Source organism: Paenibacillus sp. J5, from assembly GCF_054955055.1.
Genome location: NZ_JBUEDD010000005.1, coordinates 115,344 through 173,014, shown reverse-complemented (window position 1 = coordinate 173,014; position 57,671 = coordinate 115,344). Strand labels below are relative to the sequence as shown.

Annotated in this window: 52 protein-coding genes (2 of these 52 cut by a window edge); 51 read left to right on the top strand and 1 reads right to left on the bottom strand. The window is 55.7% G+C overall.

Annotation, left to right across the window (positions count from 1 at the left end):
* The 8 genes from ACY1JZ_RS10885 to ACY1JZ_RS10850 all read left to right on the top strand — a co-directional run.
* Positions 1–253: the 3' portion of a ComEA family DNA-binding protein gene (locus ACY1JZ_RS10885; protein ID WP_462629156.1), read on the top strand. Its footprint begins 416 nt before the window's first position; 253 of the gene's 669 nt are visible here — the last part of the coding sequence; its start codon lies beyond the left edge, outside the window; it ends in the stop codon at positions 251–253.
* A 113-nt stretch (positions 254–366) separates the two neighbouring features.
* On the top strand, positions 367–1,659 hold the full coding sequence (locus ACY1JZ_RS10880; RefSeq protein WP_462629155.1) for a homocysteine synthase: 1,293 nt from the start codon (positions 367–369) through the stop codon (positions 1,657–1,659).
* Positions 1,660–1,718: 59 nt separating this feature from the next.
* A complete protein-coding gene (locus ACY1JZ_RS10875; protein ID WP_270172330.1) occupies positions 1,719–2,243 on the top strand; it encodes a deoxycytidylate deaminase in 525 nt (174 codons plus the stop codon).
* A 365-nt stretch (positions 2,244–2,608) separates the two neighbouring features.
* Complete coding sequence (locus tag ACY1JZ_RS10870; protein ID WP_462629154.1) at positions 2,609–5,410, top strand: ComEC/Rec2 family competence protein; 2,802 nt, start codon at positions 2,609–2,611, stop codon at positions 5,408–5,410.
* Positions 5,411–5,768: 358 nt separating this feature from the next.
* The gene (locus ACY1JZ_RS10865; RefSeq protein ID WP_270172328.1) at positions 5,769–6,317 is read left to right on the top strand and encodes an RNA polymerase sigma factor; all 549 of its coding nucleotides are present in this window, start codon (positions 5,769–5,771) and stop codon (positions 6,315–6,317) included.
* On the top strand, positions 6,314–7,543 hold the full coding sequence (locus ACY1JZ_RS10860; RefSeq protein WP_462629153.1) for a zf-HC2 domain-containing protein: 1,230 nt from the start codon (positions 6,314–6,316) through the stop codon (positions 7,541–7,543). The genes ACY1JZ_RS10865 and ACY1JZ_RS10860 overlap by 4 nt, the downstream gene beginning before the upstream one ends.
* 276 nt (positions 7,544–7,819) lie before the next feature.
* Positions 7,820–8,836 (top strand): DNA polymerase III subunit delta, encoded by a 1,017-nt coding sequence (gene holA, locus ACY1JZ_RS10855; RefSeq protein WP_462629152.1) that lies wholly within the window; start codon positions 7,820–7,822, stop codon positions 8,834–8,836.
* 895 nt (positions 8,837–9,731) lie between these two features.
* Complete coding sequence (locus ACY1JZ_RS10850; protein WP_462629151.1) at positions 9,732–10,019, top strand: hypothetical protein; 288 nt, start codon at positions 9,732–9,734, stop codon at positions 10,017–10,019.
* 448 nt (positions 10,020–10,467) lie between these two features.
* On the opposite strand, the gene rpsT is transcribed toward ACY1JZ_RS10850, so the two are convergent.
* Positions 10,468–10,740, bottom strand: a complete 273-nt coding sequence (gene rpsT, locus ACY1JZ_RS10845; protein ID WP_270172325.1) for a 30S ribosomal protein S20 — start codon at positions 10,738–10,740, stop codon at positions 10,468–10,470.
* Between the two features lie 327 nt (positions 10,741–11,067).
* On the opposite strand from rpsT, the gene gpr reads away from it, so the two are divergent.
* From gpr to dnaG, 43 genes are all read left to right on the top strand, one after another.
* Positions 11,068–12,069, top strand: coding sequence for a GPR endopeptidase (gene gpr / locus ACY1JZ_RS10840; protein WP_462629150.1), 1,002 nt, complete (start codon positions 11,068–11,070; stop codon positions 12,067–12,069).
* 273 nt (positions 12,070–12,342) lie between these two features.
* Entirely contained in the window at positions 12,343–13,599 is a 1,257-nt protein-coding gene (gene spoIIP / locus ACY1JZ_RS10835; protein WP_462629149.1) for a stage II sporulation protein P, read from the top strand.
* Positions 13,600–13,611: 12 nt separating this feature from the next.
* Positions 13,612–14,109, top strand: a complete 498-nt coding sequence (locus ACY1JZ_RS10830; protein ID WP_462629148.1) for a hypothetical protein — start codon at positions 13,612–13,614, stop codon at positions 14,107–14,109.
* A gap of 82 nt (positions 14,110–14,191) precedes the next feature.
* A complete protein-coding gene (lepA, locus tag ACY1JZ_RS10825; protein WP_270172322.1) occupies positions 14,192–16,006 on the top strand; it encodes a translation elongation factor 4 in 1,815 nt (604 codons plus the stop codon).
* Positions 16,007–16,105: 99 nt separating this feature from the next.
* Complete coding sequence (hemW, locus tag ACY1JZ_RS10820) at positions 16,106–17,257, top strand: radical SAM family heme chaperone HemW (RefSeq protein ID WP_462629147.1); 1,152 nt, start codon at positions 16,106–16,108, stop codon at positions 17,255–17,257.
* A gap of 100 nt (positions 17,258–17,357) precedes the next feature.
* On the top strand, positions 17,358–17,822 hold the full coding sequence (locus tag ACY1JZ_RS10815) for an N-acetyltransferase (protein ID WP_462629146.1): 465 nt from the start codon (positions 17,358–17,360) through the stop codon (positions 17,820–17,822).
* A gap of 173 nt (positions 17,823–17,995) precedes the next feature.
* Positions 17,996–19,024, top strand: coding sequence for a heat-inducible transcriptional repressor HrcA (gene hrcA / locus ACY1JZ_RS10810; protein ID WP_462629145.1), 1,029 nt, complete (start codon positions 17,996–17,998; stop codon positions 19,022–19,024).
* Between the two features lie 31 nt (positions 19,025–19,055).
* Positions 19,056–19,643, top strand: coding sequence for a nucleotide exchange factor GrpE (gene grpE, locus ACY1JZ_RS10805; RefSeq protein ID WP_462629144.1), 588 nt, complete (start codon positions 19,056–19,058; stop codon positions 19,641–19,643).
* A 32-nt stretch (positions 19,644–19,675) separates the two neighbouring features.
* On the top strand, positions 19,676–21,508 hold the full coding sequence (gene dnaK / locus ACY1JZ_RS10800) for a molecular chaperone DnaK (RefSeq protein ID WP_270172318.1): 1,833 nt from the start codon (positions 19,676–19,678) through the stop codon (positions 21,506–21,508).
* A 206-nt stretch (positions 21,509–21,714) separates the two neighbouring features.
* On the top strand, positions 21,715–22,833 hold the full coding sequence (gene dnaJ, locus ACY1JZ_RS10795; protein WP_270172316.1) for a molecular chaperone DnaJ: 1,119 nt from the start codon (positions 21,715–21,717) through the stop codon (positions 22,831–22,833).
* A gap of 100 nt (positions 22,834–22,933) precedes the next feature.
* Positions 22,934–23,101: a YfhD family protein gene (locus tag ACY1JZ_RS10790; RefSeq protein ID WP_270172314.1), complete on the top strand. Its 168-nt coding sequence runs from the start codon at positions 22,934–22,936 to the stop codon at positions 23,099–23,101.
* On the top strand, positions 23,101–23,361 hold the full coding sequence (locus tag ACY1JZ_RS10785) for a hypothetical protein (RefSeq protein ID WP_462629143.1): 261 nt from the start codon (positions 23,101–23,103) through the stop codon (positions 23,359–23,361). The genes ACY1JZ_RS10790 and ACY1JZ_RS10785 overlap by 1 nt, the downstream gene beginning before the upstream one ends.
* A 178-nt stretch (positions 23,362–23,539) precedes the next feature.
* A complete protein-coding gene (gene prmA, locus ACY1JZ_RS10780) occupies positions 23,540–24,526 on the top strand; it encodes a 50S ribosomal protein L11 methyltransferase (RefSeq protein ID WP_462629142.1) in 987 nt (328 codons plus the stop codon).
* Between the two features lie 12 nt (positions 24,527–24,538).
* Entirely contained in the window at positions 24,539–25,246 is a 708-nt protein-coding gene (locus ACY1JZ_RS10775) for a site-2 protease family protein (RefSeq protein WP_442954919.1), read from the top strand.
* 91 nt (positions 25,247–25,337) lie between these two features.
* The gene (locus ACY1JZ_RS10770; RefSeq protein ID WP_462629141.1) at positions 25,338–26,111 is read left to right on the top strand and encodes an RsmE family RNA methyltransferase; all 774 of its coding nucleotides are present in this window, start codon (positions 25,338–25,340) and stop codon (positions 26,109–26,111) included.
* Between the two features lie 5 nt (positions 26,112–26,116).
* The gene (mtaB, locus tag ACY1JZ_RS10765; protein ID WP_270172307.1) at positions 26,117–27,475 is read left to right on the top strand and encodes a tRNA (N(6)-L-threonylcarbamoyladenosine(37)-C(2))-methylthiotransferase MtaB; all 1,359 of its coding nucleotides are present in this window, start codon (positions 26,117–26,119) and stop codon (positions 27,473–27,475) included.
* A gap of 375 nt (positions 27,476–27,850) precedes the next feature.
* A complete protein-coding gene (locus tag ACY1JZ_RS10760; RefSeq protein WP_270172305.1) occupies positions 27,851–28,276 on the top strand; it encodes an NUDIX hydrolase in 426 nt (141 codons plus the stop codon).
* Between the two features lie 95 nt (positions 28,277–28,371).
* Positions 28,372–29,766 (top strand): class I SAM-dependent rRNA methyltransferase, encoded by a 1,395-nt coding sequence (locus ACY1JZ_RS10755; protein ID WP_462629140.1) that lies wholly within the window; start codon positions 28,372–28,374, stop codon positions 29,764–29,766.
* Entirely contained in the window at positions 29,738–30,646 is a 909-nt protein-coding gene (locus ACY1JZ_RS10750) for an inositol monophosphatase family protein (protein ID WP_462629139.1), read from the top strand. Before ACY1JZ_RS10755 ends, ACY1JZ_RS10750 begins: the two co-directional genes overlap by 29 nt.
* 33 nt (positions 30,647–30,679) lie before the next feature.
* Positions 30,680–30,910, top strand: coding sequence for a hypothetical protein (locus tag ACY1JZ_RS10745; RefSeq protein WP_462629138.1), 231 nt, complete (start codon positions 30,680–30,682; stop codon positions 30,908–30,910).
* The gene (gene addB, locus ACY1JZ_RS10740) at positions 30,853–34,425 is read left to right on the top strand and encodes a helicase-exonuclease AddAB subunit AddB (RefSeq protein ID WP_462629137.1); all 3,573 of its coding nucleotides are present in this window, start codon (positions 30,853–30,855) and stop codon (positions 34,423–34,425) included. Before ACY1JZ_RS10745 ends, addB begins: the two co-directional genes overlap by 58 nt.
* Positions 34,376–38,245 (top strand): helicase-exonuclease AddAB subunit AddA, encoded by a 3,870-nt coding sequence (gene addA, locus ACY1JZ_RS10735; protein ID WP_462629136.1) that lies wholly within the window; start codon positions 34,376–34,378, stop codon positions 38,243–38,245. The genes addB and addA overlap by 50 nt, the downstream gene beginning before the upstream one ends.
* Before the next feature lie 41 nt (positions 38,246–38,286).
* Entirely contained in the window at positions 38,287–38,913 is a 627-nt protein-coding gene (locus ACY1JZ_RS10730; RefSeq protein ID WP_462629135.1) for a hypothetical protein, read from the top strand.
* A 32-nt stretch (positions 38,914–38,945) separates the two neighbouring features.
* The gene (locus ACY1JZ_RS10725) at positions 38,946–39,287 is read left to right on the top strand and encodes a histidine triad nucleotide-binding protein (protein WP_462629134.1); all 342 of its coding nucleotides are present in this window, start codon (positions 38,946–38,948) and stop codon (positions 39,285–39,287) included.
* 101 nt (positions 39,288–39,388) lie between these two features.
* A complete protein-coding gene (gene rpsU, locus ACY1JZ_RS10720; protein WP_270172295.1) occupies positions 39,389–39,562 on the top strand; it encodes a 30S ribosomal protein S21 in 174 nt (57 codons plus the stop codon).
* 15 nt (positions 39,563–39,577) lie between these two features.
* The gene (locus tag ACY1JZ_RS10715) at positions 39,578–40,021 is read left to right on the top strand and encodes a GatB/YqeY domain-containing protein (RefSeq protein ID WP_270172293.1); all 444 of its coding nucleotides are present in this window, start codon (positions 39,578–39,580) and stop codon (positions 40,019–40,021) included.
* 239 nt (positions 40,022–40,260) lie between these two features.
* The gene (locus ACY1JZ_RS10710) at positions 40,261–41,646 is read left to right on the top strand and encodes an NfeD family protein (protein ID WP_462629133.1); all 1,386 of its coding nucleotides are present in this window, start codon (positions 40,261–40,263) and stop codon (positions 41,644–41,646) included.
* A 24-nt stretch (positions 41,647–41,670) separates the two neighbouring features.
* Positions 41,671–42,666, top strand: a complete 996-nt coding sequence (floA, locus tag ACY1JZ_RS10705) for a flotillin-like protein FloA (protein ID WP_270172291.1) — start codon at positions 41,671–41,673, stop codon at positions 42,664–42,666.
* A gap of 10 nt (positions 42,667–42,676) precedes the next feature.
* The gene (locus ACY1JZ_RS10700) at positions 42,677–43,195 is read left to right on the top strand and encodes a hypothetical protein (RefSeq protein WP_270172290.1); all 519 of its coding nucleotides are present in this window, start codon (positions 42,677–42,679) and stop codon (positions 43,193–43,195) included.
* Positions 43,196–43,349: 154 nt separating this feature from the next.
* Positions 43,350–43,646 (top strand): sporulation protein YqfC, encoded by a 297-nt coding sequence (yqfC, locus tag ACY1JZ_RS10695; RefSeq protein ID WP_270172288.1) that lies wholly within the window; start codon positions 43,350–43,352, stop codon positions 43,644–43,646.
* A complete protein-coding gene (yqfD, locus tag ACY1JZ_RS10690; RefSeq protein ID WP_462629132.1) occupies positions 43,643–44,836 on the top strand; it encodes a sporulation protein YqfD in 1,194 nt (397 codons plus the stop codon). The genes yqfC and yqfD overlap by 4 nt, the downstream gene beginning before the upstream one ends.
* Positions 44,837–44,841: 5 nt before the next feature.
* Positions 44,842–45,831 carry a PhoH family protein gene (locus ACY1JZ_RS10685; RefSeq protein ID WP_270172285.1) on the top strand — a complete coding sequence of 330 codons (990 nt, stop codon included), beginning with the start codon at positions 44,842–44,844 and terminating at the stop codon, positions 45,829–45,831.
* A 17-nt stretch (positions 45,832–45,848) separates the two neighbouring features.
* Positions 45,849–48,098 carry an HD family phosphohydrolase gene (locus ACY1JZ_RS10680; protein WP_462629131.1) on the top strand — a complete coding sequence of 750 codons (2,250 nt, stop codon included), beginning with the start codon at positions 45,849–45,851 and terminating at the stop codon, positions 48,096–48,098.
* On the top strand, positions 48,095–48,595 hold the full coding sequence (gene ybeY, locus ACY1JZ_RS10675; protein WP_270172282.1) for an rRNA maturation RNase YbeY: 501 nt from the start codon (positions 48,095–48,097) through the stop codon (positions 48,593–48,595). Before ACY1JZ_RS10680 ends, ybeY begins: the two co-directional genes overlap by 4 nt.
* A complete protein-coding gene (locus tag ACY1JZ_RS10670; RefSeq protein ID WP_462629130.1) occupies positions 48,592–48,951 on the top strand; it encodes a diacylglycerol kinase family protein in 360 nt (119 codons plus the stop codon). The genes ybeY and ACY1JZ_RS10670 overlap by 4 nt, the downstream gene beginning before the upstream one ends.
* 46 nt (positions 48,952–48,997) lie before the next feature.
* Positions 48,998–49,912 (top strand): GTPase Era, encoded by a 915-nt coding sequence (gene era / locus ACY1JZ_RS10665; RefSeq protein ID WP_270172279.1) that lies wholly within the window; start codon positions 48,998–49,000, stop codon positions 49,910–49,912.
* A gap of 121 nt (positions 49,913–50,033) precedes the next feature.
* Positions 50,034–50,180 carry a YqzL family protein gene (locus tag ACY1JZ_RS10660; RefSeq protein WP_270172277.1) on the top strand — a complete coding sequence of 49 codons (147 nt, stop codon included), beginning with the start codon at positions 50,034–50,036 and terminating at the stop codon, positions 50,178–50,180.
* 66 nt (positions 50,181–50,246) lie between these two features.
* The gene (recO, locus tag ACY1JZ_RS10655) at positions 50,247–50,999 is read left to right on the top strand and encodes a DNA repair protein RecO (RefSeq protein ID WP_462629129.1); all 753 of its coding nucleotides are present in this window, start codon (positions 50,247–50,249) and stop codon (positions 50,997–50,999) included.
* Between the two features lie 414 nt (positions 51,000–51,413).
* Positions 51,414–52,301, top strand: a complete 888-nt coding sequence (gene glyQ / locus ACY1JZ_RS10650) for a glycine--tRNA ligase subunit alpha (RefSeq protein ID WP_270172274.1) — start codon at positions 51,414–51,416, stop codon at positions 52,299–52,301.
* On the top strand, positions 52,294–54,375 hold the full coding sequence (glyS, locus tag ACY1JZ_RS10645) for a glycine--tRNA ligase subunit beta (protein ID WP_462629128.1): 2,082 nt from the start codon (positions 52,294–52,296) through the stop codon (positions 54,373–54,375). Before glyQ ends, glyS begins: the two co-directional genes overlap by 8 nt.
* Positions 54,376–54,392: 17 nt before the next feature.
* Positions 54,393–55,208, top strand: coding sequence for a pyruvate, water dikinase regulatory protein (locus ACY1JZ_RS10640; RefSeq protein WP_462629127.1), 816 nt, complete (start codon positions 54,393–54,395; stop codon positions 55,206–55,208).
* A gap of 94 nt (positions 55,209–55,302) precedes the next feature.
* Positions 55,303–55,770 (top strand): YaiI/YqxD family protein, encoded by a 468-nt coding sequence (locus tag ACY1JZ_RS10635; protein ID WP_270172269.1) that lies wholly within the window; start codon positions 55,303–55,305, stop codon positions 55,768–55,770.
* A gap of 104 nt (positions 55,771–55,874) precedes the next feature.
* On the top strand, positions 55,875–57,671 hold the 5' portion of the coding sequence (gene dnaG / locus ACY1JZ_RS10630; protein ID WP_442954895.1) for a DNA primase. It continues 63 nt past the right edge of the window; only the first 1,797 of its 1,860 coding nucleotides appear in the window; it begins with the start codon at positions 55,875–55,877; its stop codon lies beyond the right edge, outside the window.

Here is a 57,671-nt window from a genome sequence, read left to right as displayed (position 1 = left end):
GGGAGAAGGTATTGCAGCATCTGCATGTGTAACAGAGACGATGACGGATGCGCTGGGACGGCTCAATATCAACCTAGCCGGAGTGGAGGAGCTGGATTCGCTGCCGGGGATCGGGCCAGCCAAAGCCCGGGCGATCGTTGAGGACAGAAGTCGCAATGGTCGATTTCAGACGGTCGAGGAGCTGACTCGTGTCAAGGGGATTGGCCCCAAAATGCTCGAAAAGATAAAAAACAGCATTGTCGTCCAACCATGAATATGAGAGAATAGCCATAAGGTTAAAGGGGAATAGTTTTCATTTGCTCTCAGGTGGAAGCATTCACTCAAGGCCGCTAATTCAACGTTAGCTTTAAGGAGGAGAGCAGTACGATGACAGAGGAAAGAAAGCAATCGTTTGAGACATTAGCTATCCACGCGGGACAACAGATCGACCCGACGACAATGTCCAGAGCCGTTCCCATTTATCAGACGACTTCGTATGGTTTCCGGGATACCGATCACGCGGCCAATCTGTTCGGATTGAAGGAATTCGGCAATATATATACCCGTTTGATGAACCCGACTACGGATGTTCTGGAACAGCGTGTTGCTGCACTGGAAGGCGGAGTAGCTGCACTCGCAGTTGCGTCCGGGCAAGCAGCCATTACGTATTCGATCTTGAACATCGCCGGGGCTGGAGACGAGATTGTGTCCGCAACAAGCATCTATGGCGGTACATATAATCTGTTCTCTACTACATTGGCCAAGATAGGCATCAAGGTTGTATTCGTCGATCCTTCGAATCCGGAGAACTTCCGCGGAGCGATTACGGCGAAGACGAAGGCCGTATTTGTCGAGTCCATCGGCAATCCTAGAGGGGATGTCGCTGATCTGCAGGCGATCTCGGCTATCGCACATGAGAACGGCATTCCGCTCATCGTTGACAACACGTTCCCAACTCCATACCTGTGCCGTCCAATTGAGCACGGAGCTGATATTGTCGTTCATTCCGCAACGAAGTTTCTGGGTGGACACGGCACCTCGATTGGCGGCATCATCGTCGATGGCGGCAAATTCGACTGGACGCAAAATGACAAGTTCCCTGGGCTGACCGAGCCTGATCCGAGCTATCATGGTCTGGTATACTCCGAGGCGCTGGGAGCGATCGCTTACATCATCAAGGCTCGTGTGCAATTGCTGCGCGATATGGGAGCGGCGATCTCGCCATTTAATGCCTTCCTGCTGCTGCAAGGTGTGGAGACGCTGCATCTGCGCATGGAGCGCCACAGCTCCAATGCGCTCAAGGTTGCAGAGTTTCTGGAGCAGCATCCAGCGGTGAAGTGGGTAAACTACGCTGGCCTGCCGAGCCATTCCTCGTTCGCCAATGCGCAGAAATATCTGCCTAAGGGTCAAGGCGCGATCCTGACCTTCGAGATCGAAGGAGGACTTGAGGCAGGCAAGAAAGTCATTAACTCGGTGAAGCTGTTGTCTCACTTGGCCAACGTAGGCGATTCCAAGTCGCTGATCATCCATCCGGCCAGCACGACGCATCAGCAGCTCAGCGAGGAGGAGCAGACATCTGCAGGGGTGACGCCTGGACTGATCCGTCTGTCGATCGGCACGGAGTCCATTGATGATATTATCTATGATCTGGAGCAGGCGATTGCAGCTAGCCAGGGCTAATCGGAAAGCTCGGCAGCCTATGGTTGTGCGTCTCTAGCAAGGAAAGGAAGAAAGGCACGATGGCAAGCCATGAAGCTGTGCGAAAAGATTGGGATACTTATTTTATGGACATCGCATATATGGCCTCTACGAGGTCCCGCTGCCCGCGCAGACATGTAGGCGCTGTGCTTGTACAGGGAAGAAATCTGCTGGGCACCGCTTATAACGGCGCTCCATCAGGCGCCCCGGACTGCTCGGAGGAAGGCTGCATGATCGTGGAGGAATACGAGCTGCAGCAGCAGGATGGGCAGGAGCAGATGGTGAAGAAGCAGCGTTGCATTCGCACGATTCATGCGGAGCAGAATCTCCTGCTGTTCACCGACAGAATTCATCGGGAAGGCTCGACCGTATATGTAACGGATCAGCCTTGCTGGACCTGTGCCAATATGCTTGCGAACAGCGGGATTAAGGAAATCGTCTATCATCGCGCTTATATGAAGGATAGCGAGAAGGTTGGGCGTCTGATGAAGCAAAAGGGACTGCTGTTCCGTTGCCTGGAGCATTATGCGCCGCCCCCGCAGACGGTGATGGATATTCAAGCCTAGTGTTGGATAGAAACTGAATAATTATAACAGGGAAGCACCCTGTAACACGGCAACACGTGTTACGGGGTGTTTTTTTGTCATTGCAAAAAGTAGACGTTAGACGCGAAACGAAGCTTTGCCTACCAAGGTAGGGCGTCGCCGTTTACGCTTGATATATAAGGATAATAAGAGGAGCAGCATATATCTGGCTTCTATATCTACGCGAAACGAAGCTTTGTCTACCAAGGGAAGACATCGCCGTTTACGCTTGATATATAAGGATTCATAAGAGGAGCAGCATATATCTGGCTTCTATATCTACGCGAAACGAGGCTTTGTCTACCAAGGGAAGACATCGCCGTTTACGCTTGAGACAGGAGGTAAAAATGATAAACCAGGCTGTAACCGTGCGCAGGCCGCTCGTCTGGCTTGCCGTATGCTGGGTTGCAGGCAATGCTGCCGTCGCAGCAGGGAATGCGGCTTCCGCTGCCTTGCTCGGAGGCGGATTAATTGTCCTGCTCTCGGCGTTGGTTGTGGCAGGCAGGCTGGGCAAGGTGCTGGCAGTGCTGCTGCTTGCCGCTTATGGATTGTCGGCAGTTGAGCGCATGGCGGTGGACCTGCACCATGCGACTGGACTGCCGGAGCTGGCAGCCGCCAGTCAGGCCGAGTTCCCGAATTCACTGCCGATCCGAGTACGGCTGTCAGGCGAGCTGATCTCTCCGGTTGCAGTCGATGGCGACCGGGCCTCGTTCCGAATACAAGCACGGCAGGCCGTCCTGCATCCAGAGAGCGCTCAGCCAGAGCGGGTCGAGCTGCGGGAACGGCTGCTCATCCATGTTCGGCTGCAGCAGCAGGAGGAGCAGCAGCTTGCGCTGACATGGCAGCGCGGCGGGACGATGGAGGCCGAGGCGGAGCTGAAGCTGCCGGCAGAGGCAGCCAACTACGGTGCCTTTGATTACCGACGTTATCTGCGGTCGCAGCGCATTCACTGGCTGGCAAGCATTGAGGGAGCCGGGGCCATCCGATATGAGGCAGGCGACCCCTGGACGGTTGCAAGCCTGCTGGGCAGGGTGGATCAGGCGAGAAGCAAGCTGGCGTCACAACTGGACCGTCTATACCCGGACGGGGATGCAGGCTATATGAAGGGGCTTGTGATCGGTATGCGCGACGATATGGACCCCGAGCAGTATCTGCAGTTCTCAGGTCTTGGGATGAGCCACATATTAGCGGTATCCGGCTTACATATTGCGGTGTTCCTATATGGCCTCACCCTATTGCTGCGGCTGATGCGCCTCACTCGTGAGAGCCGCATCGATCTGCTGCTTGCCGCTGTGCCGATCTATGTGCTGTTATCCGGTGCGTCGCCTTCCGTCGTGCGTGCTGGTATTATGGCGCTGATCGGCCTGCTTGCCGCCAGACGGCAGACGCTCAAGGACGGACTGCATGTGCTGTCCGTCGCCGCACTCGTCATGTTGGCCGCAGACCCGTATCTGCTGGATAATGTCAGCTTCCAATTTTCCTTTCTCGTCACAGCAGGCTTAATATTGGGGGTTCCGCCGCTGCGCAGGGCGCTGCCGGACTGGGGCAAGGGCAAGGCACTGCTGGATACGCTGGCTGTATCTGTGGTGGCGGAGCTAGTCGCTTTCCCGTTAACCCTCTATTATTTCAACAGCTACAATCTGCTATCGCTCCCGGCCAATCTGGTGCTGGTGCCGTTAATCAGTTCGCTCAGCCTGCCGCTGGGTACGCTGTCGCTGCTGCTGTTCTCCATCTGGCAGCCGCTAGGAGAGGCTGCCGCCTGGCTTGTGAAGCTGACGAACCGTCTGACCTTTGGTACGATCACCCAATTAGACGGCATTGCCTTCACGAAGCTCATCTGGCCATCGCCGCCGCTATGGTGGCTCGCGCTGTGGCTTGCCGCAGTTCTGCTGCTCATACGCCTGCTGCCGTCAGCCGCCTCCCGTTCACGTCAGCCTCAAGACGGCGACTCTGAACGCTCGGACTCTGGAGATTGGTTGTCGCATTTGGCGGCTGGGCCGAGTCTTGAGCTGCAGGGAGACCCCGCATCGAGCAGAACAGCCCCGACCAAGCTGAAGCTGAAGGGAGACGCACTACATGCGGGAGCAGCTCCGGCTCTGACAGGTCCGCTGCTGCCCTTGAGACGACTAAAGAGCAACCGCCAGGAGCCGGGTCATCACACTGTTGCTATAGCTTGGCTCCATGCCAGGCGGCTGCGGGGCAACTGGCGGCAAGGCACTGTCATGCTGCTGTTGCTGGGCTTGCTGGTATACGGCTACGCCCCGCATATTCTGGATCATGCGGCATATGTACAGATGCTGGATGTGGGTCAGGGGGAGGCGCTGCTGATTCGCAGTCCGCAAGGCAAGCATATGCTTATTGATGGGGGCGGAACGGTCTCCTTCCGCAAGGCAAGCGAGCTGTGGCGTGAGCGGCGCGACCCGTTCGAGGTCGGACGCAAGCTTGTGGTGCCGCTGCTCAAGCAGCGCGGTGTGCAGCAACTGGAGATGGTCGTGGTTACCCATCTGGATAGCGACCATATCGGTGGCTTGCAGGCGGTGCTGGAGACGATCCCGGTCAAGAGACTGCTGTGGAATGGCTCGACGAAGCCGGGGGCAGCCGATGCGAGGAGGCTGCTGAAGACGGCACTGGACAAGGGAATTCCGGTCTATGCGCCGTGCGGCGGCGACCGTTGGGAGCTGGAGACGCATATGTCGATCGAGGTGCTGTGGCCGTCTGTTGTCTGCGCCGAGGATGATGAGGGGCCGCCAGCGGTTGTTGAGGTGAAGGAACAAAATGAGCAAAGCGTTGTTCTTCTGCTCAAGCTGTATTCCACTACGCTGCTGCTGACAGGCGATATGGAGGCAGGGAGCGAGCGGCGAATGGTGGAGCGGCTGCAAGCACAGAACCGAGCGCTCGGGCCGATCGATGTGCTGAAGGTGGCGCATCACGGCAGCCGCACCTCCACGACAGAGCTGTGGCTGCGTTACTGGCAGCCAGCCGTGGCGCTCATCTCCGCTGGTCGCAGCAATCCGTATGGGCATCCGCATCCATTGGTTACGGGGCGTCTGGACGAGCAGGACATCATCATGCTGCGGACAGACAGCCATGGGGAGATTCAACTGCGCATCACAGCCCAGGGTCTAGCCTGGCGCACACGATTTCCATAGGCTGTGGTGAGAGCAGGCTGTATGGAGGGCGCAGCATATTGCTGCTCTCTGCTTATGGCAGCTTATCTAGTTTTACAGCGCAAGCAACATGTTAGTGGTAGTGAGAACAGGGTATACGCTTGCGCTGTTTTCTGCTATTCTTAAGGTTGGATGATGGAGATGAGAGTGAAGAAGATGCCGTAATCGGGGTATCATTTCATATACTTATATGGAGCTTATATGGAGTCAAGCGCTTGCATTCAGTTTTTATTGTCAAGGGCGTCTTAATTTCTAAAGATTTTTTAAAGATTTGCAGGTTTAGCTGCAACATTCAATTCAGCCTTTCCGTCTGAAAGGTTGCAAGAGAGGGGGATCCTTCGTGGTAGAGCCTGGTCTCATAAGAGCCGCTCAATCGGGCGATCGCGACGCTCTAATTACCCTATTGCGCGAGATAGAAACCCATGTATATCGTACAGCCTACTACATTGTGAATAATGAACAGGATGCTATGGATGCTGCGCAGGAGGCGCTCATCCGCATCTATACGAAAATTGGCTCCTACGAGGAGAAGGCCCAGTTCAAGACATGGGTACAACGAATCGTAACGAATATATGTATCGACAAATTCCGGCGCAGCAAGCCGACGGTATCGATCGACGAGCATGAAATGGTGTTTCAGGAGAAGCAGAATGTTGAGGAGGAGGTGCTCTCCACGTATGTCGCCAAGGATATACGGGAGGCGATCGACAAGCTGCCGGAGCATCACCGCGCCGTCGTTGTGCTGCGGTATCTGCAGGACTTCTCGTACAATGAAATTGCCGACTCTCTTGACTTACCATTAAATACAGTGAAGTCATATCTATTCCGGGCAAGACAGCAGCTTCAAACGTTACTACATGATTACCAGAAAGGTGGTGTCCGAGGATGACTTGCCAAGAGGTGATAGACCTAATGAATAGACAACTGGACGGGGATTTGGACGAACGGGAAACCGAGCTTCTAATGAACCATACAAGGAATTGCCCGGACTGCGCCGAGATGCTGGAACGGTTGAGCCGCTTGTCCTCTGAATTGGAGAATCTGCCTAAGGTAACGCCCAGCTATAGCCTGGTCGATGCGATTATGCCGCGTCTGGAGCAGATTGAACTGGAGCGGAAGCAGGAGGAGGAGCAGACGGCCGAGGCAAGCGTATTGCCTCCCGAGCAGCAGCCTCGTCGAAGTGCGCCTAGCCGTAACGGCAAAGGCTGGCTATCGCGGTATCGTCTGCTGGGCGGCATAGCGGCGGCAGGAATTGTCGCTGGTGTCTTTATTTTGAGCTATTCGCCCTCTACATTGCCGACAGCGATGGAGAGCTCCGCTCCTCTTGCCATGCAGCACAGCGCAGCGAATGCCCCTGCTTCCGCGGGGGAGGGCTCGAATGTTACGAAGCTGAGCGCAAGTGATGCTAGCAATTCGCCTTCCGAGGAGGACGGGCTTGACGGTTCGTCGCCAGACGAATCCACCACAGGGAAGGCTAAGGATGAGGCCGCTGAATCATCCCCATCCGCAGATCGGGAACAGCTGAACATCATTGCGCACCAGGATCAAGCAGGCGGCGCAGTTGAAGATACCCATAAGAGTCAGAAGCTGGTCACGCCTTCCTCTCCTCCTGCGCCAGATGCAACGCCCAAGGAGTATAGCTCAGCAGACCAGCGTATTGCGGGAGACTATCCGGGGGCAACCGAGGAGAAGCGGTCTGCGGACCTATCGAACCATGCGGCATCTGATGAGTCGCCGGGGGGCGGGGCGCGCGACATGCCCCCAACCTATGACGCGCCGGAGGCGGAAAGAGCGCCTAAAGCCCCGGATATGTCCTTTGAGCCAGAGGTGGGCGCCAGTCTCCTGGCTACCCCTACCAGCAGCTCGGACTCTGCGGGAGCAGCGTCTCCTAACGGAGCCTACCATGCCACAGTGAACGGGAAATCTGTGGAAATCTATAATGCGTCAACATCTGAGCTTCTGTTCCGCGGGGGCGAGAAGCAAGGCGACATCTCGAACCTGTACTGGGCGGAGGATAATCAGACAGTAAGCTATGAGGTTAGCTCCAGTGATGGGACAGTGCAGCATTACGTCATTCATGTGAATGATGGAACGGAAATCAAGCAGGAGCCATAGAGTTCCCCTGAAAGTGAACGAGGACGATCGGAAGCCAGTTGGACGGGAACACACAAATTTGGGCAAGCCTGATTTGCACACATCTTAACTCCTGAGCGTATTGTATAGCATCAGGAAGCGAATAGTTGTTGTGGCCTGATTCATCGTATGACCATTCTGCCAGGGGGAGCCATGGACCCCCTGCTGAATGTTTATATAGATATTCAGGGACAGAGGGATGAGGCCGTTCACGGCAGCATCCCTTTGTTGCGGTACTCGGGCAGAAAAGGAGTCAGTATGGATTTGCGGAGCGCAACGAAGGAGATACGCAGCGGCCAGGTGAGGCCGATATATGTGCTATACGGCAAGGATGGGTACCGGATACAGGAGTTTGTCTCCTTCCTGGCCGAAGAGCTGCTCGGCAAGGAGGGGCAAGATATGGGCATTGTCAAATTTGACACATCGGAAACCTTGCTGGATGAAGCGGTATTGGAAGCAGAGTCGCCGTCCTTCTTCCATCCACATAAGCTCATTATTGTTCGGGACCAGACAGTGCTGGCCGCTGGCAAGGACGGCAAGCTGAACCATCAGACGGATCGTCTGCTGAGCTATCTGGCTGAGCCTTGCGAGACGAGCACCATCGTCTTTCTCGTTCAAGCGGAGAAGCTGGATGAGCGGCGCAAGCTGGTGAAGCGGCTGAAGGAGCTGGATGTGCTGCTGCAATTTCAAGAGCTTGAGGGCAATGATCTGCTTCGCTGGATGATCAAGCGGGCCCAACAGCAAGGACGCGAACTGGAGGAGTCTGCCGCCGAACTGATCACGATGCGCTGCGGCAACCGATTGCAGCAGCTCTCGCAAGAGGTGGACAAGCTATGTCTGTATGTAGGCGAGGGGGGAGCGATCAGTCGCCGCGAAGTGGAACTGTTAACAATCCCTTCACTTGAGGAGGATGTTTTTGCCCTGGTTGATGCGATGGCTGCGCTCCAGACAGGCCGTGCGCTGCAGTTGTACCGGGAGCTGCTGCTGCGCAAGGAGGAGCCGATCAAGATCGTGGCGCTTATGGCAAGGCAGCTCCGTATTATGCTGCAGATTAAGGAATTGGAGGGACATCGCTATACGCCTCAGCAGATTGCCGGACATCTGGGCTTGCATCCGTATGTGGTCAAGCTGTCTATGGAGAAGGCGCGGCGACATGAGCCGTCTGCTCTGGCGCGCGAGCTGTCCCGTCTGGCAGAACTGGACTTTCAGATGAAGACAGGGCAGATCGACAAGGTGCTCGGTGTGGAGCTGTTTTTGCTTCGTATGGGCGCTTAATACTTTCATACAGAGGAGGCCGAACGCAGTCACGGCGTAGCCAAAATCAATTACAGACAGGAGTTGATGGCATGATACATCTATTCGTTCGTATCGATGCAGGTGGCTCCGGGCAAGGAGTTCCGCATGAACTTTGCTTGGAGCCTTCTTCAAACGCATACAAAATGAAATATCACAATGCATAAAATGTGCTGCCGAAAAAAAACGGCTCAAACCAGAAATCAGTGCTTGACTTGGGCCGAGATGAGACGCTACGGGACAGAGGGTTCTTCCGATCGCTGTTAAAGCCCGATTCCTTGTATTTATTTGAGGACTATGGTGGGAATCGGTCTTTAAAGGCGAACACTGACGTTTCTCCAGAATCCCTCCGCCCCTCCGCTAAGCTCTATTTTCTGTCAAGCACTGATTATTAGGTTGAGCCGAAAAAACTGCTGCACGATATACAGCAGCATGTTCAAGGAAGCTATCTATATATTCCGGTTTGCCGGGAAAATAAGAAGCAATAGGGCGAACCTTCATGTAATAAACTTGTCCTAAGGGCATGCTTTTAAGCGGTTGTGATTGAAGAAGGGAAGCTGAATATTGCCAACCCGGATTTTGCATTAGACCTGGAGGAAGCTACGCGCGGCAGGGGCTAAAGGGGCTTGTTGAGGCCTATAGGCGTTAACTGGCCTGCATAGAGGGGCATAGAGCATATGAAAAGGGGTTGCCCAGAGACTTAGTCCGCACTGACTTTCTGGGCAACCCCGTTATTTGTTCATAGAGGAAGATTGCTTCCGTTACTATCCGCCCGTTCATGTCAGCCGTTGAGTAAAGGAAGGCTAGCACCCTGAGTACTCCGAGTCTGGAGAATGGCAGTCGCAGTTCTGGAAATTTAGAGTACCCTAGGAGGAGGATGAAAATTAACATTCGTCGTTTTGTATTATGTGTGATAGTTGCTTTGGTCACTTTCTATAGTTACTATTATTTTTTTCATAGTCGAACTACAATGATCGGGACAATAAAAGGAAAAAACTATCCTTATATTCATGTGAGAAAGGAGAATGGTGAAGAAGTGACAATCAAAGCTCCCGACATTGTTTTTCCATTGCTTTTAGAGGGTCATGAATATGGGATTGGTTATAGCGAAAACTTAGTAAGACCACCGTTCCTAACCTACATCTCACCATTGATCAAAAAATAGATGCAATTTCTTGTCTAGGCGAAACCACACTTTTTATAGATATAGTGAAGAGGTGTTTTCGCCTAGGGCGTGTCTGAAAACTCTGAACGGAACAGATCTGGCCGAATTTTCGTTCCAGGCAAGGCGCTTTTTCGCAGGCGTACCGGGGGTACGTCAAGAAAAAGCAACGTAGCATGGGTCGAAAAGGCGGGGAGAGATGCCCTTGAACGGGTGTTCAGACACGACCTAGTTAGTTCAAGCGATTAGAAATTAGCTGGTTTCCATCGTTGTGCCAGGCAATAAAAAATTCCTGTATCAGCTCCTTGCGGGGCAGGTACAGGAATTGTCTGTTCATAACAGCGTGAGCATTGTTCCCGGAAATACAAGCGAATAAGAAATCTGGGATTCCTTAATCCGCTTCTATCCCTTACATAAACCTATCTGATCTGCATGGCTGCAGAAGAAGTTCTTATGCTTGAGCCGAAAGAGCGTTAAGCTTTTTCGCCAGACGGGATTTCTTACGGGCAGCCGCATTTTTATGAATCAGGCCTTTCGTAACGGCTTTGTCCAATTTCTTCGTCGCAACGATCAGAGCAGCTTTTGCTGCTTCTACATCTGTTCCTCCGATGGCTTGGTCAGCAGATTTAACAGCCGTCCGAAGCGCGGATTTCTGAGAAGCGTTAAGAGCGCGACGTTTCTCGTTCGTTTTCACACGTTTGATAGCAGATTTAATGTTTGGCATGGCTTTCACCTCCTGTACAGGAAAAAAACTAGATACAGCTAGATAACACAACTCTAGACATATTATCATGACTAAGCCCAGATTGCAATAGCCTCTCCTTCCGTAGCCCTCGCATAAAAGAGACGGGCGGGCGCACACTACAACCAGAACGTGTCTTAAAACCCGCTCAAGGGCATACCGCACCGTCTTTTCGCCCCTGCTGCGTTTCCTTTGCTTGGCTACCCCCAGGTAAGCCCCCGAAGGAGCGCCTCGCATAGGGGAATTCGGCAGCATCGGCTCCCTGAGAGCTTTAAGACACGCCCTAATTCGTCGAGGGGAGTGGCAATGATGAGCGAGTTGGATCTTCAGCAGTATTCGGTAAGAACGGATTTGGCGCTTGAGGCCAAGGAGATAGCGGAGCAGGGCGGCGAGGCGCTGCAGGGTGTGTCCATGACGACGATGAATGACCATGGCATTCAGATTACCCGCCTCACGGTCGAGAACGAGCAGGGCTCCCAGGCCATCGGCAAAATGATCGGCAACTATGTGACGCTTGAGGTGCCCGGGCTCAGGAAGCAGGATACGGAGCTGCAGGATCGAGTTGCAACTCATTTTGCCAAGCAGTTTGAGCTGTTCTTGCAGCAGACCGGGCTCAGTGCTCAAGCCAAGGCGCTGATCGTCGGGCTCGGCAACTGGAATGTTACACCCGATGCGCTCGGACCGATCGTCGTGGAGAATGTAATGATTACCCGCCATTTCTTCGAGCTGATGCCTGATGAGGTTGCTCCTGGCTATCGCCCGGTGAGCGCAGTGTCTCCAGGGGTGCTCGGCATTACGGGCATCGAATCGAGCGATATTATCAAGGGCATCGTCGAGCAGTCGAAGCCGGATTTCATCGTAGCAATCGATGCGCTGGCATCCAAAGCGATCGAGCGGGTGAACACAACGATCCAAATTTCGGATACAGGCATCCATCCCGGTTCGGGCATAGGCAATAAGCGGCGTGGCATTACGAAGGAAATTATGGGCGTCCCGGTCATCGCCATCGGCGTGCCGACGGTCATGTTCGCTTCCACCATCGTCAACAATTGCATCGAGCTGATGCAGAAGCATTTCCAGACGCAAACCACCAATACAGGACAAATTCTGGGGCTCCTTGATTCGATGGAGGAGCATGAACGGCTCACGCTGGTTAAGGAGATTCTATCGCCGATGGGTCATGACCTGCTCGTCACGCCCAAGGAGGTAGACGAGTTCATCGAGGACATCGGCAATATCATTGCCAGCGGACTGAATGCGGCGCTTCATGACGCGGTCGACAGCTCGAATGTCGCGGCTTATACGCATTAAGCGGCTGCGCTGGCAGCAGCATAGCTTGTCTTTAGGCTCCTTCTTCCCTTGGTGGCAGAAGGGGTCTTTTGGCATGGCACCTACCAAGCTCCAAGAGACGGCTCGTAGACCGTGTATGTCCCATCCTCGCGCGTTCGCAGGCATCGCTGCGGTCAGGCACATGTCTGCGACTCTAGAAGTCTCTTGATTGGGATTCGTCATAGCAGTTCTACCAGCGGCGCAACTCTCATAGGATGATAGTGAAGCAAGAGATAAGGCTTGGAGGAATGTCCTATGAGAAGATGGACGGGCACTATATTTCGTCATGGAAGCAGCGAGCGCATTCGGCAGCTTCTTGTTGGAGGCAAGACATTTGCAGTTCTATCTTTAAGCTCCATGGTGTTTTTTGTTGCGGCTGGATTAGGAGGCATGCTCCATCAGGAGGCCTCCACCTCGCCGCTGTCCTCTATGAAAGGCTTTGCCGCAGCAGTATCCAGCCAGTTGTTTTCCGAGATGCTGGGCATGGAGCTTCCAGCCTTCGAGGGCAGTCAGCAGCCGGGTGAGAAGCTGCTAGGCAAGCAGACCGCGGCCTTCATGCTGCGAGTGCTGACCAATGTCAATCCCGCCGACCCGCGCAGTCTCGTCGCCTCAGAGCTGCCAGGGCTTAGTGCAGATGATGCGGTGCTGCTGCGCTCAGGCAGCGGCGGAGCAGGGGGAGCAGGCCCGAAGGATCAGCAGCCGATTCCAGTTGCTAAGGGACAGGAATCCTCTGAGGGCGCAGGCGGCAAGACTCCGAAGCAGCCTGGTGGGCAGGCGGCAGCAGAGGGCAAGGAGCAGGAGGATAAGGAAAGCAAGCCTCAGGAGAGCAAGCCTAAGGCGTCCACTCCTAATGCAGACAGGAAACAGGTGTTCATCTATCACTCGCATCCGAGGGAATCGTGGTATACGACAGGCAACAGTAAAGCGGACTCCAAGACGGACAATATTACACTGGTCGGTAAGCGGCTGGCGGAGAGACTTGAAGAGGAAGGGATTGGCGCGCTGCATTCCGACACCGATTATTCGACCGCGATTAAAAACTATCGTTGGGAGTTATCCTATAAGTATTCAAAAGAAACGGTGAAAAGTGTAATGGCGGAGCAGCCGGAGTTGAAATATCTGTTCGATCTTCATCGCGACTCCCAGCGACGCAAGCATACAACAGCGACGATTGATGGCAAGGATTATGCACAGGTGTTCTTCATTATTGGTCATCGCAACCCGGAATGGAAGAAGAACGAAGTGTTCGCCACCAGGCTGCACGAGGCGCTGGAGGAGGAGTACCCGGGCATCTCACGCGGCATATGGGGCAAGTCGGCGGCGACAGGCAACGGGGAATACAATCAATCACTGTCCGAGAACAGCGTCCTGGTCGAGGTTGGAGGCGTGGACAACACATTGGAGGAATCCTATCGAACTGTCGATGCGCTCGCAAAGATTATTTCCAAGATATATTGGGAATCCGAGCAAGCCGAGAAGGCGACGGCCCCGGCAGCGCCGCGCAAGAGCTGAGGAGGCGCAGCGTTGACTACATTTCAGCCATGGATGAAAGGAGAGCGGGAGATGAAAAAAAATCATTCGCTAAAGTGGGCGCTCATAGGCGCTGCACTCACGGTCATATTCATGTATGGCCTCGATATGGCCTCCTCTGGCATCGAGCGCGTGTACGGACCGATTCAGCAGCAGTCGGGTTCTGCTGATGGGGAACAGCGAGAATCGGCATCGTCGCAGCCAAGCGGTTCTCCTCAGGCCGCTATCCAAGCTGGCGAGACATTCGCCGGGGACACGGAGCAGCCCGTGCAGACGGCGCAGCCCCCCACGCAATCGGTATATGGCCCCCATCTGCAAGATCGTGACGTTGCCGCGTACCAGCCGCTAGAGCCCCGGCTTCCAGGCGCATACGGCGAGTATAGAGAGCCGACTGTCAATCGCATGGCCGACCAGACGGCAGGCATGCTCCAGTCGTTGTCGAGCAGCGGAATTCGGCTCGTGGTCTCGCTGTTCGATTCATTCACCAACTAATGAGACTCCAGGTCATTGCTGGGCGGTGCATCAACTGATATAATGAGAGGATATTGCATTTGACTGGGTGTGGGGGTTAAGCATGGCAGACGTTCGTGAACGACAGAAGAAGATTCGCAACTTTTCAATTATTGCCCATATAGACCATGGGAAATCAACGCTGGCAGACCGGATCTTAGAGTATACCGGGGCACTGTCCAACCGGGAGATGCAGCACCAGGTGCTCGACCAGATGGATCTGGAGCGGGAACGCGGCATTACGATCAAGCTGCAGGCGGTACGCCTGGCTTACCGCGCCGATGACGGCGAGGAATATTTGCTTAATCTGATCGACACGCCAGGGCATGTCGACTTCACGTATGAAGTATCGCGCAGCCTGGCGGCCTGCGAGGGCGCGCTGCTCGTGGTGGATGCGGCGCAGGGAATCGAAGCGCAGACATTGGCCAACGTCTATCTGGCGCTGGATAATAATCTGGAGATTCTCCCTGTCATCAACAAGATCGATCTGCCGAGCGCCGAGCCAGAGCGCGTCAAGCAGGAGATTGAGGATGTTATCGGGCTGGATGCGAGTGAGGCGGTGCTTGCTTCGGCGAAGGCCGGTATCGGCATCAAGGAAATATTGGAGCAGGTCGTTAAGCAGGTGCCCGCTCCGACAGGTGACCCGGATGAGCCGCTTAAGGCGCTCATATTCGATTCCCACTACGATCCGTACAAGGGCGTTATTGTCTATGTGCGCGTAATGGATGGTAGCATCAAGGCCGGCAAGAAAATTCGCTTCATGGCGACAGGCGCCGAGTTCGAGGTGATCGAGGTTGGCGCCTTCAAGCCGCGGATGACGATCGTCGACGAATTGGCTGTCGGCGATGTTGGCTTCGTTGTAGCCGGCATCAAGAATGTGAAGGACACGCGCGTCGGGGATACGATCACCGAAGCGAAGCGTCCGGCTCCTGAGCCGCTTCCTGGCTATCGCCGCATCAATCCGATGGTATTCTGCGGTCTGTACCCGATCGAGACGCAGGACTACAACGATCTGCGCGAGGCACTGGAGAAGCTGGAGCTGAATGACGCATCCCTGCGCTATGAGCCGGAGACGTCCACGGCGCTGGGCTTCGGATTCCGTTGCGGATTCCTGGGGCTGCTCCATATGGAGATTATCCAGGAGCGTATCGAGCGGGAATTCAATATTCCGCTCATTACAACGGCGCCGAGCGTGGTCTACCGTGTAACTCTGACCAATGGCGAGATGATCGAGATCGACAATCCGTCCAACTACCCGGAGGCCGGGAAGCTTGAGTTTGTCGAGGAGCCGTATGTGAAGGCTTCGATCATCGTGCCTAACGATTTCGTGGGCTCCATCATGGAGCTGTGTCAGGGCAAGCGCGGCGAATTCGAGAATATGGAGTACCTGGATACCAATCGCGTCACGATCGTGTATCATATTCCGTTGTCGGAGATCGTCTATGACTTCTTCGATCAGCTCAAGTCGAGCACGAAGGGCTACGCTTCGTTCGACTACGAGGTGGCAGGCTACCGCAGATCGAATCTGGTCAAGATGGACATTATGCTCAACAGCGAGCAGGTGGACGCGTTGTCGGTCATCGTGCACCGCGACCGTGCATATCATCGTGGACGCGCTATCTGCGAGAAGATGAAGGAGCTGATCCCGCGCCAGATGTTCGAGGTGCCTGTACAAGCTTCGATCGGCACCAAGGTCATCGCGCGCGAGACCGTGAAGGCAATGCGCAAGAACGTGCTTGCCAAATGCTATGGCGGCGATATTAGCCGGAAGCGCAAGCTGCTGGAGAAGCAGAAGGAAGGCAAGAAGCGGATGAAGCAGGTTGGTAGCGTCGAGGTGCCTCAGGAGGCATTCATGGCGGTGCTCAAGATCGACGAATAGTCTGCATCCGCATGAATCAAGAAGACAGGCAGGACATGCAAGTCCAGGGGGAGAGCGCTGCTCTCCCCTGCTTGCGTCAGCGGGAAAGGAGCGAGGATGATGCGGACACAGCCTCCGAAGGCGCTGTATATTCATATACCATTTTGTACGAACAAGTGCTTTTATTGCGACTTTAATTCCTTCGTGCTCAAGGGGCAGCCGGTGGAGGACTACCTGGAGGCGCTGGAGCAGGAGATGGTGCGGACGGTAGAGACGCTGCCGCCCCAGACGATTGAGACGGTGTTTGTCGGTGGCGGCACGCCTACGGTATTAACACCTCCGCAGATGGAGCAGTTTTTGGCGGCGGTACGCCGCCATTTTCCATTGTCGGAGCACGTGGAATTCACGATGGAGGCCAATCCTGGCACGACAGATCCCGAGAAGCTGCGCGTCATGCGTGCGGGGGGCGTGAACCGCATCAGCTTTGGCGTTCAGTCCTTCGACAATCATCTGCTGGAGCGGATCGGCAGGATTCATAATGTGGACGATGTGTACCGCAGCATCGATAATGCCAGGGCGGCGGGCTTTGACAATCTGTCGATCGACCTGATGTTTAATCTGCCTGACCAGACGCTCTCCACGCTGGATGACAGCGTGAGCAAGGCGCTGGAGCTTGGGCTGCCGCATTACTCGCTATATGGGCTGAAGGTAGAGGAGAATACGCTATTCCATACGCTCTATCAGCGGGACGAGCTGCCGCTGCCCTCCGAGGATGAGGAGCTGGAGATGTATCTGCTTATTATGAACCGGCTGAAGCAGGCCGGGCGGGAGCAGTACGAGATCAGCAACTTTGCCCTGCCTGGCTTCGAGAGCCGCCATAATATGACGTACTGGCGCAATGAGCCTTACTATGGTCTGGGCGCCGGCGCACACGGCTATGATGGTAGCTGGCGTCATATTAATGTCAAGGGTGTCCAGGCCTATAATGACGCTGCTGCGCGCGGTCTGCCGCGGCTCGAGACGCGCCAGGTGGAGCTGTCCGAGTCGATGGAGGACTTTATGATGGTGGGCTTGCGTCTGCTGTCTGGTGTGACAGCCGAGCGGTTCCGGCAGCAGTATCCGGGGTATGAGATGGGCGAGCGCTTCGGTGACACGCTGGAGCGGCTTGTTGCAGGCGGATTGCTTGAGTTCATCGCTCCCGAGAACCGGTACCGGCTAACGGAACGGGGTGTGCTGCTGGGCAATGAAGTATTCGGGGCGTTTATCAGTTGAAAAAACAGTATTGAATATATAAACCTTATGTTGTATATTTATTCATATTGTTATAGAGAAGGAAGGTTGCGATAGGATGTCAACAAGGTGGAGGGAAGCAATGCAGACGGTTGTGTGCAGGAAGGCTACGGAGGCAGATGTGGAGGCTTTATACGAACTGATTGAGGATTATGCGCAAAAAGGAATTATGCTTCCGAGGTCGCGCCAGGCTCTCTCCAGACTGATTGACACCTTTGTCGTAGCCGAGATTGATGAGCAGATTGTGGGCTGCGGCTCCTTGTTCCAGCTCGGCGCTGATCTGGTCGAGATTCGCTCGCTGGGGATTACAGATGGACATAAGGGGCAAGGAATCGGCAGCAAGCTGATGGAGAAGCTGCTGGAGGAGGCGGGGCGGCAAGGGCTGCCCAAGGTGATGGCGCTCACCTATGAGGTCAGCTTCTTCCTCAAGAACGGCTTCCATGTCGTGGACAAAGAGATTTTCCCGGAGAAGGTATGGACGGACTGTGTGAATTGTCCGAAGCAGCACGCCTGTGATGAGATTGCGGTATTGCGCGTGCTCGAATAGCAGCGATGCCATGCTAACGGCTTCCGCATAAAATATGCCAGTTAAAATGCTGAACTGACTTGACAACGCTCGAGTTGGTTTGGTATTTTTGTAATAACGATTAGCACTCTAGCTCAATGAGTGCTAACGAGGGAGATGAGAGGATCATTGTATATTGATGGGAGGGGTTCGAAATGCTGACTGAAAGGCAAAAAATGATTCTCAATGCGATCGTGGACGATTACATCCGTTCAGCAGAACCTGTCGGCTCGCGCAGTATTTCCAAGCGGGGCGGCGTAGGCTTTAGTCCGGCCACCATACGCAATGAGATGGCGGACCTTGAGGATTTGGGCTTTTTGGAGCAGCCGCATACTTCTGCGGGGCGTGTCCCTTCCACCAAAGGCTACCGCTATTATGTTGATCATCTCGTCAAGCTCGGAGAGGTAAGCGAACAGGAGCTGGATCGAATCCGTACCTTCCTGGCGGACAAGATGAATCAGATGGAGCAGGTCATACAGCATGCGGCAACTATTTTGTCTAATATGACAAACTATACATCCATCGTGCTCGGGCCGGAGACGTTCAGCAATACGCTGAAGCATTTTCAATTGGTGCCGCTGAACGAGAACACAGCAGTCGCGATCATCGTAACCAATACCGGACATGTCGAGAACCGGACGGTATCGATTCCAAGCGGAATAGATATGTCGGAGATGGAGAAGGTAACTCGCATCTTGAACGAGAAGCTGGCCGGCGTTCCGTTTGCCCGGCTTCGTTCCCGCCTGTACTCGGAGATTGGGCAGGAGCTGGGTCGATATGTGAGCCATTATGAGGACTTCATGAATATTCTCAGCAATGTGCTTACTTCCAGCGAGAGTGACAGCCGCGTCATCGTGAGCGGCACCTCCAATATGCTGATTCAGCCGGAGTTCAAGGACGTTGACAAGGTCAAGACGCTGCTGGAGCTGTTCGATGAGCAGCCTGCACTGCTCAAGCTGGTTTCATCCTCCCCTGGAGGCATTCAGGTGAAGATCGGCTCTGAAAATAATCATGAAGCCATTACCAACTGCTCGCTCATTACAGCTACGTATACCATCGATGGCCACTCGCTTGGCACGATTGGCATACTGGGTCCGACCCGGATGGAATACGGCAAGGTGATCAGTCTGCTGGATGTCCTGTCCAAGGATATGGCTGTCTTGCTCGGCAAATGGTATAAATAAGATTGGACTATAATAAGGAGGTGAAGCATTCGTGACCACGAATAAGGACATCGTCAACGAGCATGAGACGGTGAATGAGGAAATCGAACAGACCGCGCAGGCGGCTGAGGAGATAGAGGCGGAGGAGCAGACAACCGCTTCGCAAGACTCTTCCTCTACAGAGGAAGATGACGTTAGACTGAATGAACTGCATAAGCAGGTGGAGGATGCCCAGCAGCGCGCGCTGCGTGCTCAGGCAGACTTCGACAACTATCGCCGTCGCACGATCAAGGAGAAGGAGGAGCTGGCGCAGTACGCTTCTATGAAGCTGATTACTGAGCTTCTTCCGGTAATTGACAACTTCGAGCGTGCACTCAGCGCTGCCCAGACAGCGGAGGACAAGGACTCTTTCATTAAAGGTGTCGATATGATCTTCCGCCAGTTCAACCAGGTTCTCCAGCAGGAAGGGCTTGCTCAGATGGAGACTGTAGGCCAGCCGTTCAACCCGGACTTCCATCAAGCCATTATGCAGGTGGAATCCGATGAGCATGAGGAAGGTATTGTTGTCGAAGAGGTTCAACGCGGTTATATGTTAAAAGATAAAGTATTGCGGCCTGCGATGGTAAAAGTAAGCGGCTAACGTGCAATGGACAATGACAAGGAGGAGCTTGTATGAGCAAAGTAATCGGTATTGACCTTGGAACCACCAACTCTTGCGTAGCGGTTATGGAAGGCGGCGAGGCCGTCGTTATCCCGAACCCGGAAGGAAACCGCACGACTCCGTCTGTAGTGGGCTTCAAGAAGGACGGAGAGCGGATTGTTGGCGAATCAGCAAAACGCCAAGCGATCACTAACCCTGACCGCACAGTTATCTCTATTAAGCGTCATATGGGCTCCAGCTACAAGGAGAAAATTGACGACAAGGAATTTTCGCCGCAGGAGATTTCGGCGATCATTCTGCAGAAGCTCAAGTCGGATGCCGAGGCGTATCTGGGTCAGCCTGTAACCCAAGCGGTTATCACGGTACCAGCATACTTCAACGACAGCCAACGTCAAGCAACGAAGGACGCAGGCAAGATCGCCGGTCTGGAAGTGCTGCGTATCGTCAATGAGCCGACAGCAGCAGCGCTTGCTTACGGCTTGGAGAAGGCAGAGGATCAGACCATTCTCGTGTATGACCTGGGCGGCGGTACATTCGACGTCTCGATTCTGGAGCTGGGCGATGGCTTCTTCGAAGTGAAAGCAACCAGCGGCGACAACAAGCTGGGCGGCGATGATTTCGACCAGGTGATCATCGATCATATGGTTGCCGAGTTCAAAAAAGAGCATGGCACGGATCTGTCCAAGGATAAAGCGGCTGTGCAGCGTCTGAAGGATGCGGCAGAGAAAGCGAAGAAGGAACTGTCTGGCGTGCTGACGACGACCATCTCGCTGCCGTTCATTACGATGGTAGACGGCGTGCCGCAGCACTTGGAGATGAACCTGACCCGCGCCAAGTTTGAAGAGCTGGCGGCGCCGCTTGTAGAGCGCACGCTTGGCCCAACTCGCCAGGCTCTGAGCGATTCCGGCCTGTCCACCAGCGAGATCGACAAGATTGTCCTGGTTGGCGGCTCGACCCGTATTCCTGCTGTACAGGAAGCGATCAAGAAGCTGACCGGGAAGGACCCGCACAAGGGCGTGAACCCGGATGAGGTTGTAGCTCTGGGCGCTGCTGTTCAAGCAGGCGTACTGACTGGCGAAGTGAAGGATGTTGTTCTGCTTGACGTAACACCTCTGTCGCTGGGTATCGAAACGGCTGGCGGCGTGTTCACGAAGATGATCGAGCGTAATACGACCATTCCGACAAGCAAGTCCCAGGTGTTCTCCACCTATGCTGACAGCCAGACCAGCGTTGAGATTCACGTGCTGCAGGGCGAGCGCCAGATGGCTAACGGCAACAAGACGCTTGGACGGTTCATGCTGGGCGATATTCCGCCAGCACCGCGTGGCGTGCCACAGATCGAAGTTACCTTCGACATTGATGCCAACGGTATCGTGAACGTGTCTGCGCTTGACAAAGGCACAGGCAAGAGCCAGAAGATCACCATCACATCCTCCAGCGGACTGAGCGACGAAGAGATCGACCGCATGGTGAAGGATGCCGAGCTGAATGCTGAGGAAGATCGTCAGCGTCGCGAGCTTGTCGAAGCGAAAAATAACGGCGACCAACTGGTCTATACCGTAGAAAAAACCATCAAGGATCTTGGCGACAAGGCGGACGCAGGCGAAGTGGACAAAGCGAACGCAGCCAAGGAACAACTGAAAAAAGCGCTGGAGGGCGACAATCTCGATGAGATTAAAGCGGCTACCGAGGAGCTGACTCAAATCGTTCAGCAGTTGTCTGTCAAGCTCTATGAGCAGGCGGCACAGGAGCAGCAGGCTCAAGGCGGCGAAGCCGGCGGAGATGCGAAGGGTAAAGATAATATAGTCGACGCCGATTACGAGGTTGTAGACGACAAAAAATAAAGCATGAGCTTAACTGCCCATGATCACGCAAGGTCAAAGTCCGTATCGGCTTTGACCTTCGTTGAAATATAAGGAAGAATAGGTTTTGCCCTTATTTTGGCTTATATTTCTACGTGAAACGGTTGTGTCCGTCTACCAACGGCAGCAACCGTTTGCGCTTGTGAATGGGGGTTGAACCGGCATGAACCAGTTGGGGGTGACTTGCATTGGCGGAGAAACGGGATTATTACGAGGTGCTTGGGATCGGCAAGGACGCCTCTGAGGATGATATTAAGAAATCATATCGGAAGCTGGCGCGGCAATACCATCCAGACGTCAATAAGGCGCCGGATGCGGAGGAGCGGTTCAAGGAGGTCAAGGAAGCCTATGATGTGTTAAGCGATGGCCAGAAACGGGCGACCTATGACCGCTACGGACATGTGGATCCGAATCAGGGCTTTGGCGGCGGCGGCGGCGGAGATTTCGGCGGCTTCGGCGATATTTTCGATATGTTCTTTGGCGGCGGCGGCGGACGGCGCGATCCGAATGCGCCGCAGCGCGGCAATGATCTGCAATATACGATGACGATTGAATTCAAGGAAGCGGTATTCGGCAAGGAGACGGATATTCAGATTCCGCGAACCGAGAGCTGTGATACCTGTCATGGCTCCGGAGCGAAGCCGGGCACAAGGCCGGAGACATGCGGCGTCTGTCATGGGTCTGGACAGCAGGAGGTCGTGCAGAACACGCCGTTCGGACGCATCGTGAACCGTCGCGCCTGTACGAACTGCTCCGGCACGGGCAAGGTGATCAAGGATCGCTGTACGACGTGCCAGGGCGCAGGCAAGGTGAAGAAGCAACGCAAGATTCATGTGAAGATTCCGGCAGGTGTGGACGAGGGCGCACAAATTCGTCTGTCTGGCGAAGGAGAGGCTGGCTTGCGCGGCGGCCCATCGGGCGACCTGTACATCGTCATTCGCGTCAAGCCTCATGATTTCTTCGAGCGCGATGGCGACGACATCTATTGCGAATATCCGCTAACATTTGCCCAGGCAGCGCTCGGCGATGAGATCGAGATTCCGACGCTGACGGAGAAGGTGAAGCTGAAAATTCCGGCGGGCACACAGACAGGCACCTATTTCCGACTCAAGGGCAAAGGGGTGCCGCGACTGCGCGGCTATGGACAGGGCGATCAGCATGTTAAGGTGACGGTCGTCACGCCGACCAAGCTGACCGACGAGCAGAAGGAGCTGCTGCGCCAGTTCTCAGGCATGAATAACGAGGCGCCGCAGGAGCATCATGAATCGCTCTTCGAGAAAATGAAAAAAGCATTCCGCGGCGAGTAGTCCCGGCGGATATTGTCAGAAACAGGCGGAGCATATTCCGCCTGTTTCTGTTTAACAATAATGACGTTTGGCGATTACAACCAAGGAGGCTTGGCTACGCATGAAACAATCAGAAGCGATAACATTCAGCACAGCAAGCAAGAATCGTAACGGCAAGCTGCCGGTTGCAGCAGCAGAGGATGTGGAGTTCTCCGCGGAGCAGGCTGATGCGGAGGATCTTGAGGCGCAGGAGCGCGCAGCAAAGGCCGACCGTCGGCAGCAGCTATGATGGAGCAGGTGCAAGCGGTATTTAGCGTGCAGCGGCAGGCCAGGGAAGCCGAGCTGAAGCTGCAATCGCTGCGTCTGCGGCCGAGTATGGGCGGCGATGATGGCATGACGTTGACGGCGGAGGTATCTGCCGAGCTGCTGGAGCTGGCGTTGCATGTCATAGATGATAGTGGCGGCACCGCTAGAGACTTAAGCGACCGAGCAGCGGTACCGAGCCTCGCGAGCGCCATGCCCTCTGGGCAGTCCAGCGGCAGTATGTAAAGCAGCTCTCCCTTTCAAGCTGTACGCTTGGGGGAGAGTTTTTGTGTCTACCTCGTAAGGCGGCTCTAACCGTCTGTGTAGGGTAGCACAAGATCATGCTTTAATGCTTTGTGCCTCTGCGCCATCTGGTGTAAAATAGATAGCATTATAGGGGCAGTACATAGAGGAGGAAGCAAAGTTGAAGTGGCATGAAATAACGATCTCGACTTCCGAGCAGTCGATTGAGATGATTACGAATTTTTTGCATGAGCTGGATGCGGACGGGGTATCCATCGAGGAATCCGGGACGTTGAATCGCAAGCGGGATACCTCGCTGGGACAATGGTACGAGCATCCGCTGAATGATATTCCCGAGGGGCAGGCGGAGATTAAGGGCTACTTCCTGGAAGGAACGGATATGGTGGCGCTGGAGCATCAGTTGCGGGGACAGATCGATGGGCTGCGCGAGTTCGGCATTGAGCCTGGCGACTATACGATCGTGCAGGCTATGGTGGACGAGGAGGACTGGTCGGAGGCGTGGAAGCAATATTTCAAGCCGCTGCGTGTGTCGGATCGGCTGACGATCAAGCCAACCTGGGAGGAGTACGAGCCGGGCGAGGGAGAGGCGATCATCGAGCTTGATCCGGGCATGGCCTTCGGTACGGGCACCCATCCGACGACGGCGTTATGTCTGCGGACGCTGGAGAAGGTGATTCAGGGCGGAGAGTCCGTCATTGATGTCGGCACCGGCTCAGGCATTCTGGCTATCGGGGCGTGCCAGTTGGGCGCGGATCGCGTGCTGGCGCTCGATCTGGACCCGATAGCTGTGAGCAGCGCGACCGAGAATGTGAAGCTGAATCGGCTGGAGAGCCGTGTGCAGGTGCATCTGAGCGATCTGCTGGGCGTCATCAATGCCCGGAACAGCGGAGCAGCAGGCGCGCCGGAATTAAATGTTCAGGTGCCCGTGGATCTGATTGTGGCCAACATTCTGGCCGAAATTATATTGTTGTTCGTCGAGGATGTCTATGCGGCGCTGAAGCCGGGCGGCATCTATATCGCTTCTGGCATCTACGAGAACAAGGAATCGGCCGTGGAGGAGGGGCTGGCAGCATCGGGCTTTGAGGTGCTGGAGCGCTACCGCGAGGATAACTGGATTGCCTTCGTGGCAAGAAAGCCGCAGGTGTAGTCCGTGGAGCTGCTGGAACGCTGGACATGGTATCCGCTGGAGGATCTGCCGTTCATCGTGCTCGTGCTGATCATTGCGTTCAGCGTGCATGAATGGGCGCATGCCTATTCCGCCTACAAGTTCGGCGACCGCACCGCGTACAACGAAGGGCGGGTGACACTGGACCCGCGCGCGCATCTGGATGTGGTCGGCACACTGCTCATTCTGATTGCGGGCTTCGGCTGGGCGCGGCCGGTTCCGGTCAACCGGAATCGCTTCAAGCATCCGCGTGTGATGGGGATTATCGTCTCTGCGGCCGGCCCGCTCAGCAATCTGCTGCTGGCGATCATCGGCATCACGGCTGTCTATGCGCTCAACCAGGCGGAGCTGCTGTATGCCGGCTCGCCGGGGGTGACGAAGGCGCTGGTTCACTTTTTATATTATTTGATTACGATGAATTTGCTGCTGTTTCTGTTCAACCTGATTCCGCTGCCGCCGCTTGATGGCTACCGCATCATCTCCGATGTGCTGCCACAGCGCGTGCGCCTGCGCTTGGAGCAGCAGGAGCAGTGGGGAATGTTTATTTTCCTGCTCATCGTATTCATTCCACCGCTGCGCGCGGTGACGCTCGATCCGCTGTTTGCGCTGTCCGGGCCGATTCGGGGAGCGTTTCAGTCGATGCTGGAGCTGGTTTTTGCCCCGGTAGACTGGACGCAGTTCATCCTGACGTTCATGCGCTAAGCTGGCGGCAGGAAAAACATTAAGTGTGGCATATGCAGCGCAAAACGTGTATGATGAAGCTTGGAACTTGAACAAATGAGGGATTGGCGATATGCAGCGATACTTTATTGCGCCGGAGCAATTCGGAGAACATACAGTAATGATAGATGGCGAGGATGCCCATCACCTGCTCAAGGTGATGCGCATGAAGGCCGGAGATGAGATTATCGTCTGCGATGGCCTGGGCAAGTCTGCTAGGGCTAAGCTGACGGTGCTGCAAGCTGGACAGGCTGAGGCGGACATTACCGAGTGGCTGGAGGCGTCCGCTGAGCCGCTGTGGAAGGTGACGGTCGCGCAGAGTCTGCCCAAGGGGGACAAGCTGGAGACGGTCATTCAGAAGGGAACAGAGGTGGGAGCTGCGGCTTTCATCCCCTTCCAATCGGATCGCAGCATCGTGCAGTATGACGGCAAGAAAGAGGAGAAGCGTCGGCAGCGCTGGAGCAGGATTGCCAAGGAGGCTGCCGAGCAGGCGCATCGCGAGATCATTCCGCATATCGGCGAGGTGCATAGCTGGAAGCAGTTGCTGCAGCGGATGGCGGAGTTCGATCTGGTGTTGTTCTGCTATGAGAAGGAGGGCGGAGCCGCAGGCAGCGGCATCGCTGATGCGGCACGGTCATTTCACCGCAGCCGCGGCGAGAGCCAAGAGGCGTCCATCCTGCTCGTCGTAGGGCCAGAGGGCGGGTTCACCTCGCAGGAGGCTGAGCAGGCGCTGGCAGGCGGCGCGCAGCTCGCAGGTCTTGGCAAGCGAATATTGCGGACAGAGACGGCGGCGCTCGTAGGGCTGACCTGTCTGATGTACGAATCCAATGAGATGGGAGGAGCATGAAGACCATGCCATCTGTAGCTTTTTATACACTGGGCTGTAAAGTGAACTTTTATGATACGGAGGCCATCTGGCAACTGTTCAAAAACGAAGGGTATGAGCAGGTTGATTTTGAATCGACCGCTGACGTATACCTGATTAATACATGTACGGTGACGAATACAGGGGACAAGAAGAGTCGGCAGATAATTCGCCGTGCGGTGCGCCGCAACCCGGATGCGATCATCGCGGTGACCGGCTGCTATGCGCAGACATCCCCGGCCGAGATTCTGGCAATTCCCGGCGTCGATCTGGTGATCGGCACGCAGGATCGCGAGAAGCTGATGGACTTCGTCCAACAGATTCATACCGAGCGCAAGCCGGTCAATGCGGTGCGCAACATTATGAAGACCCGCCAGTTCGAGGAGCTGGATGTGCCGGATTTTGCCGAGCGCACGCGCGCGTTCTTGAAAATTCAGGAGGGCTGCAACAACTTCTGCACCTTCTGCATCATTCCATGGTCGCGGGGCTTGTCGCGCAGTCGTGAGGCGCAGAGCGTGCTGAATCAGGCGCGTCAGCTTGTGGCTGCAGGCTACAAGGAGATCGTGCTGACGGGCATTCATACGGGCGGCTATGGAGATGATCTGGACAACTACCGTCTGTCCGATCTGCTGGAGGATCTGGACAAGGTGGATGGTCTGGAGCGGATACGGATCAGCTCGATCGAGGCCAGTCAGATTGACGAGAAAATGATTGAGGTGCTGAACCGTTCGGACAAAATGTGCCATCATCTGCACATCCCGCTGCAGGCAGGCAATGATGATGTACTGAAGCGGATGCGCCGCAAATATACAACAGCAGAGTTCGCGGAGAAAATCCGGCTGCTGCACGAAGCGATGCCTGGCGTAGCGATTACGACCGATGTCATCGTGGGCTTTCCGGGCGAGACGGACGAGATGTTCGAGGAGGGCTACCGCTTCATGGAGCAACTGGGCTTTGCGGAGATGCATGTATTCCCGTACTCCAAGCGGACGGGCACTCCGGCTGCGCGTATGGAGGATCAGGTGGACGAGGAGGTCAAGAATGAACGCGTCCATCGGTTGATCGATCTGTCCGAGCGGATGCAGCTTGCCTATGCAGAGCAATTTGTCGGACAAGTGCTGGATGTTATACCGGAACGTGACTATAAGGGTGCGCCGGGCACCGGCTACATTATGGGCTACTCGGGCAACTATCTGCAGCTCGTATTCGAAGGCTCGGAGGAGCTGATCGGACAGCTATGTCGCGTGAAGGTGACTGAGGCCGGCGTCAATGAATGCCGTGGACAACTGGTGCGGGTCATGGAGAGTCAGCCAGCCGCCTCGGGGCTGCGCGTATCTGCGGGCTAATCGCGACGCGGAGGCTTCAGCAATGAATGCCGTGGGCAACTGGTCCAGGTCATGGAGAGTTAGCCCGCGGCTCCGGGACTACGTGTGTCTGTGGGCTGAACCGGGAATCGGGCTTGGTTTGTCAGGGTGAAGGATAGCGAACAGGCAGCCTTCAGCGCAGACTGATGAAGAGACAATGGTAGCTCGTACAGATGTGAGCGGCCTAGAGTGTGTATGCAAACTCTCGGCAGGGAGCTGAGCTTAACTGGCGGCTACCTGCAATTTGCTATATTTAATAGGCAGCGGTGCAAGGATTTTATCAGACAGGCCCGGTATGCGGGTGCTGGCGGTAAAATCCTTGTTGCGCATAAGATCAGAGAAATGAGGGGCGAACTCATGTTGGAAATTTCAGCCGGCGGCGTCGTGTACCGACGCTTGAACAACGAGCTGCAGGTTCAGTTGATTCAGGACCGCTACGGGAAAATTTCGCTTCCGAAAGGAAAGATGGAGGCCGGGGAGACGGTAGAGCAGACTGCGCTGCGGGAGATCGAAGAGGAGACGGGCATGGTCGGGCGCATCGTGGAGCCGATCGATCAGATCAAGTATCGTTATTATGACGCGGTCAAGGGTGCTGTGGACAAGGAAGTACACTATTATCTCGTCGAGGCGGTCGGCGGCGAGCTGCATGCCCAGGTGGAGGAGATCCGCGGCGTAGAGTGGTTCACGCCTCAGGAGGCCTGGCGTCGCCAGAAGCAGTCCGGGTATGACAATAATGACCGCATACTGGCCGGTGCCCTGAGGCTGCTGGGGATACAGGTATAATATCGATGTATGAGCTACCAGACCAAGGCGAGGGTGCTCGGCGGCAGCCCTCTGCTGCGCATATAGGCCCTGTCAGGGCAGAAGGAGAATGGAACTTGAACGAGAGAGCAAAGGTTGTATTGAAGAAAAACCGCAAGCCCCGCCTGGAGCAGGGGCATCCTTGGATCTATGCCGGGGAGATCGAGCGTCTTGAGGGTATAGCCGAGCCGGGAGGTCTGGTGGACGTAGTCGATCATCGCGGGCGGTATGCGGCCACAGGCTACTGGAACGAGCAGTCGCAGATTCGGGTGCGCATCGTCGCATATGAGCCGATCGGGGAGATGGATACGGCTTTCTTCGCCCAGCGCCTGACACGCTGCAAGCAGCATAGAGAACGGTTTGCGCCGGATGCGGCGGATTGCAGGCTCGTCTATGGCGAGGCTGATTTCTTGCCGGGGCTGACCGTCGATCGGTTCGGCGGTGTGCTGGTCGTGCAGGTGTTGACCCTGGGCATGGAGATTCGTCGCGAGCAGCTCCAGGAGGCGCTGGTGCAGGTATTTGCCCCGGAGGGCATCTATGAGCGCAGCGATGTCGGTGTCCGCAGGCTTGAGGGGCTGGAGGAGCGCACCGGCGTATGGTATGGAGAATGTCCGCGGTTGATCGAGATCATGGAGAATGGCCTGCGGCTGGAAGTGGACATTGTCGAGGGGCAGAAAACCGGATATTTCTATGACCAGCGCGAGAATCGCGCGGCCATTGCACCGCTTATGACCGGATGGGGCGCTCGCAGCGGCATTCGCCTTGCTCAGTTGGAGACGGATAACGGCGCGCCCGAGGGAGCGGGTCTGGTGCCGGTCAATGCGAACGGCAAGCCCGTCACTTTCCCTTACTGGGATGGCGCAACTGTGCTGGAGTGCTTCGCACATACTGGAAGCTTTACGCTGCACGCCTGCAAATACGGTGCGAAGAAGGTCACATGTCTGGATGTATCGGAGCATGCCATTGAGACTGCCCGGCGCAATGTGGAGCGCAACGGCTTTGGCGACCGAGTGGAGTTTGTTGTGGCGGATGCCTTTGACTACCTTCGGACGCAGGTCAAAGGGCTGGAGGAGCGGCGAGCGCGCTCGGCTGCAGACAGCTCGAAGATGGATACCTCGAGGCCGCTTGGCGGAACCGGGCGAACCTTCGATGTTGTCATCCTCGATCCGCCGGCTTTTGCCAAGACGAAGTTGGCCGTCGAAGGCGCATGCCGCGGCTACAAGGACATTAATCTGCAAGGATTAAAGCTGGTGAACGAGGGCGGTTATCTGGTGACGGCAAGCTGCTCTTATCATATGCGGCCCAAGCTGTTTCTGGAGACGATCCAGGCGGCGGCAGCCGATGCGGGCAAGACGCTGCGGCTGGTGGAATGGCGTGCCGCAGGCAAGGATCATCCGCAGCTTCTGGGCGTGAGCGAGGGACATTATTTGAAGTTTGCGATTTTTGAAGTATACAGCAGAGAGAAGCTATAACAGCGCCAGGCGGCGGGCTGCTGTCCGCTTGAGGGCGGCCGCTGTACGCCGGGCCGGGGAGAGGGATGTGCTGGTGGAACAGAAGCTATATGAGTTTGCCTGCAAGCTGGCAACGGATGTGGGACAGTTCATACTGTCCAGGATGGACGAGCGCGCTGCCTACGAGCAGAAGACGAATGAGTCCGATCTGGTTACGGCTGTGGACAAGGCGAGCGAAGCGATGCTGATGGGGCGGATAGCTGCACAGTACCCGGAACACTGGGTGTTGTCGGAGGAGACGGATGGCGAGGGGGATTCCTATGAGAAGCTGCGCGCTCGCGGCGACGGGTACGGCTGGATCCTCGATCCGATCGACGGGACGACGAATTTCATTCATGGCGTGCCGCATTTTGCTGTATCCATCGGTATCGTGAAGGACGGGCAGCCGCTGATCGGTGCGGTATATAGTCCGCTGACGGGCGAGCTGTTCTCGGCGCGCGCCGGTCACGGGGCCTACCGGAACAACGAGCCGATCCGCGTAGGCGGCGAGACGCGGCTGTCGCAGGCGCTGCTTGCAACCGGCTTTCACTCCGGAGATTGGCACGCTGGCTCTGCTGTGCTGCCGGAGGTGGCGCAGATGGTCGGGCGCTGCCGCAATCTGCGCATGACCGGGGCGGCGAGCCTCGATATGTGCTGGGTAGCGATGGGGCGGCTCACGGGCTATTGGCACCGTGGGCTGCATCCATGGGACAGCGCTGCGGGCACCATTATCGTCAGGGAAGCAGGCGGCAAAGTGACCGATGAGCGCGGGGAGCCGTATGTGATGACAGAATTTACGATGGTGGCGACGAACGGTTCCATTCATGAAGAGCTGCAAAGCACACTGTTCGCAGTTCGCTAATCGGCAGACTATGTTCTCTGGCATGTCGCCCGGATGAATGGGAAATTGGCATCTGCTGCGCTGATCGCAGTAGATGCCGTTTTTGTATTTGTGGATGAATTCGGCATGGAAACGTCTGTTTGGTTATGGTGTGAAAATACCGGTCTCTATGGTAAAATGAGTGACATCCAACAAGAAATAGATTCGGAGAAATGGAGGGGATGGCTATGTCGCTTCGCCTCGTGCTGGGTCGATCCGGCGCAGGAAAGACAAGCACCTGTATGAAGGACATCCGCCAGCAGTTGCAGATAGAGCCGACAGGCGATTCGTTAATTATGCTGGTGCCTGAGCAGGCGACCTTTCAGACGGAGTACGAGCTGCTGGCTCAAGCTGGCGTGAGCGGGACGATCCGCGCACAGGTGCTCAGCTTTCGGCGGCTGGCGCTGCGTGTCATGCAGGAGACGGGTGGTACGGCGCTCGTGCCGATTACGGAGAATGGCAAGCATATGCTGCTCTACAAGCTCATTAGCCGCGCCAGCAAGCAGTTGAAGCTGTTCGCTGGAGCGGCTGAGCAGCATGGCTTCATCGAGAAGCTGAACGAGCTGCTCGCGGAGTGGAAGCGATATGGGGTACAGGCTGATCATGTGCCGCTCCGTGAGGAAGACAGCCCGCTTGCATCGGGCCCACGCGAGGGGGTGCTGCTCGGTCGCAAGCTGCATGATCTGCACTATATCTATCAGGCGCTGGAGCAGGAGCTGGAGGGGAAATATATCGACTCGGAGGATTTTCTGAGCTGGCTGACCAAGGGCAGCGCGGAGGCGGAGCTGCTGCGCGGCGCCCGCATCTGGGTTGATGGCTTCGACAGCTTCACGCCTAAGGAGCTGGAGGCGCTCGGACAACTGCTCCAGCATGCTGGACATGTAACCATTACACTCCATCTGGAGAGGCCATACGCGGCCAGTGAGGCGGTGCACGAGCTGGATCTGTTCTACACCCCTGCCCGCACCTGCCAGCAGTTGTTGCTGCTGGCGGAGCAGCTCGGCATTGAGGTAGAGGAGCCTGTTGTGCTCGCTGGGGTGCCGCGGCGGTTCGCCGCAAGTCTGGCGCTTGCCCATCTGGAGCAGCACTATGAGCAGCGCATGCCGTTGCTGGATACGGGTCGCCGTACCGGAGGCGGGCGCAGAGTGGAGGACGAGCTGTCGGTTCATGCGGCAGTCAGTCGCCGCGCCGAGGTGGAGGCCTGCGCGCGCGATCTGCGCATGCGAGTGCAGGAGCAGGGACTGCGCTGGCGGGACTGCATGATTATGGCGCGCGATGCGGCGGATTACAATGACTATATCGGAGCGGTCTTTGCTGACTATGGTATCCCGTTCTACCTCGATCAGTCGAGCAAGGCGCTGCAGCATCCACTGACCGAATTCATTCGCTCGGCCTTGGAGACGACAATTGAGGGCTGGCGATATGAAGCGGTGTTTCGCTGCATCAAGACGGAGCTGCTTATGCCGGAGGACGGACGGCTCACCCGCGAATCATTTGATCGGCTGGAGAATTATGTGCTGGCTGTCGGCATCGACGGCAAGTCATGGAGCAATGAGAGCCGTTGGAAGCCGCTCGTGTTCGATCCGCTCGAGGGGAAGGGCGGCGAGATTCGAGCCTCCGATCTGGAGCAAATGGAGGAGCTGATGGCGGCTCGCGCGGCTGTGATCGAGCCGTTGCAGCGGTTCGAGCGGCAGCTTCGGCGCGCAGCCGATGTGGAGGGCATGTGCCGGGCTGTCTATCGGCTGCTGGATGAGATCGGAGCGGCGGAGCGGCTGGAGCAATGGAGCCAGCGCGACACGCTGCGTGGTGATCTGGTGCGCGCCCGCCAGCACAGGCAGTTGTGGGATGGCGTCATGAACCTGCTTGATCAGCTTGTGGAGCTGACGGGGGAGGAGAAGCTGCCGCTAGCGCTGTTCGGCGGCATGCTGGAGGCGGGGCTTGAGAGCCTTCAGATCGCCTCCATTCCTCCCACACTCGATCAGGTGCTCATTGGGAGCCTCGACCGTACCCATACGGGCGATATTCGCATCTGTTATGTGCTGGGAGCCAATGACGGCGTGCTGCCGATGCGGCACAAGGAGGATGGCCTGCTCACAGAGCAGGAGCGGGAGAAGCTTGCGGCCTCCGGGATGCCGCTCGCTCCCGGGGCGCGCAGAAGGCTGCTCGATGAGCGATATCTGATCTATAAGGCGCTCACCAAGCCCTCCCAGCATCTGTGGGTAAGCTACGCCTTGTCTGATGAGGAGGGCAAGAGTCTGCTTCCGTCGGAGCTGATCCATTTCCTCCGTCTCATGTATCCGGGGCTGCGGGTACAGATGCTTCCGGCTGAGCCGCAGGCAGGTATGACTCCAGGTGAGCAGCTTGCCTTTGCCGCTATTCCGCAGCGTGCGCTGTCGCATCTGCTGGGGCAGCTTCGGCTCTGGCAGCAGGGGCAGGAGATCGCGGAGGAATGGTGGGAGCTGTACAACTGGCTGGCTGCGCACCCGGAATACAGCAAGCGTCTGCGGGCGCTGCTGACGGCGCTCTTCTATACGAATGAGGAGCAAGAGCTGTCTGCGAATATTGCCGAGGGCTTGTATGGCTTGCGCCTGCAGGCGAGCGTATCGCGGCTGGAGCGGTTCGTCTCCTGCCCGTTCCAGCACTTTGCCATTCACGGCCTCAAGCTGCGCGAGCGACAGTTGTACAGGCTGGGCGCGCCCGACATCGGTCAGTTGTTCCATGCGGCGCTGAGCAAGCTGGCGGCCAGTCTGGGCGAGAGCTGGGGGAGAGCTACGGAGCGGCAGTTGCGCAGCGAGGCTGCGGCGGCGGTGGAGGAGCTTGCGCCGCGGCTGCAATCCAATATCCTGACCAGCAGCAGTCGTTTTCAATATATGGCTCGCAAGCTGACGGAGATCGTCTCCCAGGCTGCGGTTGTATTGGGCGAGCATGCGCGGCGGGCGCAATTCGTCCCGGTCGGCCTGGAGCTGGATTTTGGCCGCGAGGGCGGCTTGCCGCCGCTCGTGCTGCCGGTCGATGGGCAGCGAGAGCTGGAGCTGATCGGACGGATCGATCGCGTCGATGCAGCCGAGACGGAGGAAGGCGTGCTGCTGCGCGTGCTCGATTACAAGTCCTCGCAGACCTCGCTCCGGCTGGAGGAAGTAGCTTATGGCTTGTCGCTGCAGTTGCTGGCATATCTGGATGTGCTGATCACTCATGCACCGCTCTGGCTGGGACGACCGGCCAAGCCTGCAGGCGTGCTGTACTTTCATGTGCACAACCCGCTGCTTAGCTCAGCGAACCGTCTGGAGGAGGAGGAAGCCCGCAAGCAGCTTCTCAAGCGGTTCAAGCTGAAAGGGCTGGTGCTCGCAGATGGCGAGGCGGTGCGGATGATGGACGGCGAATTGGAATCCGGCTATTCGGAGCTGCTGCCTGTCGCGCTCAAGCGGGATGGAGGGTTCTACAGCAGCTCGTCCGTCGTTACCGATGAGCAATGGCGTCAGCTGCGCGGCTCGGTGCGGCGGACGATTCGCTCGATCGGCAAGCGGATCGCACAGGGGGAGGTAGCGATTGCCCCATACAAGATGGGGGATAAGGCTCCATGCGCGTACTGCGCCTACAAGCCGGTCTGCCAGTTCGATCCACTGTTTGCGGGGAACCAATATGTCCGGCTGGCCAAATGCTCTGATGCGAAGGTATGGGAGACGTTAGCGGCTGGAGGAGAGGAGGGGGAACATGAATTCATCCCATCTGATGAAGCCTCCGGGCAGCACCTGGACGGATGAGCAATGGCAGGCAATTACGGCCGGAGGGAGAGACATTCTGGTGGCGGCTGCGGCGGGCTCCGGCAAGACGGCAGTGCTGGTCGAGCGGATTATCCGCAAAATATCAGGGAGCACCGATGTCGATCGGCTGCTTGTGGCAACCTTTACCAAGGCGGCGGCAGCCGAGATGAAGGAGCGTATTCGCTTGGCGCTCGAGAGGGCGCTGGAGCAAGACCCGGCCTCCGAGCATCTGCGGCGTCAGCTTGTGCTGATTAACCGGGCGGCGATCACGACGCTTCATTCCTTCTGCATGGATGTTATTCGTCGCTATTATCCATTGATCGGACTCGATCCCGGCTTTCGTATTGCCAATACAACGGAGGCGGAGCTGCTGCGGATGGAGGTGCTGGACCGACTGCTGGAGCAGCGGTACACCGAAGCGGCCTCGCAGGAGGATAGCCCGTTCATTCGACTGGTGGATGATTATGGCGGCGAGCGAGGCGATGAGCCTCTCTATCGGCTTGTGCTGCAATTGTACGATTTTTCGCGCAGCCATCCTTGGCCGGATCAGTGGCTGGAGTCAGCGGCCGAGCTGTTCAAGCCGCATGAGGAGGATGAGCTGGCGAAGACGCGCTGGATGGATGGCTTGACACGCGAGCTGCGGCTTGCGCTGGAGGGAGCCTGCGCAATGGCGCGGCAGGCGATCGGAATTGCGAAGCTGCCAGGAGGGCCCGCTGGCTATACCGCTCAACTGGAGGAGGATCTTGCGCTGCTTGAGACGCTGCTGCAGGGGGTGCGGGAGCTGCCGTGGCAGCAATGGCAGGCGTCCTTCCAGAGTGCGCAGCTCGGCCGTCTGAAGCCGCTGAAGAAGGGGAGCTATGACGAGCAGCTTCAGGAGACGGTCAAGGAGCTGCGCGAGCAGATGAAGGAGCTGCTCGCGCAGACGAAGGGGGAGCTGGCGGCGCGCAGGCCGGAGGAATTCGCAGCCGAGCTGGCGGCGCTGGGGCCGCAGATGAAGGAGCTGTCGCGGCTTGTCATCGATTTTGCCGCGTCTTACGAGGAGGCCAAACGCAAGCGCAGCCTGCTCGATTTTGGCGATCTGGAGCACTACTGTCTGCGTATTCTGCGCGATCCGTCATCGACGGAGAAGCAGGTGCTGCCTTCAGCTGCTGCCCTGGAGTATCAGCAGCAATTTGACGAAATTTTGCTGGATGAATATCAGGATACGAACATGGTGCAGGAGGCGATTGTATCGCTGCTGTCGAGACGCTCCCCGGGGAACCGGTTCATGGTGGGCGATGTGAAACAGTCGATCTATCGCTTTCGGCTGGCAGAGCCGAACCTGTTCCTGCACAAGTACAAGTCGTTCGCTGAGGAAGGCGGCGGCGGACTGCGCATTGACCTGGCCCGCAACTTCCGCAGCCGTCAGGAGGTCGTTGACGGAGTCAATGATGTGTTCCGCGCCATTATGCGCGAGAAGGTAGCGGAGATGGATTACGACCAGAGCGCGGAGCTTGTATGCGGCGCGTCGTATCCTCCGCCATTGCAGAGCGGCTCCGGCAGTCCTTATGCGGTGGAGCTAACGCTGCTGGATCGCTCCGGCCTGCCAGAGGCAGCCGGGGAGCAGAGTGAGCTGGAGGAGGGCGAGGAAGTCGCAGCGGCCGCTATGGAAGCAGCGGAGCTGGCAACGGCGCAACTGGAGGCGCGGTGGATCGCGCTGCAGATCCGGCGCCTGATGGAGGGCGACAACGAGAGCGGTACAGTCGCCTTCGCGGCCTATGACGGCAAGCAGAAGGCAAGCCGTTCGCTAATGTGGCGGGATATTGTTGTATTGCTGCGTGCGACTTCACAATGGGCGCCGATACTGATCGAGGAGCTGCAGGCTGCGGGCATCCCGGCTTATGCAGAGCTGAGCAGCGGCTACTTCGAGGCGACGGAGGTGGAGACGATGCTGTCGCTGCTGCGGATCATTGACAATCCGTATCAGGACATCCCGCTAGCTGGCGTGCTGCGCTCGCCGCTCTATGGCTTGACGGCTGAGGAACTGGCGATCATTCGTATGGCAGCGGCCAGAGGCGCCTATTATGACGCTGTGAAGACAGCGGTGGTGACCGCTGATGTGCCTGTATCGCTATGCGAGCGGCTGGAGCGCTTCTTGGTTCAGCTAGGCCGATGGCGTGAGGAGGCTCGTCAAGGGTCGCTGGCTGATCTGATCTGGCTCATCTACACGGAGACAGGGTACTACGATCTGGTGGGCGGTCTGCCCGGAGGTGTGCAGCGCCAAGCCAATCTGCGGGCGCTGCACGATCGTGCGCGGCAGTATGAGGAGACGTCCTTCCGCGGTCTGTTCCGCTTCCTGAGATTTGTCGACCGGATGCGGGAGAGCGGCGGCGATCTGGGAACCGCCCGGGCGCTCGGCGAGCAGGAGGACGTTGTTCGCATCATGTCGATCCATAAGAGCAAGGGACTGGAATTTCCCGTGGTCTTCGTCGCAGGCCTTGGCAAAATGTTCAATATGCAGGATTTGAATCTTCCGTTTCTTATGCATAAGGAATTGGGCTATGGGCCCAAGGTGATCGATCGTGAGCGACGGGTCGGCTACCCGAGCTTGCCGTATCTTGCGATCCGCAGACAGATGCGGATGGAGATGCTGGCTGAAGAGATGCGCGTGCTCTATGTTGCGCTCACGAGGCCAAAGGAAAAGCTATTCCTGATTGGTACATCGAAGGATGCGCAGAAGCAACTGGAGCGTGCGCAGGAGCTGGCTAGGGACAGCAGTCTGCCGGATTATGAACTGGCATCTGCACGGCGTTATCTGGACTGGCTGCTGCCGCTCGCCATGCAGGGAGGAGCGGGCGGCGAACGGCTTGAGGCGGGCAGTGCCGAAGCTCCTGGACTACAAGGCTGGCGCTTTGCGCTTACGCCTGCTGCGCTGCTCGGCGCCGAAGCGGCAGTTGCGGCAGAGGGTCCGTGGGAGGATGAGCAGCGGCAGAGCAGGCGGGAGCAGCTTGCAATGCTGAGGCCAGTCGAGCTGGATGTGCCAGAGCGGTCTGTTGCGGTAGCACGGGCCATCGAGTCGCTGTCCTGGCGCTATTCACATCCCGAGGCTGCTGCGCTCGCTGCCAAGACGTCCGTCACGGAGATGAAGCGGCTCTACAGCACACTGGATCAGCAGAATGCGGCGGATCTAGCCTGGGTACACTCCGATGCGGTCAGGGGCGGACAAGCGGGTGCGGGCGGCAATATGACTTCATCGGGCTTCGCTCTGCGCCGTCCGCGCTTCATGGAGGAGCGGGCATTGAGCGCGGCGGAGCTGGGCACGCTGAATCACCTGGTGATGCAGCATGTTCCGTTAGACCAGGAGATGGGGCCGGCCGAGCTGGAGGAAGCACTGGATGCGCTGCAGCGACGCCAACTGATCACAGCGCGCCAGCGGGAGGCGGTGAATACATCGGCGATCTTGCAATTCTTCGCCAGCCCGCTGGCCGCGAGGCTGCGCTCAGCGAAGTGGGTGCGCCGCGAGGTGCCATTCAGCTACCGCTTGCCGGCCGAGAGGCTATACGGAACGAACAGCGAGGGACAACTGGAGCGGGAGGCCGTGCTAATTCAAGGGGTAATCGATTGTCTGTTCCGTGAGGAGCAGGGACTGGTGCTGCTCGACTACAAGAGCGACCGTATCCTTGATGGGCGCTATGAGCAAACGGCCGAGCGGCATCGATTTCAACTGGAGCTGTATGCCGAGGCAGCCAGCGCCATACTGGGCGAGCCGATCGCGGAATGCTTCATTTTCTTCTTTGACGGCGCCCAAGCAGTTCGTATAAACTTGAACTATGGCGAATGAGTCGGGCTTGCGCAGCTATAAGGCATCATAAGCAAGCCTGAGTGAAAGGAATGAACGTGCAGATGAATGAACAGCCCGCTGTTAAGCGGTCCTGGTTTGCGCCTGTCATGCTGTCGTTGTTGGTATTTAGCCTGATCGGGAACGTTGTGCTCTACTCGACGAAGCTGGTGAATGATCAGGCAGGACGGGAAAGGGAAGGGGAACGCATCATCCGCAGCGCGTGGGATGCTCGCGTTCATGCCGACGCGCTGCTTGCTGCTCTGCAGGCGCTGTTGGACAGCGAGGACGCCAGTGCCCGGATTCAGGCCAAGCAAGCGATTGGTTTTGCATTTGAGCATGCGGGCGGCCTGATCTATCTCGTGGATACCGCACTGCCAAGGTATGACAGCGCCTCTCAAGCCCAGCCGCGCTCTGCCGCGCAGTTCATTGAGGCCATCGAGTCCACGCTAAGCAACACAGGCAATCAGGCATCGAGCTTGACGGCAGCCGAGGGGGCTTATGCCAGCCAGTTGCTCCAGACCTATACCCGAATGCAGGAGGAGCTGGCGGCCTTCCCTTACACAGAGCTGACAACGCAGAACGCGCTGCGCACGGAGAACGGTGACGGGTGGGTGGACATCGCAAGGAAGCTGCTGCTTGCACTCAATGAGCCGGCCGAGCTTAGTTAGAAGATTACATGGTGGAGGAGTTGAAATGTTGTATGGATAACTGTCTGTTCTGCAAAATAATCGAGGGAACGATTCCGTCCAAAAAAGTGTTTGAAAATGATCAGGTGTTAGCTTTCTATGATATTCAGCCTGCTGCGCGGGAGCATGTTCTGATTATTCCCAAAAAGCATATTTCAACGATGAACGATGTCACAGATGAGGACGACCAGGTGATGGCCGAAATTTTTGCTGCCGCACGCAAGATCGCCTCAGAGCTTGGCATTGCTGAGTCTGGGTATCGTCTTGTCAATAATTGCAATCGCGACAGCGGACAGGTAGTGTTTCACTTGCATTTCCATCTTCTGGGTGGGGAAAGGCTTGGTCCGCTAAATTAGTGAGAACCGTGAGTTGACACGTGCTTTCCCGTTGACATATAATGTAGTTTGATAAACCGTGAATGGTTCTGGACGGTCTGTTTTGGAGGGAGGGAAAACTGGTGTCTGAAACTAGAGTCAAGAAAAATGAAACAATAGATGCTGCACTTCGTCGCTTCAAGCGTTCCATCGCTAAGGACGGCGTTTTGGCTGAGGTCAAAAAGCGCAAGCACTATGAGAAGCCTAGCGTGAAACGCAAGAAGAAGTCTGAGGCTGCGCGGAAAAGAAAGTTTTAGGAGGATCCTTCCATAATGAACCTGAGCGATCGATTGAACGATGATATGAAGCAAGCGATGAAGAGTCAAGACAAATTCAAACTCTCCACTATTCGGATGGTTCGCGCCTCTGTGAAAAATCAAGAAATTGATCTGAAGAGAGCGCTGGACGATAACGAAGTGCTTGACATTCTGAGTCGTGAAATCAAGCAACGTAAAGATTCCCTCCAAGAATTTAAGAAAGCCGGCCGCGAAGATTTAGTGACGAATCTCGCTGCAGAAATAGATATTATTAGTGTTTACCTGCCCCAGCAGCTTACCGAAGAAGAAATCAAAGTGATTGTACAGCAGACCATCCAGGAAACCGGTGCTTCTTCGAAGGCCGAGATGGGAAAAGTGATGACCGCCCTGATGCCGAAGGTAAAAGGACGGGCTGACGGTAAACTAGTAAATCAGCTTGTACAGCAATTTCTGCAATAGATTACGCCAGCTCCAAGAGCCTGCCCGTTGAATGCAAGGATGCCTTGCACCAGCGGGCAGGCTTGTTTTCTTATACCCATTTGCAAGTGCAAGTACGCCTGTGTTCAGAGTCGGAATGCGCAGGCTACCTACTCATATTTTGTGTCTGTCTGCTGCAATATAATGAAACCAGAACCGATATACTCCGTATAGGTACTCATATCCTGGAACGACTCATCTAGCGAAGGAGGAACGCGATTGTGGCACATCATCTCAGAAAGCAAGGATGGTTGCGGGCGCTGCTGATCATCTTCATGCTGTCGCTGCTGCTTGGCCTGCCATTGTGGACAGCCGCCGCGGAGACGAAAGCTCCACCGTCAGCAGCATCTGCGCCAGGGACAGCAGTGTTCGTCGTACCGGTCAAGCAGGCGATCGAATCTGGACTGCAATCCTTTCTGGAGCGGGCATTCAATGAAGCGGAGCAGGCTTCGGCTGATCGCATTCTGCTCGTCATTGACACATTGGGCGGTCGGGTGGTCAATGCCGACGAGATTGGCGATCTGATTCGCTCTTCCTCGGTGCCAGTTGTAGCCTATGTACAAAACCGGGCGATGTCAGCAGGCGCATTCATTGCGTTAAATGCGGATCAGATTATTATGCATCCGGGGAGCACGATCGGGGCTGCCGCGGTGGTGGATGGCAGCGGCACGCTGATCGAAGATCCGAAGACGGTCTCGCATTGGGTAGGCGCGATGCGCTCGGCGGCCGAGTTGAATGGTCGAGACCCCGAGGTAGCGATCAAGATGGCGGACCCGTACTCGGAGGTACACATCCAGAAGCTGAACAAGACCTATGGCAAGGGAGAAGTGCTGACGCTGACAGCAGAGGAAGCGCTTCAGGTCGGCTATTCGGAGCATACCGCTGGCTCGGTAGAGGATGCGCTGAAGTGGCTTGGACTAGATAACCGCAGCATTATTGAGTTTAACCCTTCCCTGGCAGAGAATATCGCACGATTTGTTACGTCTCAAGGAATCGCAACGCTGTTGCTAATTCTTGGTCTGGCCGGAGTGGCCATTGAATTGTTCGTCCCTGGCTTTGGTGTGCCGGGCATCGTCGGCCTGGTCTCATTCGGGCTATATTTCTTCGGACATTATATTGCGGGTTTCGCGGGAATGGAGACTGCCGTGCTATTTGCAATCGGAATCGGACTGTTAATTATTGAGCTGTTCGTCCCAAGCTTCGGTATACTGGGTATCCTAGGTATTGCATCGTTAGTAGGAGGTATACTAATGGCTGCTTATGATACCGCAGATGCATTGCTTAATTTGACGGTAGCTGTTATCGTTGCGGCAGTTGTTGTAGCCGTATTCAGTTATATTTTCAAAAAGCGGGGCGTCTGGAACAAATTCATACTGAAGGAGAGACTGACCTCCGAGGAGGGATTCGTCTCTGCCGAATCCAAGATTCTTCTCCAGGGTTTGGAAGGAATAGCCTTGACACCGCTACGCCCATCAGGTACGGTTGACATTGCCGGGGAGCGGGTGGATGTCATCACATCGGGTGAATTCATCGCTTCGGGAGTACGGGTGAAGGTTATTAAGGTAGAGGGAACAAGAGTAGTCGTTGGAGAAATTCACACAAACTAAACAGGTTGGAGGGGTTGTCATTACATGGATCCGTTAATTATGTATGCAGTGGTTGGTGTCGTTGTATTAATTGCGATTGTTGTCTTTTTCAATTTCTTTCCGTTCATGCTATGGATCTCGGCGCTGGCTTCTGGCGTGCGGATCGGCATTATTACACTCGTCGCGATGAGACTGAGACGGGTTGCGCCAGCGCGCATCGTCAATCCGCTCATTAAGGCAACGAAAGCCGGACTGGGCCTGAATATTAACCAGCTTGAGAGCCACTATCTGGCGGGCGGCAACGTTGACCGTGTGGTCAATGCGCTCATCGCGGCGCAGCGCGCCAACATTCAACTGGAATTTACACGGGCGGCTGCGATCGATCTGGCAGGACGCGATGTGCTGCAGGCTGTGCAGATGAGCGTTAATCCGAAGGTGATCGAGACTCCGTTCGTATCGGCTGTGGCGAAGGATGGAATCGAGGTCAAGGTGCGGGCTCGCGTCACTGTGCGTGCCAATATCGACCGTCTTGTTGGTGGGGCGGGTGAAGAAACTATTCTTGCTCGTGTGGGCGAGGGTATCGTCAGCACGAACGGTTCTTCTGCTTCTCACAAGGCAGTACTGGAAAATCCGGATATGATTTCTCGTACCGTGTTGGATAAAGGATTGGACGCGGGAACGGCTTTTGAGATCTTGTCCATCGATATTGCGGATGTGGACGTAGGCAAGAACATCGGCGCCAATCTGCAGACCGAGCAGGCGGAGGCCGACAAGATTATCGCCCAGGCGAAGGCGGAGGAGCGCCGCGCGATGGCTGTTGCGCTCGAGCAGGAAATGAAGGCGCGCGTGGTGGAGATGCAGGCTCGCGTAGTCGAATCCGAATCTCAGGTGCCGCTGGCGATGGCTGATGCGCTGAAGGGCGGCAAGCTCGGGGTTATGGATTATCTGAACATGAAAAATATCGAGGCGGATACTCAGATGCGCGGCTCGATTGGCAAGACGGAAGGCTCCTCCGACGACAATAGCTTTGATAAGCGTTAGGTGATAGCCTATGGAAACCTTGCTTAATTTTATTGCGGCCAACCCATTTGTAGCGATTATACTCATCGGGCTGATTATTTCGCTGTTCAACAAAAAAGGCAAGCAACAAGGCATGCCGCCCTTTGGCGGCGACAAGGGTCAGCCTAACGGACGGCAGCCGCAGCGAGTTCCGCAGCAGGGGCAGAGAAGAGTTAATGTCCCTGCCGCCGGCTCGCAGGGAGCTCCGAGCCATAACATGCCTGCTGACCCTGCGTTGGCAGAGGCGGTCAGGCAGCTTGCTCTGCAGCGCCAGCAGGAGGAGGAGGGGCGGCGTCGCCAGAATGAGCTGGAGGAGCGCCGGCAGCAGGAGAAGACGCGACAGCGGGAGCAACCAGTCAGGCGGACAGCAGGTGAACGTTCGATTCCGACCGCAGCCGCGTCGGCAATCTCCTCGCCTGGGGAGCGTCTGCCGCGTAAGGAAGAGATGCGCCGAGCGATCGTATGGGCAGAGGTGCTTGGCCCGCCGCGCGCGAAGCGTCCCTTTAGATAATCGGCAATGTGCCTGTCTTTGAGCGAGTGTGGAATATATTCCGCCTCGCTTCTTTTGCATGGAAGGAGAAAGTCCGCCCCTTGTTATTTTCCCCTCATAAATCCGCTCTGGTACGCATAATGTGTACAGTACAGGAGGGGGGACGTCATCTTTTATGCGCAGCATAAGCCGCAAAATCCGAAAATTAACCGCCAATCTGCTGGATGTGCCCCAGGATGTTGTATTTGATCTGCCCCGTGTGACGATGATTGGCGATCGCCAACTCTACATCGAGAATCATCGGGGCGTGTTGCATTTTACCAGCGACCTGCTGCGGCTGGCCTTGTCCAAGGGAGAGCTGGAGGTGGCGGGCAGCGGGCTTGTTATTCGCGCCATCTGGACGGAGGAAGTGTTCATTGAAGGGCAGATTCACCATCTTCAACTACAAGGACAAGGAGAGGGGGACGCATGAGCATGACATGGCTGCAAACGGTGCAAGGCGTAGTTACGGTGTCGATTCGCGGCAACAGGCTGGAGGAGATGGTCAATGAGGCGACCAGGGGCGGCATCGGACTGTCAGCCATCCGGCGAGCTGGGGACGGGCTGCTTGAGTGCGAGGTGACGGTTGGCGATTATTTTCGTCTTCGCCCGCACTTGAAGCGGACAGGCTGCCGTATTCATGTGCTGAAGAGGCGGGGACTGCCCTTTTGGCTGCGCAGGCTCGAGCGGCGCAAGTTCTTTGCGGCAGGGCTGTTCTTGTTCTTTGCCGGGCTCTATGTGCTCTCCTCTCTCGTATGGACGATAGAAGTGAAGGGCAATGAGAAGCTGACGACGGAGCAGGTGATGCAGGCAGCCAGGGAGGAGGGGCTATATCCGTTCCAGTGGTCTTTTCGGCTGCAGGAGCTGGACATGCTATCCAAAAAATTGGTCGGGAGACTTCCGGGCGTATCCTGGATCGGCGTAGATCGCCAGGGAACGAAGGTGACGGTCGAGGTGGTCGAGAGCACCACGCCGCCGCCGCTCGCGCTCTACAGTCCGCGTCATCTGGTGGCCTCCGTGGATGCGGTCGTAACGCAGGTGAAGGCGGACAGCGGGAAGCCTGCTGTTGCCCGCAACAAAAAAGTCAAGAAAGGCGATATACTAATCTCAGGGGTTATTGGCAAGGATGGAAATACGAGGACTGTAGTCGCCAAGGGGGATGTACGAGGTCTCGTATGGTATGTCTATGAGATCGAGTCGCCGCTGACGCAAAAGGTGAAGGTGTATACAGGAGACGCCAAGACGCAATGGCATCTGCTGCTCGGATCGCGCACGCTCCAGGTTTGGGGCTTTGGCCAGCCGGAGTTTGATCGATTCGAATCGGTCGAGTCGCAGCGGCAGCTTGCATGGAGAGGCTGGACGCTGCCTCTGGGAACCGTTAAGGAGCAGGTGATGGAGGTGCGGGAGGATGAGCGTGCCTTGAGCGTAGAGGAAGCCCGAGCGCTCGGGATTTTGCGGGCGCAAGCGGCAGTATTGGACAAGGCAGGGGAAAAAGCGCGCATTGTGGAACAAAATATTTTGCATGAAAAGACGGAGAATGGTAAAGTTTATATGAAAGTGTTTTTTGAAGTCGAGCAGTCCATTGCTGAAGAAAGAGCCATAGTCCAAATGCAAGGAGAATGAGCTGTTTGTCAGAGAAGACGAAGAATGTGAAGATTCCGCTGCTCAGCGCGGCGGAGGGATTGGCGGTATTCGGACCACAGGACAAATATTTGAAGCTTGTCGAGCAACAGGTGGAAGCAACCATTATGTCGCGTGATGCCGAAATTGTAGTGAATGGCCCTGAAGATGAGGTTGAATCGCTGGAGCAACTGTTCACAGTTCTGCTGGAGCTGGTGCGAGGCGGCTATTCGCCGTCCGAGCGTGATATTATGTATGCGCTGGAGCTTGCGCGCACGATGCAGGCTGACCAGTTGCTTGATCTGTTCAAGGCGGAGATTACAACAACCTATCGTGGCAAGCCTGTACGGGTGAAGACGATCGGACAGCGCCATTATGTGAAGACGATTCGCAAGAAGGACATCGTATTCGGGATCGGGCCGGCGGGCACAGGCAAGACGTATCTGGCTGTTGTGCTGGCGATTGCCGCGCTCAAAGAAAATTCGGTCAAGCGGATTATATTGACCCGTCCAGCCGTTGAAGCAGGAGAGAGCCTAGGTTTTCTGCCAGGCGATCTGCAGGAGAAGGTGGACCCGTATCTGCGACCGCTGTATGATGCTCTGCATGATGTGATGGGGCCGGATCAATCAGCCAAAGCGTTCGAGCGCGGCTTGATTGAAGTGGCTCCGTTGGCGTATATGCGCGGACGGACGCTGGATGACTCGTTCATCATCCTGGACGAAGCGCAAAATACAACGCCGGAGCAGATGAAGATGTTCTTGACCCGTCTTGGCTTTGGCTCCAAGATGGTCATTACGGGCGATGTGACGCAGATTGATTTGCCCCGCGGCAAAAAGTCGGGGTTGATTGAAGCATCGCGAATTTTGAAAGAAATCGAAGAAATCGGCTTTATTACCTTCAGTGATTCGGATGTCGTTCGGCATTCATTGGTTCAACAAATTATTGTGGCATACAACAAGGATGCGGAAGGTCAGTTCAGTTCTGAAAATCAACCATAGAGGGGAAGGCACGCCGTATGAACCGAAAGCAGGGTGCAAACCGGACAGGCTCTCAAGCAGCGAAGTGGGCAGGATGGAAGCATAGCGCGGGCGTTCGATGGTTGCTGCTGTTTTTGTTTGTGCTGCTGTTCTATTCCAGTCTTTCCTCTCATCTTGTACCCAAAACTTATAATATTCAGCTGAATGAAATCAGCAACCGCGATATTCGCGCACCACGCCAATGGGAGGATGAGAAGGCAAGGCTGCAGGCGCAGCAGGAGGCCGCAGACCGCGTACAGACTGTATATAGCATCGTCGTACTGCGCAACGAAAATCTGGTTGACCAAATCTATCAGCGCATTCTGCAGATTAACCAGGATGATCAGGTATCGCAGCAGAACAAGATAGATATTTACCGTACCGTCATTCCTAGCCGCTACGGCCAGTATATTGACGAGTTTCTAAGAACGAATCGTGCGACCGACAATTATAACAGTACCTTGCTCGAAGAGATGTCCAGGGTGGTTCGGGAGCAGCAGTATACGATTCCAGAGGAGACGTTCTACAAGCTGCCCAAGCTATCTGCGGATGATCTGAGCCAGATGCAGAGCGTGACGCGCGATATTGTCAGGGAGCTGATGAATGAGCAGTTGCGAGACGCGGAGACGGCACGGACGAAGGTGGCCGAGCTGGTCAACGCCAGCGCGCTGTCCGATCGCACCCAACGCGAGATTGTGCAGGAGCTGGCTCGCTATGCGATTACGCCTAACAAGTTTGCAGACAAGCAGGCGACAGATGAAGCCAGGGTGCTGGCTCAGGAGAACACGCCTAAGGTCGTAATTGAGGAAGGGGACATCGTTGTTCGCGACGGTGAGAAAATTACCCAGGAAATATACGACCGCTTGCAGGCGCTTGGTCTGTTGCAGAGCAAGAAGACCTATTGGCCTCATCTGGGTGTGCTGATATTATCTGCGCTGTTCGCGCTTGTCATCCAGCAGCTCGTATCGTCGGAGACGGGGGTATGGGGCGGCGGCAAGCAACGTTATAGCAATTCCCAACTGTTTATGCTGCTGCTGATCTTCGTGCTTAATCTGGCGTTCATGCTGATCGTAGCGCTCACACAGACGAACAGCACGGCGTATGTAGGGTTTCTTGCACCAGTGGCGATGGGAACGATGCTGATTACCTTGCTGCTGGATGTTCATCTGGCCTTGATCAGCTCCATCCTGTTCGCATCGATCGGGAGCATATTGTTTAACGTTCATCAGGATCAAATATTCGATTACAAGTTCGGCTTCGTCTTTATCGTCATCTCGTTTGCAGCGATATTCTCCATTCATCGCGCGAGCCAGCGCTCAACGATTCTGAAGGCGGGAATTATGGTCAGTCTGTTCGGCTCAGCGGCTGCGCTGGCGGTCATGCTGTTCGATCAGCCGATTAATTCCAGCCAGATGCTGTACACGCTGGGCTTCACCTTTGCCAGCGGTCTGCTGACGGCTGTGCTTGTCATCGGGCTGATGCCATTCTTCGAGGTCAGCTTTGGCATCTTGTCTGCGCTCAAGCTGGTGGAGCTGTCGAACCCGAACCATCCACTGCTGCGCAAGCTGCTGACAGAGACACCGGGCACCTATCATCACAGTGTCATGGTCGGCAATCTGTCCGAGGCGGCTGCGGAATCGATCGGAGCTAATGGGCTGCTCTGCCGTGTCGGGTCGTTCTATCATGACATTGGCAAGACGAGGCGACCGAGCTATTTCATCGAGAATCAGACGAATATTGAGAATCCGCATGACTCGATTGAGCCTAAGCTGAGCAAGTCGATTATTATTGCTCATGCCAGAGATGGTGTGGAGATGCTCAAGGCACACGGCATTCCCAAGCCGCTGCGTGATATTGCCGAGCAGCATCATGGCACCACGTTCCTGAAGTTTTTCTATTACAAGGCGCTCAAGCTGGCAGAGGAGGCTGGTGTGGAGCCGGACTTCACAGAGGATGACTTCCGTTATCCTGGACCCAAGGCGCAGTCGAAGGAAGCGGCAATCGTCGGTATCGCTGATTGTGTAGAGGCGGCAGTGCGCAGCCTGCGCAGTCCGACGATGGAGCAAGTCGAATCGATGATCCACAAAATTATTAAAGGGCGTCTGGATGACAATCAGTTCAATGAATGTGATCTGACGATGAAGGAGCTGGATAAAATAGCCCAATCACTGAAGGAATCAGTGATCGGCATTTTCCACTCGCGGATTGAATACCCGGAAGATGTGAAGTCAAAGGAGCGTCCGGCATGAGTTTGAGGTTGGAATGGAGCAACGAGCAGGATAAAGTGGAAATACCGGATTCGTTCATGGACAAGCTGGAGCAACTGCTCCAGCTTGCTGGCGAAGCGGAAGGCTATACGGAAGGCGAGGTCGCGCTGACGCTTGTCGACGATGAAGAGATTCATCGGCTGAACAAGGAGTATCGCGGCATTGACCGTCCGACAGATGTATTGTCCTTCGCGATGATGGAGGAAGGCGAAGGCGAGATGGAGATCACGTTCGAGGTGGAGAGCGAAGACGAGCAAGACCCGATCGGCGGGATGCTGGGTGATATCATCATCTCTGCCCCGCGTGCGCAACTGCAGAGCGAGGAGTATGGTCACTCACTGGAGCGCGAGCTCGGATTTCTGTTCGTTCACGGCTTCCTCCACTTGATCGGATATGATCATCAGGATGAAGCTGCGGAGGCTGTCATGACAGCCAAGCAGGAGGCTGTGCTGCAGCAGGCGGGACTTGTCCGCGCATGAGGCGATTCGCGCGCAGCGTGAGGCTCGCCTGGAGCGGCATCCTCTACGCTCTGCGAACCGAGCGGCATATGCGCATTCATATCGGGATGGCGGCTGCATCGCTGCTGCTGGCTGCCCTGCTGGGTCTGGGTGCCTCGGAATGGGCGATATTGATTCTGCTGTGTGCGCTTGTCCTGTCGCTGGAGACCGTCAATACCGCCATTGAGAAGGCAGTTGATCTCAGCTCGCCAGAGGTTCATCCGCTCGCCAAGGCAGCCAAGGACGTGGCAGCAGGGGCGGTGCTGATCGCCGCTATCGCTGCTGTTGTGATTGGCTGCCTGTTATTTGGCCCACCGCTGCTCAGACTGTTCAGCTAGCGAATGGGTCTTCAAGTTAATCTAAGAGAGTGCAGGGTTCAACACTATGACAACGAATAAACAGGGAAAAGCAAGCTATAAGTCAGGTTTTGTCGCCATTATCGGGCGGCCCAATGTCGGAAAGTCGACGCTGATTAACCAGATTATCGGGCAGAAAATCGCCATTATGTCGGACAAGCCGCAGACGACCCGCAACAAGATTCATGGGGTCTATACGACAGATCATGCGCAGATCGTCTTTCTCGATACGCCGGGTATTCATAAGCCGACCTCGAAGCTGGGCGATTATATGATGCGGGCGGCGGACAATGCCCTCAAGGAAGTTGAAGCCGCGTTGTTTCTGGTCGATGTCGTCGAAGGTCTCGGGGGAGGCGACCGCTTCATAATTGAGAAGCTCAAGCAGACAGATACGCCGGTTATTCTCGTGCTGAACAAGATCGACCAGATTCACCCGGAGGAGCTGCTGCCGATTATCAGCACCTATAAGGAGCTGCATGACTTCGCCCAGATTGTACCGATCTCAGCACTTCAAGGCAACAACGTTCAGACGCTGCTTGACCAATTGATTCAGTATTTGCCAGAAGGACCCCAATATTACCCGCCGGATCAGATTACCGATCATCCCGAGCAATTTGTCTGTGCGGAGCTGATTCGCGAGAAAATCTTGCAGTTGACCCGTGAGGAAATTCCCCATTCGATTGCTGTCGAAATCGAGGATATGCGGGTGAAAGAGAACGGTGTGGTCTATATCGGCGCCGTTATTTACGTCGAGCGTGACTCGCAGAAGGGCATCGTCATCGGCAAGAAGGGCGCTCTGCTCAAGGAGGTCGGCAAGCTGGCGCGGCATGATATTGAGCATCTGCTCGGCTCGAAGACATTCCTGGAGCTGTGGGTCAAGGTCAAGAAGGATTGGCGCAATCAGGATCGTGTGCTCAAGGATTTGGGCTTTCGGCATGACTAGGCCTGGCTAATTGGGTTAGCCGCCTCTTTTTACCTCTGGTCGCCCAAGGATAACGTCCCGGCTTTCTTCACATCCTATACTCATTGGGAAGCACCATGACCAGGGGAAAGGATGAATACCAATGCGAAATTTATCGTGGACGTATTTTGTGAAGACCGGTGATGTAGATGCTTTTATGCTGTATCGGGAAATATGTGAGCTCCAGGCTGCCCAGCCGGATCTCAATGAAGAAGCTGCAGCGGTAGAGTGGGCATCCGTGGAGGAATAATGGGTCTTCCGCCCGCCGCTGCTGTGTACTATTCATCAACAATCAACAGCGGGTGGGGGCTATAGAATGCTGTACCGCGTGCAGGGGATTGTAATCCGCAGCATGGATTACGGTGAGGGGAACAAGATTGTGACGGTGCTGACGAACACACATGGCAAGGCTGGCATTATTGTTCGTGGCGCCAAGAAATTAAGAAGCCGTTATGGCTCGCTCGCCCAGCTTTTTACACTGGGCGAGTTTGGCTTTTTCCGAAAAGGGACAGGACTAGGCACGCTGAGCCATGGCGAAATCATAGATTCACATCATAAGCTGCGAGAGCAGTTGGATCTGGCGGCGTATGCCTCCTATGCGGCGGAGCTGGTCGATCGCGCCTTCCAGGAGGAGGAAGCCGGGTCTTATCTGTATGAGCAGTTGCTGGCCTGTCTAAGCCATCTTGAGCAGGGGAAGGATCCGCAGATTGTCACGCACTTGTTCGAGATGAAGGTGCTGGAGGCGGCAGGGTACGCGCCAGAGACGGAGCAGTGTGTTCATTGCGGACAGACGGAGGGGCGATTCGCGCTCAGCTACCGGCTTGGCGGCCTGCTCTGCCACCGTTGCTACGCCGTCGACCCGTCCCGTCTGCCGACGCAAGAGAGCTTCAACAAGCTGCTGCGGCTGCTCCGCAGGCTGGATATGCGCCGGCTTGGCTCGATTCAGGTGAAGGATGAGACGCGACGCGAGTTGAAGGAAGGAATGCGGCTGCTGATGGATACACATCTGGGATTAAAGCTGAAATCACGGGCATTTTTGGACCAGTTGGAGAAGCATCCATTCGTTTGACAGAATCGATAAAATTGGCTATGATAGGTTATTATTAATATCGGACAGTGATGGAGAGAGTAGTTGCGAGGCACTTGCTACGCAGCGAGTCGGGGAAGGTGCGAGCCCGACGCAAGCTTGCAATGAAGGGTACTCCGGAGTGCGAAGCCATGAAAAAAGTGGGCTGTGTGCGACAGGCTTGTATCCGCATTTGCGGAAGGCTTGCGGCACTGGCCAAGTAGGGTGGAACCGCGGGCATAGCTCCCGTCCCTACGTCTGCAGGGCAGGCGTAGAGACGGGAGCTATTTCTATGGGCTCATCTTGCTGCCTGTGCTGCTGCATTCGGCTATACGCAGATCTGAGCGTACAATCGTCTCAAGGCTGCAGTTTTTTCGTGCCGCATCGGCGCCAATATGATAGATGGAGAGTGAAACGATGAATTTTCAAGGGATGATTTTAACGCTCCAGCAGTTTTGGGCGGAGCAAAATTGTATTCTCGTTCAGCCGTATGATGTGGAGAAGGGAGCGGGCACGATGAACCCGATGACCTTCCTGCGCTCAATCGGGCCTGAGCCGTGGAATGTGGCGTATGTGGAGCCATCCAGACGTCCTGCCGACGGTCGATACGGCGAGAATCCGAACCGACTCTACCAGCATCACCAGTTCCAGGTTATTCTCAAGCCATCGCCGGATAATATTCAGGAGCTGTACCTGGAGAGCCTGCGCCGTCTGGGCATTGACCCGGCTCACCATGACATCCGGTTCGTCGAGGACAACTGGGAATCGCCGACATTGGGCGCGTGGGGACTTGGCTGGGAAGTGTGGCTTGATGGCATGGAGATTACACAGTTTACCTACTTCCAACAGGTGGGCGGCATCGATGCGGTGCCTGTAGCCGTGGAGATTACGTATGGCATGGAACGTCTGGCCTCCTACATTCAGGACAAGGAAAATGTATTCGACCTGGAATGGGTCGATGGCGTCAGCTACGGCGATGTGTTTCTGCAGCCTGAATATGAGCATTCCAAATATACATTTGAAACCTCAGACTCCGCCATGCTCTTCTCGCTGTTCAACATGTATGAAGAGGAAGCGAAGAAGACGCTGGAGCAGCATCTGGTCTTCCCGGCGTATGATTATGTGCTGAAGTGCTCGCATACCTTCAACCTGCTGGATGCCAGAGGTGCAATCAGCGTAACGGAGCGAACCGGCTATATTATGCGAGTAAGAAATTTGGCGCGTCAATGCGCGGCAACCTATCTGGAGGAGCGCGAGCGGCTGGGATTCCCGCTGCTGAAGAAAGGGGTGGAGCAGCATGGCTAAGGATTTACTGCTGGAGATTGGACTGGAGGAAGTGCCGGCGCGTTTTGTCCGTGCGGCGATGAATCAGTTGAAGGAAAAGATGGAGAAGTGGCTGCAGGATCACCGGATTGCTTATGGTGAGGTGAATGCGTATGCGACCCCAAGACGGCTTGCTGTACTGGTGCGCGATGTAGAGGAGAAGCAGAGCGATGTGCACGAGGAGGTCAAGGGACCTTCACGCAAGATTGCTCAGGATGGCGAGGGCAACTGGAGCAAGGCGGCGCTTGGTTTCGCGCGCAGCCAGGGTGTAGACCCGGAGCAGTTGTTCTTCAAGGAGCTGCAGGGCGTAGAGTATGTCTATGCGAACAAGAGCAGCATCGGCACTGTCGCGGCAGAGGTGCTTCCAGAAGGGCTGAAATCCATAATTCTGTCGATGTCCTTCCCGAAAAATATGCGCTGGGGCGCTTATGATATTCGCTTCGTGCGGCCGATCCGTTGGCTGGTGGCGCTGCTGGGCAGCGATATTCTGCCACTCGAGATAGCAGGTGTACACAGCGGCAATGTGACACGCGGACATCGCTTCCTGGGCGGGGAGACGGTCATCTCCGAGCCTTCGCATTATGTAGAGCAACTGCGCAAGGAGCATGTCATTGTCGATGTCGCAGAGCGTAATGAGCTGATTCTGCAGCAGATTCGCGGATTGGCGGAGGAACGGGGCTGGCAGATTGCAGTCAAGGAGGATTTGCTGGAGGAGGTGCTGTTCCTGGTCGAGTACCCGAATGTGCTGCACGGTACCTTCGATCCGTCCTTCCTGGCAATTCCGCAGGAGGTGCTCATTACGTCGATGCGCGAGCATCAGCGCTACTTCCCGGTTATGGACGACGCTGGAGCGCTGCAGCCGTATTTTGTCACCGTGCGCAATGGCGACCGCACATCGATCGAACAAGTAGCCAAGGGCAATGAGAAGGTGCTGCGCGCCCGGCTGTCTGACGCCAAGTTCTTCTATGCGGAGGATCAGAAGGTTGCTATTGCCGATTGTCTGGCGAAGCTGGAATCTATCGTCTACCACGAGGAGCTGGGCACGACGGCGGACAAGGTTAGACGTATTCGCGCGCTGGCTGAAGCACTGGCCGCGAAGCTGGCGGTCGATGCGCAGACGGCTGCGGATGTAAGCCGCACAGCCGAAATCTGCAAATTCGATCTGGTCACGCAGATGGTCTATGAATTCCCTGAGCTGCAGGGCGTGATGGGTGAGGATTATGCGCGCAAGGCCGGAGAGCGAGAGTCAGTCGCCAAGGCGATCTTCGAGCATTATCAGCCGCGCTTCGCTGGAGAGACAGCTCCTGCCTCGCTCGCTGGAGCCATCGTCTCGCTCGCAGACAAGATGGATACGATCGCCGGCTGCTTCTCGATCGGCATCATCCCGACCGGCTCGCAGGACCCTTATGCACTGCGCCGTCAAGCTGCCGGCATCGTGCAGACGATCATTGCTCATGGCTTCCAGTTGCCGCTTGGAGAGCTGTTCGAGCTGGCATTGAATGTGCATGAGGCTAGAGGAATGAAACGTGAACGGGCGGACATCCGTAAAGAGTTGTATGACTTCTTCGCGCTGCGTGTCAAAAACGTGCTTGCGGAGCATGGTATCCGCTATGACGTCATCGATGCGGCAATGGCGGCTGGCTTTGATCAGTTGCGGCTGACGGTAGAACGCGCATCGGCGATATTCGCCCGCGCGACGGATGAGCGCAAGGATGACTTCAAGCTCGTCGTTGATGCGTTCAACCGCGTATGCAATCTGGCTGCGAAGGCAGACGGCTCTGCGCCAGATGCGTCCTTGTTCGCAGAAGCTGTAGAGCATGAGCTGTATAACAACTGGCAGCAGCTTCATGCGCCTGTAGGAGAAGAGCTGGCGTCAGGTGAGGCGAAGGCGGCGCTGGAGCATCTGGCAGCGCTGAAGGAGCCGATTACGGCTTATTTTGACAAGGTTATGGTCATGGCAGACGACGAGGCGATCAAGCGTAATCGGTTAGCTATGCTGGCCGCGATCGCGAAGGATGTACACAAGCTGGCTGATTTCTCCAAGCTGGTCTGGTAAAAAGGGAGGTAGAAGCGATGCCGCAAGGAACAGCGAGCCGCGATGTGATGATCTATGTGGCTTCCGACTCGGCAGGCGACACAGGAGAACTGGTGGTGCGGGCGGCCGTGGCCCAGTTCCACCCTGTTGATTACGATATTCGCCGCTATTCGTTCATTCAGGACGAAGCGGCGGTGAGCAGGCTTGTGCGCCAGGCCAAGAGCGATCAGGCAATCATATTGTATACGCTCGTCATCCCGCATCTGCGCAACTACATGAATCAATTAAGCGAGGAGCTGGACGTTGTCGCGATTGATCTGCTCGGCCCGCTAATCGGAAGTCTGGAACAGCGGATCGGTCGTATTTCCAGACAGGAGCCAGGGCTGAATCATGTGCTGGATGCTGATTATTTCCGCAAGGTTGAGGCCGTGGAGTTCGCGGTGAAGTATGATGATGCCAAGGATACAAGCGGCGTGCGCAAGGCGGATATTGTGCTCGTGGGCGTATCCCGGACATCGAAGACGCCACTCTCGATGTATCTGGCTCATCGCAAGTACAAGGTGGCTAATGTGCCTCTGGTTCCGGAGATCAAGCCGCCAGACGAGCTGTTCTTAATTCCGAGCAGCAAGGTGATTGGATTAACGATCGACACGCACTATCTCAATGTGATCCGCAAGGAGCGACTCAAGGCGCTAGGGCTGCCAGACAGTGCTTCTTATGCAACAACAGAGAGAATCGAGCGCGAGCTGGCTTATGCCAAAAGCATAATGGATCGTATCGGGTGCCTGGTGATTGATGTCTCCCATCGTGCAGTAGAGGAGACGGCCAGTCTGATTATGGAGCATGTGAAATAACCAAGCAAATAAACCGTTTCCAGCAGGATTTTTTTCACATGCAGCGTATATAATAGTACAGAGTTTATTCGAACAGAACAGCGGTGATATAAGCGTGAAGCCATCTGCAGCGATTGTGGTGGATGCGGATGCCTGTCCGGTGAAGAGGGAGATCATCGAGACAGCTCGCAAATTTAGCATTCCGGTTGTAATGGTCGCTTCGTTTGACCACTATCTGCAGCCTGAGGAAGGGGTAGAGAATGTACAGGTGGATCGGAGCGATCAATCCGTTGACCTGTATATCATCAACCGAATACGGCGCGGGGATATTGTCATTACACAGGACTTCGGGCTTGCAGCGATTGTGTTGGGCAAGGGGGCTGTGGGTCTATCGAATCGCGGTCAGCAGTACGATCCCGAAATGATTGACTTTCTGCTTGACCGACGGCATGAGCAAGCCAAGCGGCGGCGAGCGGGAGGCAGATCCAAGGGCCCGCGGGCAATGACAGCAGAGGACAGGCTTTGTTTTCAACAAAAGCTGACAAAAGTTTTGCAGCGGCGGCAGGAGTTTGGCGAGCTTTAGCGAATAGTATTAATGGTTATTTTCGCCAGACCGCATGGTGTCTGGCAGGTGCGAGTTTATTGGAAATAGACAGGTCTGCTTCATAATGAACACTTAATTAAGCGTTGAAGGTGATCAAGATTCAAAATGGCATCCCCGAAACGGTAATCAAAGAAGTATTGCGCCGTACAGATATTGTCGAGACAGTCGGGAAGTATGTCCATCTGATGAAACAGGGCAAGCATATGATTGGCCTGTGCCCCTTTCATTCTGAGAAGACGCCATCCTTCTCCGTCACGCCAGAGAAGCAGATTTTTTACTGCTATGGCTGCGGACAAGGCGGCGACGTCATCAAGTTCGTTTGTGAGCATGAGGGTTATTCGTTCCCCGAGGCGGTCAGGATGCTGGCACAAGATGCGGGCATTCCCATTACGTGGGACGCAGCCGAGCAACAGGCGGACACGCCATTCCAGCGGGACAAGCGCAGCCTCCTGTCAGCACATGAGCTGTCTGCGAAGCTGTATCATTACTTGCTTAATAACACGGAGTTTGGGAGCTCGGCGAAGGACTATTTGCGATCACGCGGCATGACAGACAAGCTGATCGACCATTTCATGATTGGCTACGCACCAGATCGCTGGGACACGTTGACTCATTTTCTGGAGAAGCGGGAGTTCGATCTGGAGAAGATGGAGAAGGGCGGCTTGTTGTTGGCCAAGCAGGACGGTTCAGGGTACGTCGATCGGTTCCGTGGCAGAATCATGTTTCCGCTCTGGGACAGAGAAGGGAAGGTCATCGGCTTTGCCGGGCGTCTGATGGGGGAAGGGCAGCCCAAGTATCTGAATTCTCCGGAGACGATTCTGTTTCATAAGAGCAAAAGCCTGTATCATCTGCATCATGCACGGCAGGAGATCAAGAAGACTGGACGACTCGTTCTTCTGGAGGGCTACATGGATGTCATCAAGGCTTGGGATGCTGGTGTACGCAATGGAGTGGCGACGATGGGAACTTCGCTCACCGAGGAGCATGTGGAGCTAATTCGCCGCATGGCACAAGAGGTCATCATCTGTTATGATGGCGACAAGGCCGGACAGGCTGCTGCACTCAAGACGGTGCCGATGCTGGAGAAGGCTCGGTTGAAGGTTCTGGTCGCTCAGCTTCCGCAGGGCTCTGATCCAGATGATTACATCGCAGACAAAGGACCGGAGGCATTCGTGAGGGAGGTCATCGGTCAGCCGGTATCGCCTCTGAAATTTAAGCTTATATATTCAAGAAAAAGCCATACAATGGTAGAGGAAGAGGGCCGGAAAAACTATGTGATGGAGGCAGTTCGTCTGATTGCCCAGCATGAATCCGCCATTGAACGGGAATTTTATCTGAAGGAGCTGTCCCTTGAATTTGACATCTCGCTTGATACGCTGAAGCAGAACTGCCACCAGGTACGAGAGCAGATGCAAAAAAATAAAGGGACTGCGGATAATAACGTTATTTCGTGGAATAATGGTATGAATGAAAAACGCCGTTCAGCCGGCCCCCCGCCGGTGCTTCCAGCCTATCAAAAAGCAGAACGTCATTTATTGCAGGCCATGCTGCAGGATGCAGACATAGCCGGAATGGTTCATGACCAACTGGGCGAGGCGTTTGTTGTTGAAGATCACGCAGCATTGGCGGCTTATTTATATGCTTATTATGCCCAGGGTCATGAGCCCGATGCCAGCCGCTTCATCGCCTCGCTGCAGGATGATCGGCTTGAAAGGGCAACCGCATCCATACTAATGATGGATGATATGCCATATGACGAACATTTGCTCAAAGATTATATCAAGGTCATCCGAAAAGAGCATAAGCTGCGTATCATTGAACAGCGGCGTGAGGAATGGGCGCAAGCTGAGCGCTCCGGGGATCATCTGCTGGCAGCACAA

Excerpts from the sequence above, each read along its gene's own strand:
- recO (WP_462629129.1), top strand. The coding sequence starts at position 50,247 with ATGCTGTACCGCGTGCAGGGGATTGTAATCCGCAGCATGGATTACGGT.
- ACY1JZ_RS10660 (WP_270172277.1), top strand. The coding sequence starts at position 50,034 with ATGCGAAATTTATCGTGGACGTATTTTGTGAAGACCGGTGATGTAGAT.
- glyQ (WP_270172274.1), top strand. The coding sequence starts at position 51,414 with ATGAATTTTCAAGGGATGATTTTAACGCTCCAGCAGTTTTGGGCGGAG.
- ACY1JZ_RS10790 (WP_270172314.1), top strand. The coding sequence starts at position 22,934 with ATGAAACAATCAGAAGCGATAACATTCAGCACAGCAAGCAAGAATCGT.
- ACY1JZ_RS10745 (WP_462629138.1), top strand. The coding sequence starts at position 30,680 with ATGAATGGGAAATTGGCATCTGCTGCGCTGATCGCAGTAGATGCCGTT.
- ACY1JZ_RS10680 (WP_462629131.1), top strand. The coding sequence starts at position 45,849 with ATGAACCGAAAGCAGGGTGCAAACCGGACAGGCTCTCAAGCAGCGAAG.
- hrcA (WP_462629145.1), top strand. The coding sequence starts at position 17,996 with ATGCTGACTGAAAGGCAAAAAATGATTCTCAATGCGATCGTGGACGAT.
- rpsT (WP_270172325.1), bottom strand. The coding sequence starts at position 10,740 with ATGCCAAACATTAAATCTGCTATCAAACGTGTGAAAACGAACGAGAAA.
- hemW (WP_462629147.1), top strand. The coding sequence starts at position 16,106 with ATGCGGACACAGCCTCCGAAGGCGCTGTATATTCATATACCATTTTGT.
- ybeY (WP_270172282.1), top strand. The coding sequence starts at position 48,095 with ATGAGTTTGAGGTTGGAATGGAGCAACGAGCAGGATAAAGTGGAAATA.
- ACY1JZ_RS10700 (WP_270172290.1), top strand. The coding sequence starts at position 42,677 with ATGGAAACCTTGCTTAATTTTATTGCGGCCAACCCATTTGTAGCGATT.
- addA (WP_462629136.1), top strand. The coding sequence starts at position 34,376 with ATGAATTCATCCCATCTGATGAAGCCTCCGGGCAGCACCTGGACGGAT.
- ACY1JZ_RS10670 (WP_462629130.1), top strand. The coding sequence starts at position 48,592 with ATGAGGCGATTCGCGCGCAGCGTGAGGCTCGCCTGGAGCGGCATCCTC.
- ACY1JZ_RS10770 (WP_462629141.1), top strand. The coding sequence starts at position 25,338 with ATGCAGCGATACTTTATTGCGCCGGAGCAATTCGGAGAACATACAGTA.
- holA (WP_462629152.1), top strand. The coding sequence starts at position 7,820 with ATGGATTTGCGGAGCGCAACGAAGGAGATACGCAGCGGCCAGGTGAGG.
- ACY1JZ_RS10860 (WP_462629153.1), top strand. The coding sequence starts at position 6,314 with ATGACTTGCCAAGAGGTGATAGACCTAATGAATAGACAACTGGACGGG.
- ACY1JZ_RS10880 (WP_462629155.1), top strand. The coding sequence starts at position 367 with ATGACAGAGGAAAGAAAGCAATCGTTTGAGACATTAGCTATCCACGCG.
- gpr (WP_462629150.1), top strand. The coding sequence starts at position 11,068 with ATGAGCGAGTTGGATCTTCAGCAGTATTCGGTAAGAACGGATTTGGCG.
- spoIIP (WP_462629149.1), top strand. The coding sequence starts at position 12,343 with ATGAGAAGATGGACGGGCACTATATTTCGTCATGGAAGCAGCGAGCGC.
- ACY1JZ_RS10850 (WP_462629151.1), top strand. The coding sequence starts at position 9,732 with ATGAAAATTAACATTCGTCGTTTTGTATTATGTGTGATAGTTGCTTTG.
- ACY1JZ_RS10640 (WP_462629127.1), top strand. The coding sequence starts at position 54,393 with ATGCCGCAAGGAACAGCGAGCCGCGATGTGATGATCTATGTGGCTTCC.
- floA (WP_270172291.1), top strand. The coding sequence starts at position 41,671 with ATGGATCCGTTAATTATGTATGCAGTGGTTGGTGTCGTTGTATTAATT.
- ACY1JZ_RS10760 (WP_270172305.1), top strand. The coding sequence starts at position 27,851 with ATGTTGGAAATTTCAGCCGGCGGCGTCGTGTACCGACGCTTGAACAAC.
- ACY1JZ_RS10725 (WP_462629134.1), top strand. The coding sequence starts at position 38,946 with ATGGATAACTGTCTGTTCTGCAAAATAATCGAGGGAACGATTCCGTCC.
- ACY1JZ_RS10785 (WP_462629143.1), top strand. The coding sequence starts at position 23,101 with ATGGAGCAGGTGCAAGCGGTATTTAGCGTGCAGCGGCAGGCCAGGGAA.
- glyS (WP_462629128.1), top strand. The coding sequence starts at position 52,294 with ATGGCTAAGGATTTACTGCTGGAGATTGGACTGGAGGAAGTGCCGGCG.
- era (WP_270172279.1), top strand. The coding sequence starts at position 48,998 with ATGACAACGAATAAACAGGGAAAAGCAAGCTATAAGTCAGGTTTTGTC.
- ACY1JZ_RS10715 (WP_270172293.1), top strand. The coding sequence starts at position 39,578 with ATGAACCTGAGCGATCGATTGAACGATGATATGAAGCAAGCGATGAAG.
- ACY1JZ_RS10815 (WP_462629146.1), top strand. The coding sequence starts at position 17,358 with ATGCAGACGGTTGTGTGCAGGAAGGCTACGGAGGCAGATGTGGAGGCT.
- mtaB (WP_270172307.1), top strand. The coding sequence starts at position 26,117 with ATGCCATCTGTAGCTTTTTATACACTGGGCTGTAAAGTGAACTTTTAT.
- yqfD (WP_462629132.1), top strand. The coding sequence starts at position 43,643 with ATGAGCATGACATGGCTGCAAACGGTGCAAGGCGTAGTTACGGTGTCG.
- ACY1JZ_RS10870 (WP_462629154.1), top strand. The coding sequence starts at position 2,609 with ATGATAAACCAGGCTGTAACCGTGCGCAGGCCGCTCGTCTGGCTTGCC.
- addB (WP_462629137.1), top strand. The coding sequence starts at position 30,853 with ATGTCGCTTCGCCTCGTGCTGGGTCGATCCGGCGCAGGAAAGACAAGC.
- ACY1JZ_RS10875 (WP_270172330.1), top strand. The coding sequence starts at position 1,719 with ATGGCAAGCCATGAAGCTGTGCGAAAAGATTGGGATACTTATTTTATG.
- lepA (WP_270172322.1), top strand. The coding sequence starts at position 14,192 with ATGGCAGACGTTCGTGAACGACAGAAGAAGATTCGCAACTTTTCAATT.
- dnaK (WP_270172318.1), top strand. The coding sequence starts at position 19,676 with ATGAGCAAAGTAATCGGTATTGACCTTGGAACCACCAACTCTTGCGTA.
- yqfC (WP_270172288.1), top strand. The coding sequence starts at position 43,350 with ATGCGCAGCATAAGCCGCAAAATCCGAAAATTAACCGCCAATCTGCTG.